The sequence below is a fragment of the Micromonospora sp. NPDC049051 genome (genome assembly GCF_043197575.1).
In the GTDB taxonomy this organism is placed as follows: Bacteria; Actinomycetota; Actinomycetes; order Mycobacteriales; family Micromonosporaceae; genus Micromonospora.
In genome coordinates, this window is the sequence record NZ_JBICTL010000001.1 from 581,283 (window position 1) to 638,461 (window position 57,179).

The 57,179-nt window shown below is 72.4% G+C and carries 49 protein-coding genes and 1 riboswitch (1 of these 50 only partly in view); of the genes, 38 read left to right on the forward strand and 11 right to left on the reverse strand.

The window, feature by feature from the left end:
• From ACGFIR_RS02830 to ACGFIR_RS02840, 3 genes are all read right to left on the reverse strand, one after another.
• The coding region (locus ACGFIR_RS02830) for a DEAD/DEAH box helicase (RefSeq protein WP_393143722.1) at positions 1-1,276 on the reverse strand (1,276 nt) is incomplete at its 3' end.
• A gap of 303 nt (positions 1,277-1,579) precedes the next feature.
• Positions 1,580-3,061 (reverse strand): hypothetical protein, encoded by a 1,482-nt coding sequence (locus tag ACGFIR_RS02835; RefSeq protein WP_393142884.1) that lies wholly within the window; start codon positions 3,059-3,061, stop codon positions 1,580-1,582.
• Between the two features lie 181 nt (positions 3,062-3,242).
• A complete protein-coding gene (locus tag ACGFIR_RS02840) occupies positions 3,243-4,832 on the reverse strand; it encodes an NlpC/P60 family protein (RefSeq protein ID WP_393142886.1) in 1,590 nt (529 codons plus the stop codon).
• Positions 4,833-5,073: 241 nt separating this feature from the next.
• Between ACGFIR_RS02840 and mqnE the strand changes: the two genes are divergently transcribed.
• The 3 genes from mqnE to ACGFIR_RS02855 are packed head-to-tail and all read left to right on the forward strand — an operon-like array spanning position 5,074 to position 7,026.
• Positions 5,074-6,243: an aminofutalosine synthase MqnE gene (mqnE, locus tag ACGFIR_RS02845; protein WP_089002460.1), complete on the forward strand. Its 1,170-nt coding sequence runs from the start codon at positions 5,074-5,076 to the stop codon at positions 6,241-6,243.
• A gap of 23 nt (positions 6,244-6,266) precedes the next feature.
• Positions 6,267-6,689, forward strand: a complete 423-nt coding sequence (locus ACGFIR_RS02850; RefSeq protein ID WP_393001081.1) for a hypothetical protein — start codon at positions 6,267-6,269, stop codon at positions 6,687-6,689.
• A 43-nt stretch (positions 6,690-6,732) separates the two neighbouring features.
• Positions 6,733-7,026: a DUF4229 domain-containing protein gene (locus ACGFIR_RS02855; protein WP_393001079.1), complete on the forward strand. Its 294-nt coding sequence runs from the start codon at positions 6,733-6,735 to the stop codon at positions 7,024-7,026.
• A 134-nt stretch (positions 7,027-7,160) separates the two neighbouring features.
• Here ACGFIR_RS02855 and ACGFIR_RS02860 read toward each other — a convergent pair whose 3' ends face one another.
• A complete protein-coding gene (locus tag ACGFIR_RS02860) occupies positions 7,161-8,519 on the reverse strand; it encodes a C39 family peptidase (RefSeq protein WP_393142888.1) in 1,359 nt (452 codons plus the stop codon).
• Positions 8,520-8,731: 212 nt separating this feature from the next.
• Between ACGFIR_RS02860 and ACGFIR_RS02865 the strand changes: the two genes are divergently transcribed.
• The 4 genes from ACGFIR_RS02865 (at position 8,732) to ACGFIR_RS02880 (ending at position 13,901) form a co-directional block, all read left to right on the forward strand.
• On the forward strand, positions 8,732-10,612 hold the full coding sequence (locus ACGFIR_RS02865; RefSeq protein ID WP_393142890.1) for a M14 family zinc carboxypeptidase: 1,881 nt from the start codon (positions 8,732-8,734) through the stop codon (positions 10,610-10,612).
• Positions 10,613-10,779: 167 nt separating this feature from the next.
• Positions 10,780-10,862, forward strand: a riboswitch (cobalamin riboswitch).
• 111 nt (positions 10,863-10,973) lie between these two features.
• Positions 10,974-11,912, forward strand: coding sequence for an ABC transporter substrate-binding protein (locus tag ACGFIR_RS02870; protein WP_393142892.1), 939 nt, complete (start codon positions 10,974-10,976; stop codon positions 11,910-11,912).
• Positions 11,913-11,925: 13 nt separating this feature from the next.
• Positions 11,926-13,029 carry a FecCD family ABC transporter permease gene (locus ACGFIR_RS02875; protein WP_393142894.1) on the forward strand — a complete coding sequence of 368 codons (1,104 nt, stop codon included), beginning with the start codon at positions 11,926-11,928 and terminating at the stop codon, positions 13,027-13,029.
• Positions 13,026-13,901 (forward strand): ABC transporter ATP-binding protein, encoded by an 876-nt coding sequence (locus tag ACGFIR_RS02880; protein WP_393001069.1) that lies wholly within the window; start codon positions 13,026-13,028, stop codon positions 13,899-13,901. The genes ACGFIR_RS02875 and ACGFIR_RS02880 overlap by 4 nt, the downstream gene beginning before the upstream one ends.
• Positions 13,902-13,973: 72 nt before the next feature.
• On the opposite strand, the gene ACGFIR_RS02885 is transcribed toward ACGFIR_RS02880, so the two are convergent.
• A complete protein-coding gene (locus ACGFIR_RS02885) occupies positions 13,974-14,735 on the reverse strand; it encodes a VOC family protein (protein ID WP_393001067.1) in 762 nt (253 codons plus the stop codon).
• A gap of 151 nt (positions 14,736-14,886) precedes the next feature.
• Complete coding sequence (locus ACGFIR_RS02890) at positions 14,887-17,100, reverse strand: HelD family protein (protein WP_393001065.1); 2,214 nt, start codon at positions 17,098-17,100, stop codon at positions 14,887-14,889.
• 290 nt (positions 17,101-17,390) lie between these two features.
• Here ACGFIR_RS02890 and ACGFIR_RS02895 point away from each other — a divergent pair, with 290 nt between their 5' ends.
• Genes ACGFIR_RS02895 through ACGFIR_RS02905 form a run of 3 tightly spaced genes read left to right on the forward strand, consistent with a single transcriptional unit; the run spans position 17,391 to position 20,187 of the window.
• Complete coding sequence (locus ACGFIR_RS02895) at positions 17,391-17,975, forward strand: ArsR/SmtB family transcription factor (RefSeq protein ID WP_393001063.1); 585 nt, start codon at positions 17,391-17,393, stop codon at positions 17,973-17,975.
• A gap of 40 nt (positions 17,976-18,015) precedes the next feature.
• On the forward strand, positions 18,016-19,302 hold the full coding sequence (locus tag ACGFIR_RS02900; protein WP_393142896.1) for an MFS transporter: 1,287 nt from the start codon (positions 18,016-18,018) through the stop codon (positions 19,300-19,302).
• Positions 19,303-19,335: 33 nt separating this feature from the next.
• A complete protein-coding gene (locus tag ACGFIR_RS02905) occupies positions 19,336-20,187 on the forward strand; it encodes a menaquinone biosynthetic enzyme MqnA/MqnD family protein (RefSeq protein ID WP_393001059.1) in 852 nt (283 codons plus the stop codon).
• A 188-nt stretch (positions 20,188-20,375) separates the two neighbouring features.
• Here the strand turns inward: ACGFIR_RS02905 and ACGFIR_RS02910 are convergent, their stop codons facing one another.
• Together ACGFIR_RS02910 and ACGFIR_RS02915 are read right to left on the reverse strand one after the other, a co-directional pair.
• Entirely contained in the window at positions 20,376-21,314 is a 939-nt protein-coding gene (locus ACGFIR_RS02910) for a hypothetical protein (RefSeq protein ID WP_393142898.1), read from the reverse strand.
• Positions 21,314-22,267 carry a hypothetical protein gene (locus tag ACGFIR_RS02915; RefSeq protein ID WP_393001056.1) on the reverse strand — a complete coding sequence of 318 codons (954 nt, stop codon included), beginning with the start codon at positions 22,265-22,267 and terminating at the stop codon, positions 21,314-21,316. Before ACGFIR_RS02915 ends, ACGFIR_RS02910 begins: the two co-directional genes overlap by 1 nt.
• 360 nt (positions 22,268-22,627) lie before the next feature.
• On the opposite strand from ACGFIR_RS02915, the gene paaA reads away from it, so the two are divergent.
• The 5 genes from paaA to paaE all read left to right on the forward strand — a co-directional run bounded on the left by paaA (position 22,628) and on the right by paaE (position 26,390).
• The gene (gene paaA, locus ACGFIR_RS02920) at positions 22,628-23,695 is read left to right on the forward strand and encodes a 1,2-phenylacetyl-CoA epoxidase subunit PaaA (protein WP_393142900.1); all 1,068 of its coding nucleotides are present in this window, start codon (positions 22,628-22,630) and stop codon (positions 23,693-23,695) included.
• A complete protein-coding gene (gene paaB, locus ACGFIR_RS02925; protein WP_393001052.1) occupies positions 23,692-24,012 on the forward strand; it encodes a 1,2-phenylacetyl-CoA epoxidase subunit PaaB in 321 nt (106 codons plus the stop codon). The genes paaA and paaB overlap by 4 nt, the downstream gene beginning before the upstream one ends.
• A gap of 76 nt (positions 24,013-24,088) precedes the next feature.
• A complete protein-coding gene (gene paaC, locus ACGFIR_RS02930) occupies positions 24,089-24,814 on the forward strand; it encodes a 1,2-phenylacetyl-CoA epoxidase subunit PaaC (RefSeq protein ID WP_393001050.1) in 726 nt (241 codons plus the stop codon).
• Positions 24,808-25,284, forward strand: a complete 477-nt coding sequence (gene paaD, locus ACGFIR_RS02935) for a 1,2-phenylacetyl-CoA epoxidase subunit PaaD (RefSeq protein WP_393143724.1) — start codon at positions 24,808-24,810, stop codon at positions 25,282-25,284. Before paaC ends, paaD begins: the two co-directional genes overlap by 7 nt.
• On the forward strand, positions 25,281-26,390 hold the full coding sequence (gene paaE, locus ACGFIR_RS02940; protein ID WP_393142902.1) for a 1,2-phenylacetyl-CoA epoxidase subunit PaaE: 1,110 nt from the start codon (positions 25,281-25,283) through the stop codon (positions 26,388-26,390). The genes paaD and paaE overlap by 4 nt, the downstream gene beginning before the upstream one ends.
• 90 nt (positions 26,391-26,480) lie before the next feature.
• Here paaE and ACGFIR_RS02945 read toward each other — a convergent pair whose 3' ends face one another.
• A complete protein-coding gene (locus ACGFIR_RS02945; RefSeq protein ID WP_393001046.1) occupies positions 26,481-27,245 on the reverse strand; it encodes an N-acetylmuramoyl-L-alanine amidase in 765 nt (254 codons plus the stop codon).
• A gap of 191 nt (positions 27,246-27,436) precedes the next feature.
• On the opposite strand from ACGFIR_RS02945, the gene mqnC reads away from it, so the two are divergent.
• From mqnC to ACGFIR_RS03050, 21 genes are all read left to right on the forward strand, one after another.
• Positions 27,437-28,627 carry a cyclic dehypoxanthinyl futalosine synthase gene (gene mqnC / locus ACGFIR_RS02950; protein ID WP_393142903.1) on the forward strand — a complete coding sequence of 397 codons (1,191 nt, stop codon included), beginning with the start codon at positions 27,437-27,439 and terminating at the stop codon, positions 28,625-28,627.
• A 347-nt stretch (positions 28,628-28,974) separates the two neighbouring features.
• Positions 28,975-30,180, forward strand: a complete 1,206-nt coding sequence (locus ACGFIR_RS02955; RefSeq protein WP_393142905.1) for an LPXTG cell wall anchor domain-containing protein — start codon at positions 28,975-28,977, stop codon at positions 30,178-30,180.
• Between the two features lie 217 nt (positions 30,181-30,397).
• Entirely contained in the window at positions 30,398-31,636 is a 1,239-nt protein-coding gene (locus tag ACGFIR_RS02960) for a cell wall anchor protein (RefSeq protein ID WP_393001040.1), read from the forward strand.
• 192 nt (positions 31,637-31,828) lie between these two features.
• Entirely contained in the window at positions 31,829-32,539 is a 711-nt protein-coding gene (locus ACGFIR_RS02965) for a demethylmenaquinone methyltransferase (protein WP_393001039.1), read from the forward strand.
• A 66-nt stretch (positions 32,540-32,605) separates the two neighbouring features.
• Positions 32,606-32,833: a hypothetical protein gene (locus tag ACGFIR_RS02970; RefSeq protein WP_393001037.1), complete on the forward strand. Its 228-nt coding sequence runs from the start codon at positions 32,606-32,608 to the stop codon at positions 32,831-32,833.
• A 149-nt stretch (positions 32,834-32,982) separates the two neighbouring features.
• On the forward strand, positions 32,983-34,260 hold the full coding sequence (locus tag ACGFIR_RS02975; RefSeq protein WP_393001035.1) for a geranylgeranyl reductase family protein: 1,278 nt from the start codon (positions 32,983-32,985) through the stop codon (positions 34,258-34,260).
• Between the two features lie 192 nt (positions 34,261-34,452).
• Entirely contained in the window at positions 34,453-34,818 is a 366-nt protein-coding gene (locus tag ACGFIR_RS02980; RefSeq protein ID WP_393001033.1) for an NADH-quinone oxidoreductase subunit A, read from the forward strand.
• Positions 34,819-34,832: 14 nt separating this feature from the next.
• A complete protein-coding gene (locus ACGFIR_RS02985; RefSeq protein ID WP_393001031.1) occupies positions 34,833-35,504 on the forward strand; it encodes a NuoB/complex I 20 kDa subunit family protein in 672 nt (223 codons plus the stop codon).
• Positions 35,501-36,226 carry an NADH-quinone oxidoreductase subunit C gene (locus ACGFIR_RS02990; protein WP_393001029.1) on the forward strand — a complete coding sequence of 242 codons (726 nt, stop codon included), beginning with the start codon at positions 35,501-35,503 and terminating at the stop codon, positions 36,224-36,226. The genes ACGFIR_RS02985 and ACGFIR_RS02990 overlap by 4 nt, the downstream gene beginning before the upstream one ends.
• Positions 36,227-36,278: 52 nt before the next feature.
• Positions 36,279-37,604 (forward strand): NADH-quinone oxidoreductase subunit D, encoded by a 1,326-nt coding sequence (locus ACGFIR_RS02995; protein ID WP_393001027.1) that lies wholly within the window; start codon positions 36,279-36,281, stop codon positions 37,602-37,604.
• A 109-nt stretch (positions 37,605-37,713) separates the two neighbouring features.
• Positions 37,714-38,853 (forward strand): NADH-quinone oxidoreductase subunit NuoE, encoded by a 1,140-nt coding sequence (gene nuoE, locus ACGFIR_RS03000; RefSeq protein WP_393142907.1) that lies wholly within the window; start codon positions 37,714-37,716, stop codon positions 38,851-38,853.
• Positions 38,850-40,166 carry an NADH-quinone oxidoreductase subunit NuoF gene (gene nuoF / locus ACGFIR_RS03005; protein ID WP_393001023.1) on the forward strand — a complete coding sequence of 439 codons (1,317 nt, stop codon included), beginning with the start codon at positions 38,850-38,852 and terminating at the stop codon, positions 40,164-40,166. Before nuoE ends, nuoF begins: the two co-directional genes overlap by 4 nt.
• A 58-nt stretch (positions 40,167-40,224) precedes the next feature.
• Positions 40,225-42,738: an NADH-quinone oxidoreductase subunit G gene (locus tag ACGFIR_RS03010; protein ID WP_393001021.1), complete on the forward strand. Its 2,514-nt coding sequence runs from the start codon at positions 40,225-40,227 to the stop codon at positions 42,736-42,738.
• Positions 42,735-44,090 carry an NADH-quinone oxidoreductase subunit NuoH gene (gene nuoH / locus ACGFIR_RS03015; RefSeq protein WP_393001019.1) on the forward strand — a complete coding sequence of 452 codons (1,356 nt, stop codon included), beginning with the start codon at positions 42,735-42,737 and terminating at the stop codon, positions 44,088-44,090. The genes ACGFIR_RS03010 and nuoH overlap by 4 nt, the downstream gene beginning before the upstream one ends.
• Before the next feature lies 1 nt (position 44,091).
• Positions 44,092-44,733 carry an NADH-quinone oxidoreductase subunit NuoI gene (gene nuoI, locus ACGFIR_RS03020; RefSeq protein ID WP_393001017.1) on the forward strand — a complete coding sequence of 214 codons (642 nt, stop codon included), beginning with the start codon at positions 44,092-44,094 and terminating at the stop codon, positions 44,731-44,733.
• The gene (locus ACGFIR_RS03025; protein WP_393142909.1) at positions 44,730-45,500 is read left to right on the forward strand and encodes an NADH-quinone oxidoreductase subunit J; all 771 of its coding nucleotides are present in this window, start codon (positions 44,730-44,732) and stop codon (positions 45,498-45,500) included. Before nuoI ends, ACGFIR_RS03025 begins: the two co-directional genes overlap by 4 nt.
• On the forward strand, positions 45,497-45,796 hold the full coding sequence (gene nuoK / locus ACGFIR_RS03030) for an NADH-quinone oxidoreductase subunit NuoK (RefSeq protein ID WP_132232104.1): 300 nt from the start codon (positions 45,497-45,499) through the stop codon (positions 45,794-45,796). The genes ACGFIR_RS03025 and nuoK overlap by 4 nt, the downstream gene beginning before the upstream one ends.
• A gap of 11 nt (positions 45,797-45,807) precedes the next feature.
• Complete coding sequence (gene nuoL, locus ACGFIR_RS03035; RefSeq protein ID WP_393142911.1) at positions 45,808-47,769, forward strand: NADH-quinone oxidoreductase subunit L; 1,962 nt, start codon at positions 45,808-45,810, stop codon at positions 47,767-47,769.
• 64 nt (positions 47,770-47,833) lie between these two features.
• Positions 47,834-49,369, forward strand: coding sequence for an NADH-quinone oxidoreductase subunit M (locus ACGFIR_RS03040; protein ID WP_393001011.1), 1,536 nt, complete (start codon positions 47,834-47,836; stop codon positions 49,367-49,369).
• 166 nt (positions 49,370-49,535) lie between these two features.
• Positions 49,536-51,089, forward strand: a complete 1,554-nt coding sequence (gene nuoN / locus ACGFIR_RS03045; protein WP_393001009.1) for an NADH-quinone oxidoreductase subunit NuoN — start codon at positions 49,536-49,538, stop codon at positions 51,087-51,089.
• A gap of 90 nt (positions 51,090-51,179) precedes the next feature.
• The gene (locus tag ACGFIR_RS03050) at positions 51,180-52,265 is read left to right on the forward strand and encodes a polyprenyl synthetase family protein (RefSeq protein ID WP_393001007.1); all 1,086 of its coding nucleotides are present in this window, start codon (positions 51,180-51,182) and stop codon (positions 52,263-52,265) included.
• Between the two features lie 67 nt (positions 52,266-52,332).
• Here ACGFIR_RS03050 and ACGFIR_RS03055 read toward each other — a convergent pair whose 3' ends face one another.
• On the reverse strand, positions 52,333-53,514 hold the full coding sequence (locus tag ACGFIR_RS03055; protein ID WP_393142913.1) for an MFS transporter: 1,182 nt from the start codon (positions 53,512-53,514) through the stop codon (positions 52,333-52,335).
• 154 nt (positions 53,515-53,668) lie between these two features.
• On the opposite strand from ACGFIR_RS03055, the gene ACGFIR_RS03060 reads away from it, so the two are divergent.
• Entirely contained in the window at positions 53,669-54,451 is a 783-nt protein-coding gene (locus ACGFIR_RS03060) for an IclR family transcriptional regulator (protein WP_393001003.1), read from the forward strand.
• A gap of 131 nt (positions 54,452-54,582) precedes the next feature.
• Here ACGFIR_RS03060 and ACGFIR_RS03065 read toward each other — a convergent pair whose 3' ends face one another.
• Entirely contained in the window at positions 54,583-56,694 is a 2,112-nt protein-coding gene (locus tag ACGFIR_RS03065; RefSeq protein ID WP_393142915.1) for a PhoX family protein, read from the reverse strand.
• 226 nt (positions 56,695-56,920) lie between these two features.
• Here ACGFIR_RS03065 and ACGFIR_RS03070 point away from each other — a divergent pair, with 226 nt between their 5' ends.
• On the forward strand, positions 56,921-57,179 hold the 5' portion of the coding sequence (locus ACGFIR_RS03070) for a sigma-70 family RNA polymerase sigma factor (RefSeq protein WP_393001415.1). It continues 257 nt past the right edge of the window; the window shows 259 of its 516 coding nt (coding positions 1-259); the start codon lies at positions 56,921-56,923; its stop codon lies beyond the right edge, outside the window.

Here is a 57,179-nt window from a genome sequence, read left to right on the forward strand (position 1 = left end):
CGCCGTAGCGGCGCTCGCCCCGGGTGTCGCGGTCGCCGTAGCGGCGCGGGCCGCCCGGCCGGTCGCCGTGCCGGCGCGGCTCCTCGGCCTCGATGCGCACCGGGACGCCGCTCGGCTCGCGGGCGCCGGTCAGCTCGGCGAGCGCCGGGTCGCCGACCCGCACCCGGGTCTCGGCCGGTGCCACGCCAGCCTTCTCCAGCATGGCGAGCGTGGTCCGCCGCTGCTTCGGCAGCACCAGCGTGGCCACCGCTCCGGACTCGCCGGCCCGGGCGGTACGCCCCGCGCGGTGCAGGTAGTCCTTCGGGTCCTTCGGCGGGTCGACGTGCAGCACCAGCGAGACACCGTCGACGTGGATGCCCCGGGCCGCCACGTCAGTGGCGACCAGCACGTTCACCCGTCCCTCACGGAACTCGGCCAGCGTGCGGGTACGCATCCGCTGGGTCTTGCCGCCGTGCAGCCCGCCCGCCCGTACGCCGACGGCGGCCAACTGCTCGACCAGCCGGTCGACGCCGAGCTGGGTACGGGCGAAGACCATCGTCCGCCCGTCCCGGGCCGCGATGGACGCGGCGACCGGGAACTTGTCGTGCGGCGGGATGAGCAGCATGTGGTGGTCCATGGTGGACACCGAGGCGGTCGACGGCGCCGTGGAGTGCGTCACCGGGTCGGTCATGAACCGCTTGACCAGCGCGTCGACGTCGTTGTCCAGAGTGGCCGAGAAGAGCAGCCGCTGGGAGTCGGCGGGCGTCTTCGCCAGCAGCTCGGTGACCTCGGGCAGGAAGCCCATGTCGGCCATCTGGTCGGCCTCGTCGAGGACGGTGATCTCGACGTCGTCCAGGTGGCAGACGCCCCGGGCGATCAGGTCGCCCAGCCGGCCCGGGGTGGCCACGATGATCTCCACCCCGCGCCGCAGCGCGTCGATCTGCCGGTCGTACGGCACGCCGCCGACGGCGGTCTTGAGGAACACGCCGACGGCCTTGCCGAGCGGCATCAGCGCGTCGTTGACCTGCATCGCGAGTTCCCGGGTGGGCACCAGGACCAGGGCCCGGGGGCGCAGCGGCCGGGCCCGGTTGCGGTCCGCCACCAGGGCGAGCAGGGGCAGGCCGAAGGCCAGGGTCTTGCCGGAGCCGGTCTGGCCCCGGCCGAGTACGTCCCGACCGGCGAGCGCGTCGGGCATGGTGGCGCGCTGGATCTCGAACGGGGTGGTGATGCCCTGCCGGGCGAGCGCGTGGACCAGCGGCTGGGGCAGTCCCAGCGCGGCGAAGTCGGTGGGTCCCACCGGGGCGGCCGGGTCCTGGGCGGTGCCGTCCCGCTCGGCGGCGGTCGGCGCGCCGGCGGTGTCGAGGGCGGGCGTGAACGTGCCGGGTTCAGCAGAGGTCGTCAAGAAATGCCTTTCGAGCGGGGCGCATCTTCGCGATGGCCTGCCGCAGCTGAACGCCGCCGAATCGCCCGCAAGATCGCCCATGGGCGCGCAGGGCGCGCGCCGGGTCAGTGATGCTCACCAGTGTACGGCGACGGGACGAACCCGCCACCCGACCACGGACGGGTAGTGGGCGGGCTCACCATCGACGTCGTACGCGGCTCACATGCTCAGGACGCCGCCCACGAACCCGCCCATGGTGTCGTTGGCGAGCAGCACCACCAGCACGCTGATCGCGACCAGCAGGCCCAGCGAGGCGGCCAGGACGAGCACCACCTTGGTCGTGCTGGACCGCTCCTCGGTGGGGGTCTCCGTCCAGCCCTGCGCCAGGATGTGCCCGGTCAGCGAGCCGGAGTTCTCCACGGCGTTGTTCGGCAACGAGACGGTGCTGAAGCCCGGGCCCTCCGTACCGGCCCCGGCACCTGCGCCGTAGATGGTGCCCAGGTCGGGCCCGCCGTCGTAGCGGCCGGTGGCGGTGCCCTCGGCCCGTCGCGTGGACGGGCCGGCGGGGGAGCCACCGGCGAGGAAGGTGCCACCGTCGGCGCGACCGGTCGGCGGGTGCGCCTCGCGAGGCGCGGTGGCCGGTTCGGCACCGCCGGACCGGCGGTCACCCGGGTTGGTCGGCGGCGGCCAGGCCGGCAGCGCGGGAGCGGGCACCACGGGCGGCGCGGAGGCGGGCCCGACGGCCGGCCCGGACGAGGGCGGCGCGGAGAACGGAGGCGCGGAGGCCGGTGGGGCGGAGAACGCGGGCGCGGGGGCGGGCCCGACGGGCGGCCCGGACGGGGCCGGCGCGGAGAACGCGGGCGCGGCGGCCGGCGGCGTGGGGAACACGGGCGCAGGGGACGGCGGCGCGCTCGCGACGGGTACCGGTCGGGCAGCCGCGGCGGCCGTGAGGGGCGGCGGCGGGAACGGCGGCGCCGGCGCCGGGCCGGGTGGGGGCGGCGGGGCGGGCACCGGCGGCCCGGGTGGCGGCGCGGGCGGACCCGGCACGGGCGGTACCGGCGCGGGCGGCCTGGGGCCCGGCCCCGGAGGCGTCGGGCCGGGCGGGTAGGGAACTGGCGGCGTCGGGACCGGCGGGGTCGGGCCCGGCAGCGGCGGCACGGGAGCCGGCGCCGGCTCGGGCTCCGGGACCGGCGGGGTCGGCGGCTGCGCCGGCTCCGGCGGCCGGGCGGGCTCCGGGGGCTCCGGATTGACCGGCGCCGCACGGTAGATGCGCGCCTCGCCCGTCCGGGAGCGGATGGCCCCGGCCTCGTCGGCCGAGATCCGCCGCATCCCGGGTACGGCGGCGCTGGCCCGCGCTGCCGTGCCCCGCTGGCCGGGTACCGGGGTGTCGGCCGGGGCGGCCGTGCCCGTGGCCCGGTAGGTGGTGCCGGAGCCGGCCGGCTGCGCCGTGTCGCCCGTACCGGGCGGGGCTGCGGTGGCCACGGAGACCCGGCCCCGGGCCGCCGGGGCGGGCTCCCGGCGTACGTCCTCGGCGGGCGGCTCGGACGGCCCTGCGGAGCCGGCCCTCGGCGTGGCTCCGTCGTCGGCCGTGGTGGCGGTCGGGGCGCCGACGGACGGCAGGGGGTGCGGTGCCCCGGCGGGACGCCGGTCGGGCGTGGACCCGTGGTCGACCGGCTCCGCCGGAACCTCTTGCTCGGCCATGCTCGCCCTCCGCGCACGCTCGCGCCCGGGTCCGCGTCATCGGACCGGGCGTGCCTGTCTGTCACCGTGCCACATTCCGGCCAGGCGGCACAGCCGGAGTGCGTTGCGGTGTCGGTCTGATCCGATCGCTGGACCGGCGCGGCCGGCGGCGGGCCGGCTCGCGCGCCGGCCGCGCGCCTGATCAGCTGCCGGTGCTCGCCGAGGCGGTCGCCGAGGTGCTGCCCGCCGGATCGGAACTGCTCTGTGCCGTGGTCGGCGCCACACCGTCGGTCGGGGCGCTCGGCGACGAGGTGCCCGAACTGCTCGGCGACGCCGAGGTCGACGGGTTCGACGTGTCGGGCGTGGCGGTGGCCGTCGGCGACGGGGAGCCGGTGGGCGAGGTCGACGGTGACGGCGACGGGGACGGCGAGGTCGACGGCGACGTGGACGGGGTCGGCGACGGCGAGGTGGGCTTCGGGCTGGCCGGCGGCTTCGTCGCGGGCGGCTTGCTCGGCGTCGGCGTCGGCGAGGGGGTGCTGACCGGCGCGGGCACCGCCCCGATGACGCGGGTGGCGGCGTAGAGGCGGGACCAGCGCACGGTGGAGATCTTCACCACGTCGCCGGTGGTCGGCGCGTGGATCATCTTGCCGCCGCCGACGTACATGCCCATGTGGTGGATCGTCGTCCAACTGGTGCCCGAGGCGAAGAAGAGCAGGTCACCGGGGAGCAGCGCGGTGCGGGACACGGTGCGGGAGCGGGTGGCGTAGTACTGGTCCCGGGAGACCCGGGGCAGCCCGTAGTAGCCCGCCGACCGGTAGGCGGCATAGATGAGGCCGGAGCAGTCGAACCGGTCCGGACCCTCGGCGGCCCACAGGTAGGGATCGCCGAGCTGCGCCCGGGCGTACGCGAGGGCCTTCAGGGCCGTCGGGTGGGCGGCGAGGCCGTTGGCGGTCTCGTTGCCGAGGTAGCCGGCACCGAGGCGCTGCTCGGCGGCCTCCTGCTGGCGTTCGATCTCGATGAGCTGGGCGGCGTTGTCCCGCTTCAGCTTGTCCAGCTTCTTCTCGGCCTCGCGCAGGGCCTTCTCGCCGGCGGCGTATTCCGCCCTGGCTCCGGTGAGGCGGGACTCCGCCGAGACCATCGCCTGGCTGGCGGCCTGCTCGCCGGTGCGGGCCCGGGACACCTCGCCCTCGGCGGCGGTGGTGCCGCCCTCGGCCTTCTCGCCCCGGATGATCCGGGAGAGCCGGCTCAGCTCGTGCAGGTCGTTGGCGAACTCGCCCGGCGGGAGGGCGGCGGCGGCCTTGAAGGCGCCCGCCGCGGCGGCGTCGGCGCCCTCCTGGGCGCGTGCCACCGCGTCCCGGGCGAGGGCGAGGTTGCGCTCGGCGGTGGCGTGCTGCGTCTCGGCCTCGGTGCGCTTCTGCTGGAGCGAGAGCAGCTGGTCGCGGAGCTGCCCGACCTGGGCCTCGGCGGCGTAGATCTGGGCGGCGAGCGGGCCGTTGCCGACGTTGCCGGTGGGCAGGCCCGGGACCGTGCCCGGCACGCCCGGCAGCCCGGGGACCGTGCCCGGCAGCCCGGGGACCGGCGTGCCGCCGGGGAGCTGGAGCTGGCCGATGTAGGACGGGCGGGACCCGGTGTCGGGGACGCTGGTGGGCAGCGAGGGGTCGGCCTGGACCGGGTTGGCGAGGACGGTCGCGGCGACGGCGCCGAGCAGGGCGGACCAGAGCGCCGGGCGCAGCACCGGCGAGATCACCGGGCTCCGCCGTCGCTGCCGCCGTCCGCGCCCACTGTCGACCATTCCGCTCCCCGTCCGGCGTGCGTCGCCGCGCCGGTGGGCGCGGCTGTGAGGACGCTACCAGCGTGTGGCGAACGTCCCATCCTGTCTTACCGCACCCAGGCAGCGATGTCGATGCGTGGGCAGGTAACGGGTGCCTGAGAGTTCGGTGAACGGGCGCACGAGGGCCTACCGTGCTGCGGGTACGTCGGCGGGCCGACGTACGCTCGATTCCTACCGCAGGTGGAAGGGACGTGGCTTTTCGATGGACGCCGGACTCAAGCGTGAGCTCGAAGCGAAGGTGTACGCCGGCGAGCGGCTGACCCGCGAGGACGGGATCGCCCTCTACGACAGCGACGACCTCGCGTGGCTGGGCCGGCTGGCGCACCACCGACGCACCGAGCTGAACGGCGACCGGGTGATGTTCAACGTCAACCGGCACCTCAACCTGACCAACGTCTGCTCCGCCTCCTGCGCGTACTGCTCGTTCCAGCGCAAGCCGGGCGAGAAGGACGCCTACACGATGCGTATCGACGAGGCGGTCCGCAAGGCCAAGGAGATGGAGGACGAGCAGCTCACCGAGCTGCACATCGTCAACGGCCTGCACCCGACCCTGCCCTGGCGCTACTACCCCAAGGTGCTGCGCGAGCTGAAGGCGGCGCTGCCGAACGTCAAGCTCAAGGCGTTCACGGCGACCGAGGTGCAGTGGTTCGAAAAGATCAGCGGCCTGAGCGCCGACGAGATCCTCGACGAGCTGATGGACGCCGGCCTGGAGTCGCTGACCGGCGGCGGGGCGGAGATCTTCGACTGGGAGGTCCGCCAGCACATCGTCGACCACGCCTGCCACTGGGAGGACTGGTCGCGGATCCACCGGCTGGCCCACACGAAGGGGATGAAGACCCCGTCGACCATGCTCTACGGCCACATCGAGGAGCCCCGGCACCGCGTGGACCACGTGCTGCGGCTGCGTGAGCTGCAGGACGAGACCGGCGGCTTCATGGTCTTCATCCCGCTGCGCTACCAGCACGACTTCGTCGACTCGGCGGACGGCAAGATCCGTAACCGGATCCAGGCCCGTACGACGATGGCCTCGCCGGCCGAGTCGCTGAAGACCTTCGCGGTCTCCCGGCTGCTCTTCGACAACGTCCCGCACGTGAAGTGCTTCTGGGTCATGCACGGGCTGTCGGTGGCCCAGCTCTCGCTGAACTTCGGCGTCGACGACCTGGACGGCTCGGTCGTCGAATACAAGATCACCCACGACGCCGACTCGTACGGCACCCCGAACACGATGCACCGGGACGACCTGCTGCACCTGATCTGGGACGCCGGCTTCCGCCCCGTCGAGCGGAACACCCGCTACGAGGTGGTCCGCGAGTACGACGCCGCCCCGTCCCTGGCCGAGCGGCGCGCCGAGCCGCAGCAGGTCTGGGCCTGAGCGGCACGTACCCTTCGTAGACCATGACCGAGCAGCGGAGCGGGTTCCCCCGGCGTGACGCCGAGGGGCGCATCCTCACCCTGGGCGACCTGCTCGGGGTCAGCCTGGCGGGCCTGGTCATCGGCGTGCTGGCGGTCGTGCTGTTCGACTGGGCGTTCGCGCTGATCGGCAGCGGCGAGTTCGGGCGGTCGAACGGCTGGCTGGCGATCATCCTGCCGGCCTGGCTCTTCTGGGACGACTTCCGCGCGTGGGAGTTCGGTGCGGCCCGGGTGGTGTCGGCGCTGGCGGCAGCCGTGGTGGGGGTGGTGGCCGGGCTCGTGGTGGCCGGCCTCGCCGCCGGGCTCCCGCCGCTGGTCTCCGGCGGGTTGGGGGCGGCGACCTTCACCCTCGGCTACGCGGTGGTCTGGTTCCACGGCGTCCACTGGCTGGCCCGCCGGACGGGCTGAACCTGCCGCCGGGCGCCCGGCGGCGGAGAACGGAGTGCGGAACGTGAGCGCGGCGGTCAAGTACACGCTGGGCCGGATCGGGCTGTTCGTCGCCGTGCTGGCGGCCCTCTGGCTCGTCGAGATGAACATCTTCATCAAGCTGATGGTGGCGCTGGCCTTCTCGGCCGCCCTGTCGTTCTTCCTGCTGAAGGGGTGGCGGGACGAGATGGCCGAGGAGATGGCCGCCGCCGCCGAGCGTCGTCGCGACGAGAAGGAACGGCTCCGCTCCGCCCTGGCCGGCGAGGACGAGCCCGACAGCGACGAGCGGCAGGGCGGGGCCGGTTCCGCGGGACGCTGACGACCGGGCAACCCGACCCGCCGGTACGACTGCCGCGGACGATCACGTCCGCACCCCGCCGGTGGCCGGGCTCAGAGGCACGAAGAAGGGCCCGGCACGGTCGCCGTTGACCGTGCCGGGCCCTGGTCAGCCGATCACCAGTTGGTGGAGCCGGGCACGTTCGGCCACGGCTTCAACGTGGGCTTGATCAGGTAGACGACGCCGCCGGAGCCGCCGGAGACCCCGCCGCTGGCGTTGATCCGCTTGGTCCGCAGCCAGATCTGCTCGAACTGCTCGCGCTTGTAGACGTTGCGCACCGCCTCGTTGCTCGACGTGGCGGGGTCGTTGACGATCACGTCGCCCTCGGCGGTGAAGCCGACGATGACGAACAGGTGGCCCGAGGTGCCGTAGTTCGCGTCGTCCAGCTCGCTGGCCAGGAACGACTGGCTGGTCACGACCGGGATGCCGGCGGCGATGAAGCGCTCCACCTCGTCCAGCGAGTGCAGCCGGGTGACCCGCGCCTCCAGGCCCGGGAAGCTGGCCGCGTACGCGGTGTTGAAGGGCCAGTTGCCGGCCCCGTCGTACTGGTAGTCGTAGACCATCCGGGCGGCGTGGTTGACCGTTGGGTCCGGGTAGGTCGGGTCGACCCAGGAGGTGTCCTCCTCGGACGCCTTGCGGCCCCAGTACTCGATCACCATCGTGGTGGAGGTGGGGGAGCACCAGGCCTGGCCGCCGCCGTTGTACTCGGGGTAGTGGCCGGCGTGGACGTTCTGCGAGTAGCGGGGCACGGCGAGTTCCTTGCCCCAGGCGATGCCGCCGGCGCTCGGCTCGACGGTGAACCGGTCCGGCACGTTGGAGCTCATCGCGCCCACCATGTGCACGACCGGCGCCGCGCTCTGGCCGGGTGCCTTGTAGAGGGTGAGCCGCAGCTGGTACGCCCGCAGCAGCACTCCGACGGAGGCGTCGTCGATGCTGAACGTGTCGGTCCAGATGGTCGACCAGGGGTCGCCCTGCCGGTTGACGCTGGTGCGCATGATGTCGGCGTCACCGGAGGCCCAGCGACCCATCACGTACCACTTGCTCTGGACGCCGGTGTTGTACGTGCCCTGCATCTCCACCTGGATCCAGGTGCCGGCCGGGGTGTTCGCGTTCCAGGAGGCGATCAGCTCGGTGGCGTCGAACCCGATCTGGGTCACGGGGGACGTCCAGGTGCCGTACTCCCAGCTCCTGGTCACGCCGGTGTGCGGGTCGGTGTAGTTGGTGGTGCCGAGCGGGCCGACCAGCGTCACTCCCGGGCGCTGGCCGGGGACGGCGCGCGTACCGGCGTGGGTGCCACGCCGCCAGTCGGGGTAGCGCGACCAGTCCTGGAAGGTGATCTGTTCGTCGTGCACCACCTGTCGACTGGTCGACGGGGCGGCGACGGGTTCGGTGGCGACGGCGGGTGCCGAGGTGCCGAGAAGGGTGAGCGCGGTTGTGGCCGCGAGGGCGGCCGTACGCAGGTGTGTTCTGACCATGGGTCCTCCGCAGGGACGGACGGATCGTTGCGGGTCAGTGTCCCGCTCGGAGGGAACTTTCGCCAGAGGCCGACAGTTGGAAAATCCTTGCCGATGTGAGGATCAGGATGACATGCAACTTGGGCAGCGATGGATGTTGATATGACCATGTGAGCGGTGGTGGAGTGTCCTCCACCGAGCGGGATCTCTCCCGCCCCCCGAGGAGGTTGTCCATGGCCTTCCGCAACACCGCCCTCCGTCGCCGCCTGGCGGTCGCCGTAGCAGCCGGGTTCGGCCTGCTCACGGTTGCCGCCGCGCCCGCCACCGCCCGGCCGGCCCCCGACCGGGTCGACTCCGCGGCGGCGTCCTACCGGGTGCTCGGCCCGCGTACCGTCGACGACCGCACCGCCGTCGCCGGCACCGGCGCCGCCATCGACTTCGTCGAGCACGGTGTGCTGAACGTCTCGGCCACCCCGGCCGAAGCGGCGGCGATCACCCGGCTCGGTTTCCGGCTGGAGGCGGTCTCCGCCCCGTCGGCCGACGGCCACAGCCACGCCGAGGGGGACGTCGGCACGGCCGCCTTCCCGCCGGCCGACTCCAACTACCACGACTACGCGGAGCTGACCGCCGTGGTGAACAAGGTGGTCGCCGACCACCCGTCGATCGCCCGGAAGATCAGCATCGGCTCCTCGTACGAGGGTCGGGACCTGATGGCGGTGAAGATCTCCGACAACGTCGCCACCGACGAGAACGAGCCGGAGATCCTGTTCAACTCGCAGCAGCACGCCCGCGAGCACCTGACCGTCGAGATGGCGATCTACCTGCTCAACCTCTTCACCGACAGCTACGGCACGGACTCCCGGGTCACCAACATCGTGAACACCCGGGAGATCTGGATCGTGCCCACGGTCAACCCGGACGGCAGCGAGTACGACATCGCCACCGGCTCGTACCGCTCCTGGCGCAAGAACCGGCAGCCGAACAGCGGCTCGTCGTACGTCGGCACCGACCTGAACCGCAACTGGTCCTACCAGTGGGGCTGCTGCGGCGGCTCGTCCGGCTCCACCTCGTCGGATACCTACCGGGGCCCCTCGGCGTTCTCCGCCCCGGAGACCGCGGCGCTGCGGAACTTCGTCAACAGCCGGGTGGTCGGCGGCACGCAGCAGATCAAGGCCAACATCGACTTCCACACGTACTCGGAGCTGGTGCTCTGGCCGTTCGGCTACACGTACAACAACACCACCACCGGCATGAGCGCCGACCAGTACAACACCTTCGCCACGCTGGGCCAGCAGATGGCGAACACCAACGGCTACACCCCGCAGCAGTCCAGCGACCTCTACATCACCGACGGCGACAGCATCGACTGGATGTGGGGCCAGCACGGCATCTGGGCGTACACCTTCGAGATGTACCCCGGCTCGGCCAGCGGCGGCGGCTTCTACCCGCCCGACGAGGTGATCCCCGCCCAGACCTCGCGCAACCGGGAGGCGGTCCTGCTGCTCAGCGAGTACGCCGACTGCCCGTACCGGGCCATCGGCAAGGAGGCGCAGTACTGCGGCAGCGGTGGCGGCGGCACCACGGTCTGGTCGGACACCTTCGAGACGGACACCGGCTGGACCGTCAACCCGAACGGCACCGACACCGCGACCTCCGGGGCGTGGGAGCGGGGCGCCGCCCAGGCGACCACCTCCAGCGGGGCGAAGCAGCTCACCCCGTACGCCGGCGCCAACGACCTCGTCACCGGCCGGCTGGCCGGTACGGCGGCCGGTGACTACGACGTCGACGGCGGCGTGACCAGCGCCCGGTCGCCGGCGGTGACCCTGCCGGCGAGCGGCACGCTGAACCTCTCCCTCGCCTGGTACCTGGCCCACGGCTCGAACTCCTCGTCGGCCGACTACCTGCGGGTGAGCGTGGTGCACAACGGCGGCACCACGGCCCTGTTCACGCAGGCCGGGGCGGCCACCAACCGCAACGGCGCCTGGGCGGTGGCCAACGCCAACCTCACCCCGTACGCCGGGCAGTCGGTGCGGATCCTCGTCGAGGCGGTGGACGCCTCGGGCGCGAGCCTGGTCGAGGCGGCTGTGGACAACGTCACCATCACCAGTTCCTGATTCGGTGGGGCCCTGCTCCGCCCCCGGCGGGGCCCCACCACCCCTCCCAGCAGACGTCGATCCAGGGCATATCGCCGCCGTTGATGATCAACGAGCACCGATGCGCCCTGGATCGACGAGGCGTGTCCGGCGCGTGCGCTACGGTTCTACCGACCACGCGCAGCGAAGCCGGTGCGAAACCGGCGCTGTCCCGCAACTGTGATGCCCCGCCGTCCCGGCCGAACGCCGGGCCGGGCGGGGACGAGCCAGGTCGCCTGCGTCCGTGGTCGCGACACGCGCTCTCGAGGAAGGGCGCCTCGCGGACGGGCGCCCCTGGTCCCTGTCGGCGAAGCACCATGCTCCTCGACCGACAGGAGGACCCGTGCTCAGACGTACCCCCAGACTCCTCGCCGCGACCCTCGCGGCGGCCGCGCTCGCCCTCGGCGCCTGCGCGACCGACAACTCCGCCGACACCCCCGCCGCCGGCACCGGCTCGGCCGGCGCGGCCTACCCGGTCACCGTCGGGAAACTCACGCTGGAGAAGCGGCCCGAGAAGATCGTGTCGCTGTCCGCGTCGGCCACCGAGATGCTCTTCGCGATCGGCGCGGGCAAGCAGGTGACCGCCGTCGACGAGCAGTCGAACTTCCCGGCGGACGCGCCGAAGACCGACCTCTCCGGCTTCACCCCGAACGCCGAGGCGATCGCCGGCAGGAACCCCGACCTGGTGGTGCTCTCCGACGACCGCAACAAGATCGTCGAGCAGCTGACCACGCTGAAGATCCCGGTCTACCAGACCCCCGCGGCGACGACGCTCGACGACACCTACCGGCAGATCACCGAGCTGGGTGCCCTGACCGGCCACGCGGACGAGGCCGGCGACGTGACCAGGCGGATGAAGGACGACATCACCAAGCTGGTTGCCGACCTGCCCAAGCGCGCCGAGAAGCTGACCTACTACCACGAGCTGGGCCCGGAGCTGTACACCGCCACCAGCAAGACCTTCATCGGCTCGCTCTACGTCCTGGCGGGCCTGGAGAACATCGCCGACCCGGCGGACGCCGACGGCAGGAGTGGCGGCTACCCGCAGCTCTCCCAGGAGGTCATCGTCAAGGCCGACCCGGACTTCGTCTTCCTCGCCGACACCAGGTGCTGCCAGCAGAACGCGGAGACGGTCAAGGCGCGCGCCGGCTGGGCGGGCCTCACGGCGGTCAAGAACAACCAGGTCGTCGCGCTCGACGACGACATCGCCTCGCGCTGGGGCCCCCGGGTCGTGGACCTGCTGCGGACCGTCGTCGACGCGGTCGCCAAGGTGCCCGCGTGACCCGCGTCCGGCCATGAACCGCCTGCTCCTGAAGGCGCCGCCCGCCCGGCGCGCCGGGACGCTCCCCGCGTCCCGGCCCGCCGGGCTGCGGCCCCGCTGGCTCGTCGCCGGCATCGCCGCGGTACTGGTCGCGCTGGTCGCCGGCGTGTCCCTCGGCCCGGTCAGCCTGCCGCCGGGCAGCGTCGCGGCCGAGCTGCTCAACCTCATTCCCGGCGTACGCCTCGACAGCGGGCTGACCGAGCGTGAGATCGCCATCGTCACCGAGCTGCGGCTGCCCCGGGTGGTGCTCGGGCTGCTGGTCGGCGGGCTGCTGGCCCTGGCCGGCGGCTGCTACCAGGGGGTGTTCCGCAACCCGCTGGCCGACCCGTACCTGCTCGGGGTGGCGGCCGGCGCCGGGCTCGCGGTCACCGCCGCGATCACCCTCGGCGCCGGGGCCGGCGGCGCGCTGACCGGGCTGCCGTTCACCATCCCGCTGGCCGCGTTCGTCGGCTCGATCGGCGCGGTGGCGATGACCTACCTGCTGGGCGCCTCCGGCGGGCGCGGGCGTTCCACCGCCACGCTGATCCTCGCCGGGGTGGCGGTCTCGGCGTTCCTCTCCGCCGGGCAGACCTACCTGCTGCAACGCAACTCCGACAACATCCAACAGGTCTACTCCTGGCTGCTCGGGCGGCTCGCCACCGCCGGCTGGCACGACGTGCGGCTGGTGCTCCCGTACTTCCTCTTCACCGCCCTCGTGGTGCTGCTGCACCGGCGGGAACTCGACGTGCTCTCCGTCGGCGACGACGAGGCCGTCAGCCTCGGGCTGCACCCGCAGCGGTCCCGCTACCTGCTCATCGTCGCCGCCTCGCTCGGCACCGCCGCCGCCGTCTCCGCGTCCGGCCTGATCGGCTTCGTCGGGATCATCGTGCCGCACACCGTCCGGCTGCTCGCCGGGTCGAGCTACCGGGTGATCCTGCCGCTGTCGCTGCTCTTCGGGGGTGCCTTCCTGGCGCTGACCGACGTGGTGGCCCGTACCGTCGCCGCCCCGTCGGAGATCCCGATCGGCGTGGTCACCGCGCTGCTCGGCGGCCCGTTCTTCGTCCTGGTGCTGCGTACCTCCCGTCGGGTGCTCGGATGAGCGCGCGGCGCGTACCGGCGGCGCGGCCGGCGGACGGTCGGGCCGCCGGGTCGGCTCCGGGGGCTCCCGAGAGCGGTGCCGTGCCCGCCGTCGAGGTGCGCGACCTGCACGTGCGTCTCGACGGCACGCCGATCCTGGCCGGCGTCGACCTGACCGTCGCGCCGGGCGAGTGGGTCACCGTGATCGGCCCGAACGGCGCCGGGAAGTCGACCCTGCTGCGTGCCGTCGGCGGCCTGCTGCCCGCGCCGGGCGCGGTTTCCCTCTTCGGTACGCCCAGCGAGGCGCTGCGCCGCCGCGACCGCGCCCGGGTGGTCGCCACGGTGGCCCAGTCCCCGGTCGTACCGGCGGGCATGTCGGTGTTCGACTACGTGCTGCTGGGCCGCACCCCCTACATCGCACCGCTGGGCCGGGAGTCCGCCGCCGACCTGGCCGCCGCGCACGAGGTGCTCGCCGGGCTCGACCTGGCCGGGTTCCACGACCGGGAGCTGGCCACCCTGTCCGGCGGCGAGCGGCAGCGGGTCTTCCTGGCCCGCGCGCTGGCCCAGGGCGCGACCCTGCTGCTGCTGGACGAGCCGATCAGCGCGCTCGACATCGGCCACCAGCAGGAGGTGCTGGAGCTGGTCGACCGGCTGCGCCGCGAGCACGGCCTGACCGTGCTGGCGACCATGCACGACCTCAGCATCGCCGGCGAGTACGCCGACCGCATGGTGCTGCTGGCCGACGGCCGGGTGGTGGCCGCCGGCACCCCTCACGAGGTGCTCACCGAGCAGCTCCTCGCCACCTGGTACCGCGCCACGGTCCGCGTCATCCCCGGCGACCACGGCCCCCTGGTGGTCCCAACCCGCCCCCACCGGTCGGGCTCTTCTCGTTGATCATGAAGTTGTTGTCGCTCTGCCCGGCGTGTCGCCGCAACAACTTCATGATCAACGGGGTGTGGACAGGGGTCAGGGGCGGGTCAGGACGTTGAAGAGGGCGCCGTGGGGGTCGCGCAGGGCGGCGAAGCGGCCCGCCGGCGTGGTCTGGGGCGGGACCAGGATGGTGCCGCCGAGTTCGGCCGCGCGGGCGGCGGCCGCGTCGGCGTCGGTCACGGCGAAGTACACCGACCAGTACGCGGGCATGTCCGCGGGGAACCCGTCCCCGAGCGGCGGCACCATGCCGGCCACGATCCGGGCGCCGAGCCGCCAGCCGGTGTAGGTGACCGGGCCCATGCGCTGGTCGTCCGGGTGCCAGCCGAAGACCAGCTCGTAGAAGACCTTCGCGCCCTCCGGATCGGGAGTCACCAGTTCGGTCCAGGTCAGCGCCCCCGGGGTGTCGAAGACCTCGGCCCCGGGCATCGCCATCGGCTGCCAGACGCTGAACGCCGCCCCGGCGGGATCGGCGAAGACTGCCATCCGCCCCTGGTCGAAGACCTCGAACGGAGGCACCACGACCTGCCCACCGGCCCGCTCGACCCGGCCGGCCACCAGGTCCGCGTCGTCGGTCGCCAGGTACGTCGACCAGATCGGCACCTGCTCGGGAATGGCCGGCGGCCCCGCGCCCGCCACCGCCCGCCCGTCGAGCAGGAAGACCGTGTAGCCGCCCGCCTCGGGCTCCGGGTCGATCCGGCCGGTCCAACCGAACAGTTCGGGGTAGAACCGCCGCGCCTCGGCGAGACCCGGGGTGGCGAGGTCGGCCCAGCAGGGCGTACCCGGCGGGACGGTGCTCACGGCGACCCCTCTCGGCGGGGGACGGCCACGCCGGCACGCCCCTGCCGGCATCGTGGCACCGACCCGCCGCGCCACGTGGCGGATCGGACGAAACGTCAGCTGAACCGTCGACCCCGTCGCGCTCTCCCGCCTCCCCGAGGCAGGTCGCCGGTCAGCCGAGCGGGGCGGGCAGCGGTCGGGTGTGCAGCACGGCGAGCCGGGAGACCGCCCGGGTGAGCACCACGTAGAGCCGGTGCAGGCCGCGCGGCTCGGCGGCCACGATCGCCGCCGGCTCGACGACGATGACGTGGTCGTACTCCAGGCCCTTGACCAGGGTCGCCGGCACCACCGTGACGCGCGCCGCGGCGGCCGGCTCGTCGACGGTCGCGGTGTCGACCCCGGCCGCGTCCAGCGCCGCTCGCAGCCCGTCGACCGCGTCGTCGGCGGCGATCACCGCAACCGAGCCGTCGAACGCCAGCGCCGCGCGCACCTCGGCCACCGTCGCGGCGGTCAGGTCGTCGACGGTACGCACGTCCAGCGCGCCGTCGCGGCGCAGCGACTCGGCCGGGGGCACGTCGACGGCGAGGGCGGGCAGCAGCCGGTTGGCGAACGCGACCACGGCGGCCGGCACCCGGAAGCCGACCGTCAGCGGCACCACGACGGCGTCCGGCTTGCCGAGGTGGCGCAGGGACTCCCGCCAGTCGGCCGCGGCCCACGGGGCGGTGCCCTGGGCCAGGTCCCCGAGGAGGGTGATCGACCCGTGTTCGCTGCGTCGGGCGATCACCCGGCACTGCATCGGGGAGAGGTCCTGCGCCTCGTCGACGACGACGTGCCCGAAACCGCCCGGGCGCTCGATCAGCCCGGCCGCCTCGTCGATCAGCACGGCGTCGGCCGCCGTCCACTTCGTGGCCTTCGGCGTACGCCCGAGCTTCGTGCCGGCCGGGGTCGGCCGCCGGGCCGGGGCGCGCGTGGTGCCGGGGGCCGGGTCGGGGGTGCCGGCCGGCGCCGTCGGGTCGCTCACGAGTTCCGGGGCGAGGCCGCGCAGCCGCGCCTGCTCCTCGGTGCTGAGCAGCCCGTCCGCCGCCGCGGCGAGCCGCTGCGGGTCGCTGAGCAGGGCGTGTACCAGCCCTTCCGGGGTGAGCGCCGGCCAGACCGCGTCGAGGAAGGCGGTGACCGGCGTGGCCTTGCCCATCCGGCGCAGCCAGGCGTCACTTGGGGACTCGGCACGCCGCGCCTCGGCCTGCCGTTGCAGCAGCGCCACCACCCGGGCCCGGACGCGCTCGCGGCCCGTCGCGTACGGCAGCCGCTCGCGGCGGGTCTCCTCGACGACCCGGTGCAGCGGGTCCAGCCCGATCCGCCAACGGAACGAGCCGTCCGAGACCATGATCGGCTCGGTCGGCGCGCCGATGTGGGCGTCGACCGCCCGGCGCAGCACCTCGGCCATCCGGGCGTCGTGTTTGACCGCCGCCACCGCCGGGTCGTCGACGGCCCGTACGGGCACCCGGGCCACCAGGTCCTCCACCGTGGCCTGTTCGACCTCCACCTCGCCGAGTGCCGGCAGCACCGCCGCGATGTACGACAGGAAGGCCCGGTTCGGCCCGACGATCAGCACGCCGGACCGGCGCAGCCGCTCCCGGTGCAGGTAGAGCAGGTACGCGGCCCGGTGCAGGCCGACGGCCGTCTTGCCGGTGCCCGGGGCACCCTGCACGCAGATCGAGTCGGCGAGGTCGGCCCGGACCAGCTCGTCCTGCTCGGGCTGGATGGTGGCGACGATGTCGCGCATCGGCCCGACGCGCGGCCGTTCGATCTCGGCGGTCAGGATCCGGCTGGTCGTGCCGAGTTCCTCGCCCCGGTCGAGGCGCTCGTCCTCGAAGCTGGTCAGCGCACCGTTGCTGAACCCGAAGCGGCGCCGTACCGCCACGCCCTGCGGGTCGCGCGCGCTCGCCCGGTAGAACGAGCGGGAGACCGGTGCCCGCCAGTCCAGCACCAGCGGCTCGCCCCGGTCGTCGGTGACGTGCCGCCGGCCGACGTGGTAGCGCCGCCCGGCGTGGTCCGCGTCCCACCCGTCCGGTTCGTCGCCGGGGTCGCGGGGCCGGTCGGCGGCGGGCGGGGCGCCGGTCGCCGGGCCGAAGTCGAGGCGTCCGAAGAAGAGCGGCGTGGTGGGGTCGTCGGCGAGTTCGGCGACCCGCCGGGCCAGGGTGCGCCCGAGCGTCTCCGCCGCGTACGCGTCGCCGGCCACCTGGTCGCCGGTGGAGAAGAGTGCCTGGGCACGTTCCCGCATCTGGGCCAGGGCGGCCCGGGAGGTGGCGAGGTGCTCGCGTTCGGCGGCGAGGTCGGCGTCGAGGTCGAGATCGAGGTCGGTCACGCGGAATCCCGTCGGGGTCATCTGCCGGTCGCTCGCGTGTCCGGTGGGCGGATGGGCCGCCCCCGGCGCGGGACGTCCGATGCGGTGCTCACCTCACCCTGGCCGTCAAGCGACCTGACAGCCTACGCGTCGGGCGCGCCGCGTCCACCGAATTTCGGCCGCGACACCGCCCGCCGGGGTGGGGAACCCGGTCAGGCGCGGCGAAGCGCCGATGTGCTCCTGGCGTAGCCCGGCTTGACCGGAGAAGCGGGCCGGCCTGGGACTGCTGCGCTGCCGGTCGACAGCGGCGCGCGACCAGGAATCATGGACGCATGACGGAGGCGCGTCCCGAGCGGCGACGGATGACGATCAACGACCCGCAGGTGATGCGGGCGTTGGCCCACCCGGCCCGAATCGCGATCATCGAACATCTGGACCGGGTCGAGGGCGGCGCGACCGCCACCGAGTGCGCGGAGATCGCGGGGCTGTCGCCGAGCGCGACCAGTTACCACCTGCGCGCGCTGGCGAAGTCGGGCCTGGTGGAGCAGGCGCCGAGCCGGGGCGACGCGCGTGAGCGGCTGTGGCGCACGGTCGGTCGGGGCCTGATGGTCGACGCCGGGCGCGCTGCCGGGCCGGAGGCGCGTGCCGCCGAGCAGGCGCTGGTGGAGGCGCACGCGGCCCGGGACATGGAGCGCGTCCGGGACTGGCTGCGCCGCGCCGGTGACGAGCCGCCCGAGTGGTACGACGTCGCGCTGTTCAGCGACACGATGCTGCTGCTCACCGCCGACGAGTTGGCCGGGCTGAACGAGGCGGTGAGCGCGCTGTTCGAGCCGTACCGGCAGCGGAACCGCCAGGCTGGTCCGCCCGAGGGGGCGCGTAGCGTGGCGGTGCAGTACCGGGCGGTGCCGCTGACGTAGGGGGTTGATCCGGGCAGTTGTGAAGGATTATTTTCGAAGTATGTCCTTCACAACTGCCGGGTCGCGCTGGTCCGACGTCTGGCTGACCGCCACCGCGCGCGGCATCTCGATGTGCGGGGACTTCCTCGCCGCCACCGCCCTCGCGCTCGCCCTCCAGGCGGCCGGCGCCAGCGGTCTCGCCGTCTCCGGACTGCTGCTGGCGGCCACCCTGCCGCTCGTGGTGCTCGCCCCGCTCACCGGCCGCCTCGCCGACCGGGCCGACAGCCGTACGCTGCTGGTCACCGCCGGTCTGGCGCAGGTCGCCGTCTGCTCCCTGCTCGCCTTCGTCGACCACCCCGCCCTCATCATCGGGCTCGTCGCGCTGCTCGCCTGCGGGCTCGCCGTGACCCAGCCCTGCCTCGCGGCGCTGCTACCGACGATGGTGCGCGCCGCCGACCTGCCCCGGGCGAGCGCCATCAACCAGACCGCCTCGTCCCTGGGCGCGCTCGCCGGCCCGGTGCTCGCCGGGCTGCTGGTCGGGCAGTTCGGCACCCGCGTACCGCTGCTCATCGACGCCGCGAGCTACCTCGCGCTGGTGGCCGTGGGCCTGCTGCTGCGGACCCGGCGGGGCGGCCGGCGGGTGGCCACGCCGACGTCGGGGCCGGACCGGGCCCCGGCATGGCGGCTGCGGCGCGATCCGTTGCTGCTGGCCGTCGTGACGAGCACGGCCGCGGTCATCACGGCCGTCGGCGGCATCAACGTGATCGAGGTCTTCTTCATCCGGGAGACGCTCGGCGGCTCATCCACCACGTACGGGCTGGTCGGCGCCGCCTGGATGGCGGGGATGCTGCCCGGCAGCTGGCTCTGCGCCCGCCTTGCCCACCGGCTCACCGACGACGCCGCCCTGGTGTACGGGGTGCTGGTGACGCTCGGCGGCATCTGCCTGACGGTGCTGGTCGCCGCCGCCGTACCCACGGCCGCGCTGCTGGTCCCGCTCTGGCTGGTCGCCGGCGCGGCGAACGGCGGGGAGAACGTCTTCGCCAACCTGCTCACCGCCCGGCGGGTGCCGGAGGCGTCGCGCGGCCGGGCGTACGCCCTCTACGGCGCGGCGGTGCAGGGCGGCTCGATGGGCGGGTACCTGATCGGGGGCGCCCTGCTGGCGCTGCTGTCGCCGCGTCCCCTCATCGCGGGCGCCGGCGCGGCCGGCCTGGTGGCGGTGGTGGCATTCGTGCCGGTCGTCGTCCGCTCCGCCCGACGCGCCCGGGCGACCGGCACTCCAAGCGGCACCGGGGAGCCGGCCGGCGACACGGCGGATGCGGGGTTGGCCACTCCCGCCCCGGCCCGCTAAGCCCGTGCCGGCCGGCGGGGATACGGTCGGGGCATGGCTGAGCACGTCGCACGCCCCCGGGTCGGGCACATCCAGTTCCTGAACTGCCTGCCGATCTACTGGGGGCTGATGCGCTCCGGCGCCCTGATCGACGTCGACCTGCACAAGGACTCCCCCGACAGGCTGAGCGCCGCGCTCGTCGCCGGCGACCTGGACATCGGCCCGATCTCCCACGTGGAGTACCTGCGCCACGCCGACGAGCTGCTGCTCCTGCCCGACCTGGCGGTCGGCAGCGACGGCCCGGTGCTGTCGGTCAACATCGTCTCCACCCGCCCGCTGGCCGAGCTCGACCACGGCAAGGTGGCGCTGGGCTCGACCTCGCGGACGGGTGTGCTGCTGGCCCAGTTGCTGCTCGGCGAGCGGTACGGCGTGAACCCCGAGTACTTCCGCTGCCCGCCCGACCTGACGCAGATGCTGCTGGAGGCCGACGCCGGGGTGCTGATCGGCGACGTGGCGCTGCGCGCCCTCTACGAGGCGCCGAGGCGCGGGCTGGAGGTCACCGACCTGGGGCAGGCGTGGCGGGAGTGGACGGGCCTGCCGATGGTCTTCGCTGTCTGGGCGGTACGCCGCGACTTCGCCGCCGCCCACCCGGGCCTGGTCAAGGAGGTGCACGAGGCGTTCCTGCGGTCCCGGGACCTCTGCCTGGCGGAGCTGGACCAGGTGGCCGAGGCTGCCGCGCGCTGGGAGCCGTTCGACGCGGCGACCCTGGCGACGTACTTCCGGGCGCTGGACTTCTCCCTCGGCGAGCGTCAGGTGGCGGGCCTGCGGGAGTTCGCCGGCCGGGCCGCCGCCGTCGGCGCCGCCCCGTCCCTGCCCGCCGCCGGTCCGGCCTTCTTCACGGGCTGACCTGCCTGCCCCGCGCGTGACCCCTCCACGGTCCGTCGATCATGGAGTTGTGGCGGGCGGTAAGGGCATCAGCGTCCCTTGTGCGAGGCGCCACAACTGCATGATCGACGCCCGGTCTGGGATAGGGCCGGGAGTGGGCATCGGCGCCCGGTCTCAGGTCCGGCCGGGTCGGGTCGGCAGGGGCGGGGTCAGGTGGTGGGGCGGAGCAGGGCTTCGGTGATCTTCTCGCAGTTCTCCATGCCGTACTCGTAGCCCATGCCGATCGGGTAGCGGACCATCACGCCCATCGTCCAGGTGTCGCCGATGGCGAGGCAGTTGATGTGCATCTCCTGCTCCTTGGTCCGGTCGATCCAGCCGTTCTTGATGGCGATGGTCTTGCGTTCGGCGGCCGGGAACGCCTTACGGATGCCGAAGTCGCCGCTGCCCCGGACGAGCCGCATCTCGTCGATCAGCCACTTGGTCCACTCCGGTCCGGCGGCGCGGCCGTCGGCGATGCAGGCGCCCATCCGGGCCGTGTCGCGGGGGGAGAGCTTCGTCCGGCTCCAACCGCCGTCGCTTGCGACGCTGCTGTCGGTCAACTCGCACAGCGAGAGCAGCCGCTTGATCGAGGCGGACCCGCCCAGCGCGTTGTAGAACTGCTGGGCCCGGGTGTTGTCGCTGTCGCGGATGATCTTCGTGGCGTCGGCCAGCTTGGCGTCGCTCGGGGTCTGCCCCTTCTCGTCGGCACGACGCAGGTAGTCGGCGACGATCCACGCCTTGATCAGCGACGCGGTGGTGCTGGTCTCGTCCATGTTGTCCGAGCCGATGATCTCGCCGCTGCGGCGGTCGAGGACGCTCCAGGAGTACCAGCCCTCGATGTCCAGGTCGAGGTCCTTCGCCTGGAACGGCAGCGGCTCCGGCTCGGGGGTCGGTGACGGCGAGGGCGACGGCCGGGTGCTGCGGTTGCTCGGGGCGGTCGTGGCGCGCTCGGCGGGGGTGCCCCAGGTGGCGGCGGCGGTGGACTCGAATGGCGAGCCCGGCAGCAGCCGCAGCGAGACGAGCACCAGGCCGATGAGGACCACCGCGATGACGATCAGCCTGCCGGGGGAGGCGTCGGTCGGCCTGTCGGCCCGACGCCGTCGCGCCATCAGAGCTTCCCGACGGGCTGCTGTGGCACCTTGAGGGCGGCGCCCGGCTGGGGGGTCACGAGCTGGCTGGCGACCGAGGCGCAGACCTGCGCGCCGTAGGCGAGGCCGTTCTTCTGGGGGTATCGCAGCATCACCGCGAGGCTCCACTTGTCGTTGACGGCGAGGCAGTTGACGTGCCAGTTGCCGTCGTAGTTGAGCGGGGTCCAGCCGTTCTTCATGCCGACGGGGCCCTGGTCGAGGATCGACTGGGGGAGGCCGTCGATGATGCCCCAGCGGCCGCCGCCGGAGCGGGCCTTCTGGTCCTTGGCGGCCGTGCTGCCCCGGACCTTGCTCATCTCGTTCAGCAGGATCTTGGTCCACTTGGGGCCGGCGGCCGTGCCGTCGGCGATGCAGTCGCCGAGCCGCACGGCGTCGCGCGGCGACATCCGGGTGAAGCTCCACCAGCCCACGTAACCCGGCACGTTGCCCGGCTTGGTGTCGGTGAGCTCGCAGATGTCGACCATCCGCGTGATCGTCGCGGCGCGGCCCACCGCAGCGTAGAGGGCGTTGGCGGCGTCGTCGTCGCTGTCCCGGATGGCGGCGATGATCTGCTTCTTCCGTTCCTCCATCAGCGCCTTGCCATCGAGCCTGCGGAGGTAGTCCGCCGCGAACCAGGCCTTGATCATCGACTCGGTCGAGCTGGTCGAGGCCATGTTCTTCGACCCGGAGATCTGGCCGGTCGCCCGGTCCATCAGGGCCCAGGAGAAGAACTCGCCCTTGAAGTCCACCGTCACCGGGCCGGCGGCGAGGGTCGGCGGCGGTGGGGCAATCGGCGCGGGCACCGCGACGCTCCCGCCGCCGCCTCCGCCGCTCGCGTCATCGCCGGCGAGTCGGGCGTACGCGGCCGGGACGAGCAGGCCGCCACCGAGGAGGACCGCCACGACGGCGAGCACCAGGGTCACGCGGGATCGCATGAGTGGATGAACTCCAGATGTCAGGGCCGGGGGGACCGGCTGTTGTCGGACGGATCGGCGGCTCGCCGAGGGCCGGGGGGAAGCGCCCTGCGTGTTCGCGGGCGATCGTCGGCAGCCGATCGGTGTGACGGAGGAAGTCTACGTGCGGATCGGCCCGGCGCCAGGACCCGACGCCTGGCAACTTGCCATGTAGGCGGGATATCGGGACGTTACGCGGCTGTTGAGGGGATTCACCTTTCCTTCGTGACTCAAGTCATAGTTTTCCCGGTCACGGGCAGTGGCTGCCCCGTCCCGAAAGAGTCTCCGGAAACCTGTTACACCCTCTGGTGCCCCGAGCGGCAAGCTGTAACACTTGACGCCATGTATGGCAACGACTTCTCCGCCGAGGACGCACCCGGCGGTGGCCTGCTCGGCGAGGTCGAGGCGGCGGAGGCGGCCCTGCGGGAGGCCGCCGAACGCGGTCGTCGAAGCGGCGCCCCCGGCCCGGGTGAGGACCTCGAGGCGTACTTCGCCGAGGTCATCGACGCCGACCAGAAGATCGAGCCGCGCGACTGGATGCCCGAGGCGTACCGCAGGACGTTGATCCGGCAGATCGCGCAGCACGCGCACTCCGAGATCATCGGCATGCAGCCGGAGGGCAACTGGATCAGTCGCGCCCCCTCGCTGAAGCGCAAGGCGATCCTGCTGGCCAAGGTCCAGGACGAGGCCGGCCACGGCCTCTACCTGTACGCCGCCGCCGAGACGCTCGGGATCAGCCGGGACGAGCTGGTCGAGCTGCTGCTCAACGGCCGGCAGAAGTACAGCTCGATCTTCAACTACCCCACCCTGACCTGGGCCGACGTGGGCGCCATCGGCTGGCTGGTGGACGGCGCCGCGATCGTCAACCAGGTGCCGCTCTGCCGCTGCTCCTACGGGCCGTACGCGCGGGCGATGATCCGGGTCTGCAAGGAGGAGTCCTTCCACCAGCGGCAGGGCTACGAGATCCTGCACACGCTGGCGCACGGCACCGACGCGCAGAAGGCGATGGCGCAGGACGCCCTCGACCGCTGGTGGTACCCGTCACTGGCCATGTTCGGCCCGCCGGACACCGACTCCACCCACTCGGCGCAGTCCATGGCCTGGAAGATCAAGCGCTTCTCCAACGACGAGCTGCGCCAGCGCTTCGTGGACATGTGCGTGCAGCAGGCGGAGATTCTCGGTCTGACGATCCCGGATCCCGACCTGCGCTGGAACGAGTCCCGGCAGTCGTACGACTTCACCCAGCCCGACTACGACGAGCTGATGCGGGTGATCAAGGGCGAGGGGCCGTGCAACCGGCAGCGGATGGAGCACCGCCGCCGTGCCCACGACGACGGCGCCTGGGTGCGCGAGGCCGCCGCGGCGTACGCCGCGAAGCGGGTGGAGCAGAAGGAGAAGGTGGCGGCGTGAGCGAGCGCAGCGAGCGAACGGACCAGCGCGGCGTGAGCGGTGCGTCGCCCCTGTGGGAGGTCTTCGTGCGGGCGCGGCGCGGGCTGTCGCACACCCACGTCGGCAGCCTGCACGCCCCCGACGCCGAGCTGGCCCTGCGCAACGCACGGGACCTCTACACCCGCCGCCAGGAGGGCGTCTCCATCTGGGTGGTGCCGGCGGGCGCGATCACCGCGTCCAGCCCCGACGAGAAGGACGCGTTCTTCGACCCGGCGGCCGACAAGGTCTACCGCCATCCCACCTTCTACGACGTGCCGGACGGGGTGGCCCACCTGTGAGCGAGCGCAACGAGCGAGCCGTTCGGCTCAGCACCGGGGCGCGTCGCGCCACCGCCGGGCGGAGCGGGGTGGCGGCGTGACCGGTCCCTTCGACTTCGCCCTCGCCCTCGGCGACGACGCGCTCATCGCGGCGCAGCGGCTGGCCGAGTGGACCAGCCGCGCGCCGGAGATGGAGGAGGACATCGCCCTGGCCAACATCGCCCTCGACCAGCTCGGCGCGGCCCGCCTCCTGCTGTCGTACGCGGGCGAGCTGGAGGGCGCCGGCCGGGACGAGGACGCGCTGGCGTTCCTCCGCGACGACCGGGAGTTCCGCAACTGCCTGCTCGTGGAGCTGCCCAACGGCGACTTCGCGGTCACCATGGCCAAGCTCCTCTTCCTCTCGGCCTACCAGCTTCCCCTCTACACCGCGCTGGCCGGGTGCGCCGACGAGCGGCTGGCCGCGATCGGGGCCAAGGCCCGCAAGGAGTCGGCCTACCACCTCGACCACGCCTCGACGTGGGTGCGGCGGCTCGGCGACGGCACCGAGGATTCGCACCGGCGCATGCAGGCGGCGGTCGACGAGGTCTGGCCGTACGTCCACGAGCTGTTCGCCCCCGCCCCGGCGGCGCCGGTCGACCCGGCCACCCTGCGGGCCGCCTTCGACGCCCGGGTCGCCGCCGTGCTGGACGAGGCCACGCTGACCCGACCGGAGCCGGGCTGGGCGCCGGCCGGCGGGCGCGACGGCGTGCACACCGAGCACCTGTCCTACCTGCTGGCCGAGATGCAGGTCCTGCACCGCGCCCACCCCGGAGCCAACTGGTGAATCCGAGGGAGGCCGTGGCGGCGGTGGTGGATCCGGAGATCCGGGTCGTCACCATCGACGACCTCGGCATCCTGCGGGCGGTCGACGAGGACCCGGCCACCGGCCGCGTCGTGGTGACCATCACCCCCACCTACACGGGCTGCCCGGCGATGGACGTGATCCGCGCCGACATCCGGCGGGCGCTGGCCGCCGTCGGTCGCCCCGACGCCGAGGTGCGCACCGTCTACAGCCCGGCGTGGAGCACCGACTGGATCTCCGAGGCCGGCCGGGCCAAGCTCGCCGCCGCCGGCATCGCCCCGCCGTCGCCCGTACGCGCCGACAACGTGGTGCCGCTGACGATCGCCGTCCGCTGCCCGCGCTGCGGCTCGCCGGAGACGGAGCAGGTCAGCCGCTTCGGCTCGACCGCGTGCAAGGCGCTCTGGCGCTGTCGTTCCTGCCGTGAACCCTTCGACCACCTGAAGGCGCTGTGACTGTCACGATCACCCGCCCGGTCCGTCGCCGGCCGGTCTTCCACCCGCTGCCCGTCGCCGCCGTCGACCGGCTCACCGACGACGCCGTGGCGGTCACCTTCGCCGTGCCCGAGGAACTGCGGGAGACGTTCGCGTTCTCCGCCGGGCAGCACCTCACCGTCCGGCGTCCGGGCGCCGACGGCGAGGACGTGCGGCGGTCGTACTCGATCTGCTCCACGCCCGACGACCTGGCCCGGCACGGCCGGCTGCGGATCGGCGTGCGGGAGATCCCCGGCGGCGCCTTCTCCACGTTCGCCTGCGGCGCGCTGCGCGGCGGCGACACGATCGAGGTGCTGCCGCCGCTCGGGCACTTCACCACGGCCTTCGCGCCGGAGCGGACCCGCCACTACGGCGCGGTGGTCGCCGGCTCGGGCATCACCCCGGTGCTCGCGCTCGTCGCGACGGCGCTCGCCGTCGAGCCGGCCAGCACGTTCACCCTGGTGTACGGCAACCGCACGGCGAACACGGTGATGTTCGCCGAGGAGCTGGCCGACCTGAAGGACCGCTGGCCGACCCGGCTGCACCTGGTGCACGTGCTCTCCCGGGAGCAGGGCGAGTCGCCGCTGCTCTCCGGCCGGATCGACGCCGACCGGCTGGGCCGGTTGCTGGACAGCATCGTGCCCGGGGACGCCGTCGACGAGTGGTTCCTCTGCGGCCCGTACGACATGGTGGTGGACGCCCGGGAGGTGCTCGCCGCACGCGGCGTGCCGGAGTCGGCGGTGCACACGGAGCTGTTCCACGTCGCCGAGGCCCCGGCTCCGCCACGGCGCCCGGCCGACGAGCCGGGGGGCGGCGCCGAGGTGACGATCCTGCTGGACGGCCGGTCGTCGAGCTTCACCATGCGGCGCGACGAGCGGGTGCTGGACGCGGCGCTGAAGGTGCGCGGCGAGCTGCCCTACGCCTGCAAGGGCGGGGTCTGCTCGACCTGCAGGGCCAAGGTGGTCGACGGCGCGGTCACGATGGCCCGCAACTACGCGCTGGAGCCGGACGAGGTGGCCGCCGGCTACGTCCTGACCTGCCAGTCCAGCCCGACCACCAACCGGCTGACGGTCGACTACGACGCCTGACGGGTCTGCCCGCCGGGCGGCGGGAGCAAGCCGGGCCGGCGGGGTCGGCGCCGGCACCGCACCGACCCCGCCGACCCCACACCGCCGTGGTCAGCTCGGGGCCTTGACCTGGCCGTCGTAGGCGATGCTGCGCCACAGGTCGAACTGGCGGTCGTTGCCGACCAGCGGGTTGCCGGCCAGCGCGACGGCGGCGTGCACCTCCTCGTCGTTGCGCAGCTGGCGGAAGTAGCCGGGGCCGACGAGGGCGATGCCGCGACCGGGTGACTGGATCAGCTTCATGTCGTTCTCCGTGAGGTCGAGGGGTGGGTTGCCGGTGAGCTGGCGGGCCACGTCGGCGCGCATCGAGTCCAGGTCGATGAACGACGGGTCGATCTTGCCGCTGGTGCTGGTCTCCCGGTGGCCCCGTGCGTGGCTGGCGTCCCGGCCGAGCCGCCGCAGCACGGCGGCGGTGGCGAGCACGGAGGCGCTGTACTGGGCGCCGGTCATGGCCTGGCTGACCCCGTTGTAGTCGATCTCCCAACCGACCATCAGGGTGTTGCCGTCACCGGCCGGGATGGGTCCGCTGCCACGGCTGACGCCCGCGTGGTTGGCCCGTCCGCCCGAGATGACGTGGAAGACGCCGTGGTAGTCGACCAGGGCCTGGCAGAGGGGGCCGGGCAGGTCGGACCGGCCGTTGATGCAGATGTTGAGGGCGGGGTGCGGGTTGCCGGCGCTGGAGGTGGCCGCCGTGTGGTGCCAGAGCACGCCGATGGGGGCGAACGAGCTGCCGGCCACCCGGCCGAGCCAGTTGCCGTGCTCGACCACCGTGACACCGGCGGCGCGGAGCACGTCGGCCAGCCAGGGGATGGTCGCCATCAGTCCGCCGCCAGGTCGGCGAGGCACCCCGGCGTCCGGGTCGTCGTGGGAAAAATCATCCACGGATGCTAATTGATCGATGCGTCGGGGATAAGTCCCCCGGATCCTCTCATCGCCCGGCGGGGGCCTGTGGCGTGGTCGACAGGAGTCCGGCGGGGCCGGCCCGGGGCGGGGCGACGTAGGCTCGGGGGGTGAGTGTGAGCCGGGAGATCGACGACATCCTGCAGCGCGGCGCGGACGGCGGGCGGATCACGCCCGAGGAGGCCCTGCTGCTCTACACCGAGGCGCCCTTCCATGCCCTGGGCGAGGCCGCCGACGCGGTACGCCGACGGCGCTACCCGGACAACATCGTCACGTACCTGATCGACCGCAACATCAACTACACGAACGTCTGCGTGACGGCGTGCAAGTTCTGCGCGTTCTATCGGGCGCCGAAGCACAAGGAGGGCTGGACCCACCCGACCGAGGAGATCCTGCGCCGCTGCGGCGAGGCGGTCGAGCTGGGCGCCACCCAGGTCATGCTCCAGGGCGGGCACCACCCGGACTACGGCGTGGAGTACTACGAGGAGCTGTTCTCCTCGGTCAAGAAGGCCTACCCGCAGCTGGCCATCCACTCGATCGGCCCCAGCGAGATCCTGCACATGGCCAAGGTCTCCGGCGTCAGCCTCGACGACGCCATCGCCCGGATCAAGGCGGCCGGCCTGGACTCGATCGCCGGCGCCGGCGCGGAGATGCTGCCCGCCCGGCCCCGCAAGGCGATCGCGCCGCTCAAGGAGTCGGGTGAGCGCTGGCTGGAGGTCATGGAGCTGGCGCACCGGCAGGGTGTCGAGTCGACCGCCACCATGATGATGGGTACCGGCGAGACCGCCGCCGAGCGGATCGAGCACCTGCGGATGATCCGCGACGTGCAGGACCGCACGGAGGGCTTCCGGGCGTTCATCCCCTGGACGTACCAGCCGGAGAACAACCACCTCAAGGGCCGTACGCAGGCCACCACCCTGGAATACCTGCGGCTGGTCGCGGTGGCCCGGCTCTTCTTCGAGACGGTGCCGCACCTTCAGGCGTCCTGGCTGACGACGGGCAAGGACGTCGGGCAGCTCGCCCTGCACATGGGCGTGGACGACCTCGGCTCGATCATGCTGGAGGAGAACGTCATCTCCTCGGCCGGCGCGCGGCACCGCTCCAACCTGCACGAGCTGATCGGGATGATCCGCTCGGCCGACCGGATCCCCGCCCAGCGCGACACCCTCTACAACCGGCTGGCCGTGCACCGCACCCCGGCCGACGACCCGACCGACGAGCGGGTGGTCTCGCACTTCTCCTCGATCGCCATGCCGGGCGGCGGCGCCGGCAGGTCCCTGCCGCTGGTCGACGCCCGCTGAGCGGTCTTTCCGCCGGCATCCGCACCGCACCCCACCGTCGTCCGGCGGTGGGGTGCCGTCGTACGTGGGCCGCTGCGTGGATCACAGGTGCACGAATAGTGACGCTCATTCATCCGTACGGCTGGCCGATCGGATGAATTCCCGTGAGCCGTTGATCTCGATTAGATTGCCGTTCGGAGTCGGTGCCGGGGTGCCCGGGGCAGCAAGACATATCAATCCGGGCATTCCTTAAGTGATTCTTAGCCACGCTGTTCAAGGTGCGCGAACTGCGGGGTGGCGGGCGTGATCGCTTACCGCTAACGTCCCCGGCCGTACCTTTCCTTTGCCCCAACGGGGGGACCTCTTTCATGATCTTCCGTAATCGTTCGCTGGCGCGTATCGGCGCCGGCGCGCTGCTCGCCTCCGGCGCGTTGACCGTCCTCGGTAGCCCGGCCCACGCCTCGGGCACGGAGACGGACCTCGCGATCGACGTGGCGGGCACGCGGGTCGCCGCCGGCGCGGAGGGCAAGTTCGCCTACGCCAAGGTGACCAACACCGGCAAGAACACCCCGGGTGAGCTGGCCGTGCGGGTGGACGTGTCCAAGGTCGACTTCGACAAGGTCGCCGCCGTGCCGGCCGTCGAGGACGGCTGCGACGTGGAGTTCGCCGGGGAGAAGCCGACGGCGTTCGTCTGTCACGCCACGGAGAAGGGCCTGCCGGGCCCGGGCGAGACCACCGACCTGCCGATCGTCCTGTTCAGGTTCGAGGGCACGGGCACCTACAAGGCGCCTCTGACCTTCAAGCTCATCTCGAAGGACGACACCAACGCGGCGAACAACACCAAGACCGCCACGCTGGAGTTCTCGGACGCCAGCGGACCGGACCTCTCGGTCGTCGCCGAGGACGTCAAGCAGGCCGTGAAGATCGTCGACGGCAACCCGGTCTACTCCGGCGACCTGCACGCGGGCGGCCGGTCGGCACTGACCTACTTCATCAGCAACCAGGGTGACGTGGCCGCCGCCGGCCTCAAGATCAGCGTCAAGCTGCCCAAGGGCGTGACCCCGACCGAGGTGGAGCCCGGCTGCGAGTACGCGGCCGACAAGTCCACCTTCACCTGCACCTACGCCGACTTCGGGCTGATCCCGCAGGACGAGGACACCAACGGCGAGGACGAGGTCTACTCGGCCTACGGCTTCTACCACCTGTTCGACGTGGCGGCGGACGTGAAGCCGGGCGCACTCAAGGGCGGCCTGGTCAGCGTCGAGCCGATCGGTTCGCCGGCCAAGCGGATGCGGGCGGCCGCGGTCACCCTGCCGGAGAACGTCACCGGCCTGCGGGCGACCGACGTGGACGCCTCCGACAACTCCGACGGCTACGCGGTGATCGTCGCGGCCAAGGGCGGCGCTGGCGGCGGCGGTGACGACGACGGCGGCCTGCCGGTCACCGGCGCGCAGACCACCCTGATCGGCGGCATCGGCGGCGTGGTGCTGGTCGCGGGCGCGGTCATGTTCATGATGGCGCGGCGGCGCCGGGTCGTCCTGGTGACCCCGGGCGACGAGAAGCCGACGGCCTGACGGTCGTCCTCTATCGACCCGCGAGGGTCGTTCACATAACGCACGGCAGCGGGGGCGGGATGGGTGACCATCCCGCCCCCGCTGTGCGTCGGGCCGTCCGACCGGATCGGCCGGACGGATGAAACACGATCTCCCTGCTGGCGGGCGGCATCGACCTTCGATAACGTCCGCCCGGGTTCCGCAACACCCGCCTCATTCCCTAACCCCCGGGGGACCGATGACCCTGTTCCATCGTTCGGCCCTGGCCCGCGCCGGCGCCGTGGCACTCCTCGCGGCGGGTGGCCTGACCGCCGTCGCCGTTCCCGCTCACGCCGCTGACGGGCCGGACCTGGCCCTGATGCCGATGAGCACCCAGCTGGCGAAGGGCGTCGACGCCGCCCGGAGCAAGCCGTTCAAGTTCACCGTGACCAATGTGGGCACGGCCACCGCGCAGGACGTCTCGTACCGGGTCGACACCCGGGAGCTCAAGAAGAGGCGGGTCGGTTTCGTGGTGCCCGAGGGCTGCCGCGTCGTCGAGAGCCACCTCTACCAGTGCTCCCTCGGCGACCTGCCCGCCGGCACCAGCAAGGACTTCGGCGTCCCGCTCTTCAGCACCGGCGGCCGGGGCAACGGCGGCACGCTGGTCGTCGGCGTCACCACCACCACGCCGGGCAGCGACCTCGGTGACGAGGTCGAGGTGCCGGTCACCGTGACGAAGCCCGGCTACGACCTGACCGCCTGGGTGCAGGACATCCAGGCGGGCGTCGTGGTCAACGGCGCGGTGGCCGACGAGCCGGACCTGAAGCCGGTGCGCCGGGGCGTGACCGTCCCGCTGGACTGGGCGGTCTACAACGACGGCAGCCGGCCCGCGACCGGCGTCTTCTACGGCATCACCCTCCCGGCGGGCGTCAGCTTCGTGACGCTGCCGGAGAGCTGCGTCCGGCAGGTGTTCCTCGGCAGGGAGCAGGCGTTCTGCGAGGACGCCGGCGCGGTCATCCGCCGGGGGCAGTACTACACCGCCGACGTCACGGTGAAGGTCGGCGACGACGTCACCGAGCCGGTGCTACGGGAGGGCGACCTCTTCGCGTACGGGCTGGACGTCGCCGAGGGCGAGCCCGAGGAGGAGTCGCGGGTGGCCGGCCAGGCGCAGCGGAAGGCCTTCTCCGAGACCGACGTGATGGACAACCACACGATCTTCGAGGCCTTCGTCGACCTGTCCGCGCAGCCGAGCCCGACGCCGACGCCGACCGTGGCGCCGACGGCGACCCCGACCGGTGGACCCACGCCGGTCCCGACCACGACCCCGGGCAGCGGCGGCGGTGGCGGTGACGGCGGGCTGCCGGTGACCGGCGTGCAGGCCGGGCTGATCGGCGGCATCGGCGCGGCCGTGCTGCTGGCCGGCGGCGCGCTGCTGCTGGTCTCCCGGCGGCGCAGGGTCGTCCTGGTGGCGCCCGGCGACGAGAAGTCGACCGACTGACGTACGGCCACACGGGGGCGGGATGGGACGACCATCCCGCCCCCGCGGCGTGTCCGGGCGTCGCCCCTGCTCCGGGGCGTGCTCACCGTCGACGGGCCGCCCGGGCCGGCCTGGCGTGTCGCCCTGGCGGAACCGAGCGCCGGCGGTCGACCCACCGGTCGCCCGTGCGGGCCGGGCTGGCAGAGTGGAGGGGTGAGCCGTTCCCCGCAGGGCCAGCGCGCCAACCTGGACAAGCAGCCGCACGAGGTCGCCGCGATGTTCGACGGCGTGGCGGCTCGCTACGACCTGACCAACACCGTCCTCTCCTTCGGACAGGACCGGTTCTGGCGGCGGGCGACCCGCGCCGCCCTCGATCTGCGGCCGGGTGACCGGGTGCTCGACGTGGGCGCCGGCACCGGCGTCTCCACGGAGGAACTCGCCCAGTCGGGCGCGTACGCGGTCGGCGCGGATCTGTCCCTCGGGATGCTGCGCGTCGGCAAGCGGTCCCGTCCCCAGGTGCCGCTGCTGGCGGGGGACGCGTTGCGGCTGCCCTTCGCCGACGCCACCTTCGACGCGGTGACCATCTCGTTCGCGCTGCGCAACGTGAACGACACCGACGCCGCCCTGCGGGAGTTGGCCCGGGTCACCAGGCCGGGCGGCCGGCTGGTGGTGTGCGAGTTCAGCACCCCGGTGAACCCGGCGTTCCGCACGGTCTACCTGTCGTACCTGATGCGTTCGCTGCCGAGCGTGGCGCGTGCCGTCTCCAGCAACCCCGACGCGTACGTCTACCTGGCGGAGTCGATCCGGGCGTGGCCCGACCAGCCCGCCCTGGCCGCGCGGATCGGCGCGGCGGGCTGGGGCCGGGTGGCCTGGCGCAACCTGACCGGCGGGATCGCGGCGCTGCACCGCGCGGTACGCGACTGACCGAGGTTGCCTGCCTCTTTTCGCAGATATCCGTTTTTGTGCCAGTTCGTTCCGTAAGATCGCCCCATGACGGGACCACAGCAGGCGGTCGGCGCGGAGACCACCGACGACGACGCGGCCGAGTTGATCGCCCAGCTCAAGGAGCTGGCCGGCGCGGATCCCGCCGACGTCCGTGAGGTGGTGGCCGAGGTGTTGGCCGCCCTGGACCGCGCCGCAGGCGGCGCGCTACGCGAGCACCTGCCGGAGGCGATCCGGCACGACGCCGGCCTGGACCCGGCGGCCGCCGCCCACTGACACCCGCCCCGACGACCCCGCCTCCGACCTCGGCCGACGCCTCTCCGGCAAGTTAGGTACCCCTGGTCCGGGCCGGTCATGGCGTCGGTCATAGACTCCCACCGTCTGGCTTGTGAAGGATTTCACGAGCATGCGGGAGGAGGCGCGGGATGGCCGCGGTGGAACATGACGCCGACGTGATCGTCGTGGGCGCCGGTCCCGGTGGGTCGGCTACCGCATACCACCTGGCTCGGCACGGCGTACGGGTGCTGCTGCTCGAGAAGACCGAGTTCCCCCGGGAGAAGGTCTGCGGCGACGGGCTGACCCCGCGCGCGGTGCGCCAGCTGATCCGGATGGGCGTGGACACCTCGCCCGAGGCGGGCTGGCTGCACAACCGCGGCCTGCGGGTGATCGGCGGCGGCGTCCGGCTCGAGCTGGACTGGCCCGACCTCGCGAGCTTCCCCAACTACGGCCTGGTGCGCACCCGGCTCGACTTCGACGACCTGCTCGCCCGGCGCGCCGTCGAGTCCGGCGCCGAGCTGCGTACCGGCGTGAACGTCACCGGCCCGGTGCTGGGCCCGGACGGCCGGGTGACCGGCGTGGAGGCGGAGGTCGGCCCGGGCAAGGAGCCCGCCACCTTCCACGCGCCGCTGGTCGTCGCGGCCGACGGGGTCTCCGGCCGCTTCCCGCTCGCCCTCGGGCTGGCCAAGCGCGAGGACCGGCCGATCGGCGTCGCCGTCCGGCGCTACTACCGCTCGCCCGCCAAGCACGACGACAACTACCTGGAGTCCTGGCTCGAGCTGCGCAGCAAGGACAGCGGCGACAACCTGCTGCCCGGGTACGGCTGGATCTTCGGGCTGGGGGACGGCCGGGTCAACGTCGGCCTCGGCGTGCTCAACTCCTCGTCCGCGTTCGGCAAGACCAACTACCGTCGGCTGCTCACCGACTGGCTGGCCAACACGCCGGCCGACTGGGGCATGACCGACGAGGCGAACGCGGAGGGCCCGATCCTCGGCGCCGCCCTCCCCATGGGGTTCAACCGGGTGCCGCACTACACCCGCGGCGTGATGCTGGTCGGCGACTCCGGCGGCATGGTCAACCCGTTCAACGGCGAGGGCATCGCCTACGCGATGGAGTCCGGTGAGCTGGCCGCGGAGGTCGCCGTGCAGGCGCTCGCGCGCCCCGCCGGCGCGGACCGGGAGCGTGCCCTGGCGGCGTACCCGGCGGAGCTGAAGGTGCGCTTCGGTGGCTACTACCGCCTCGGTGGCATCTTCGTGAAGCTCATCGGCCGCCCGGAGATCATGCGGATGGCCACGAAGCACGGCATGCCGCACCCGATGCTCATGCGCTTCGTGCTCAAGCTGCTGGCCAACCTGACCGACCCGCGCGACGGGGACGCGATGGACCGCGTCATCAACGCGATGACGAGAGTGGCGCCGGCCGTGTAGCGCGAGGACGAGCCTGGGCGCCCCTGCGGTCGCGAAAGAAGGCAGCGCTGTGTGACGGCCCCGTTCACAGACTGCGACGACCGCAGGTGCGGACAGGGGAGATCGACCCCCGGCGGCGACCGTCGCCAGGGACGTGAATAGTGTGATTTTTGACAAGGACCAGGGGCAGGGAAGGACGAGCAGGAGAAAACGATGTCGCTCTCGCCTTACGCACCGATCATCGGGCTGTTCGCCCTCGCCGCGGCGTTCGCGCTGTTCTCCGTGGCCGCTGCCCGCTTCGCCGGTCCCCGGCGCTACAACAAGGCCAAGCTCGAGGCGTACGAGTGCGGCATCGAGCCCAGCCCGCAGCCGGTTGGCGGCAGCCGGTTCCCGATCAAGTTCTACCTGACGGCGATGCTCTTCATCGTCTTCGACATCGAGATCATCTTCCTCTACCCCTGGGCGGTCTCGTTCGACGCCCTGCCGATCTTCGGCTTCGTGGAGATGGTCCTGTTCATCGTCGCGGTCTTCGTCGCGTACGCCTATGTCTGGCGGCGTGGCGGCCTGGACTGGGACTGAGGGAGGAACCTCAGATGGGTATCGAGGAGAAGCTTCCCGCGGGTGTCCTGCTCACCTCCGTGGAGAAGCTGGTCAACTGGTCGCGGAAGACGTCGGTCTGGGGGGCCACCTTCGGCCTGGCCTGCTGCGCGATCGAGATGATGGCCGCCGGTGGCCCGCACTACGACATGGGCCGCTGGGGCATGGAGGTCTTCCGGGCGTCGCCCCGGCAGGCCGACCTGATGATCGTGGCCGGCCGGGTGAGCCAGAAGATGGCCCCGGTGCTGCGCCAGATCTACGACCAGATGGCGGAGCCCCGCTGGGTCATCTCGATGGGCGTGTGCGCCAGCAGCGGCGGCATGTTCAACAACTACGCCATCGTGCAGGGCGTCGACCACGTCGTCCCGGTCGACATGTACCTGCCGGGCTGCCCGCCCCGGCCCGAGATGCTCATCGACGCGGTCCTCAAGCTGCGCGAGAAGATCATGCACGAGCCGCTCGGCCCGAACGGCCGCAAGATGCTCGAGGCGCGGCAGGCCCGTGGTGACGTCCCGGTCGTGCCCTACGGCTCGATGCCGTCGTCGTACCGCAGCGACAAGGCCCGGCGGGCCGAGTGGACCAAGGCGGTCCGTGAGGGTCGCGAGGAGCAGCTGCGGATCGAGAACTGGATGAAGGCCCAGAACCACCTGCACGGGAGTGTGAAATGACCGCGCCTAACGACGGCGGCGTGCCGGTGCCGGTGACGCCGGCGGGCGCCACCAGCGGGGCACCGGCCGAGTTTCCCCCGGCCAGCCCGGCGGGGCGCGGCATGTTCGGCAACCAGGGCTCCGGCGACGTGTCCGGCTTCGGCGGCCTCGTCCGCCAGCGCCGGACCATCGAGGACGCGCCCCGGCCCTACGGGGGCTACTTCGACGAGGTCCGCGACGCGCTGGAGGAGGCCTACCCGGCCTTCGCCGACGCCGTCGAGAAGGTCGTGGTCGACCGGGGCGAGCTGACGCTGCACATCCGCCCCGAGCGGATCGCCGAGGTCTGCCAGGTGATGCGGGACGACATGGCGCTGCGCTTCGAGCTCTGCTCCTCGGTCTCCGGGGTGGACTACCTCGGCGCCGACGCCCGTCGCCTGCACGTCGTCTACCAGCTCACCTCGATGACCTACCGCCGCACGGTGCGGCTGGAGGCCGCGGTCTCCGCCGAGGACCCGCACCTGCCGAGCGTCACGTCGGTCTACCCGACGGCGGACTGGCAGGAGCGTGAGGCGTACGACATGTTCGGCATCATCTTCGACGGCCACCCCAACCTGACCCGGATCCTCATGCCGGACGACTGGGAGGGGCACCCGCAGCGCAAGGACTACCCGCTCGGCGGCGTCCCCGTCGAGTACAAGGGCGCTGAGATCCCGCCGCCGGACCGGAGGAGGTCCTACCAGTGAGCGCGATGAGTGAGCTTGCGAGCCCCGCAGTCGTGAACGGAGGGCCGGCACTGTGAGCACGTCGAACTACGCCACCGAGCGCGACACCACCGAGGGCAAGGTCTTCACCGTCACCGGTGGCGACTGGGACAGCGTCGTCTCGGGGACCGACCCGATCAACGACGACCGGATCGTCGTCAACATGGGTCCGCAGCACCCGTCGACGCACGGCGTGCTCCGGCTGATCCTGGAGCTGGAGGGCGAGACGGTCCGCGAGGCCCGCTCGGTCGTCGGCTACCTGCACACCGGCATCGAGAAGAACCTCGAATACCGCAACTGGGTCCAGGGCAGCACCTTCGTGACCCGGATGGACTACCTCGCCCCGATCTTCAACGAGACCGGGTACGCGCTGGCGGTGGAGAAGCTGCTCGGGATCTCCGACCAGATCACCGAGCGGGCGAACACCATCCGGGTCCTGATGATGGAGCTGAACCGGATCTCGTCGCACCTGGTCTGGGTGGCCACCACGGCCATGGAGCTGGGCGCGATCAACATGATGCTCTACGGCTTCCGCGAGCGTGAGTACGTCCTGGAGATCTTCGAGATCATCACCGGCCTGCGGATGAACCACGCGTACGTCCGTCCGGGCGGCGTGGCCCAGGACGTGCCGGACGAGGCGATCGTCAAGATCCGCGAGTTCCTCAAGCTGATGCCGAAGAAGCTCAAGGAGTACGAGAACCTCCTCTCCGGGCAGCCCATCTGGCTCGAGCGGACGAAGAACGTCGCCGTGCTCGACGTGACGGGCTGCGTCGCGCTCGGCGTGACCGGCCCGGTGCTGCGCTCCGCCGGCCTGGCCTGGGACCTGCGCAAGACCATGCCGTACTGCGGCTACGAGACGTACGAGTTCGACGTGCCGACGCACACCGACGGCGACGTGTGGGGCCGCTACGTGGTCCGGCTCGCCGAGATGCGCGAGTCGCTCAAGCTCGTCGAGCAGGCGCTGGACCGGCTCAAGCCGGGCCCGGTCATGGTGGCCGACAAGAAGATCGCCTGGCCGGCGCAGCTCGCCATCGGCGTCGACGGCATGGGCAACTCGCTGGAGCACGTCGCGAAGATCATGGGTCAGTCGATGGAGTCGCTGATCCACCACTTCAAGCTCGTCACCGAGGGCTTCCGGGTGCCGCCGGGTCAGGTCTACGTCGGCATCGAGGCGCCCCGCGGCGAGCTGGGCGTGCACGCCGTCTCCGACGGTGGCACCCGGCCCTACCGGGTGCACTACCGGGAGCCGAGCTTCGTCAACCTCCAGGCCCTCCCGGCGATGGCCGAGGGCGGCCTGATCGCCGACGTGATCGCCGGCGGCGCCTCGCTGGACCCCGTCATGGGTGGGTGTGACAGGTGAGCGCGAGGAGTGAGCTTGCGAGCCCCAGTCGCCCGCGCGAGGAGAGAGCGGAGCGAGCCCCGCAGTCGCGGGCAGAGGCGTGCCCAGTCGCGAACGGAAGGCGACGCTGATGAGTGTTTTCACTGACGAGACCCGCGAACGGGCACGGGAGATCGTCGCCCGCTACCCGGCCGACCGGTCCCGCTCGGCGCTGCTGCCGCTGCTGCACCTCGTGCAGGCCGAGGAGGGTTACGTCTCCCCGGCGGGCGTGGCGTTCTGCGCCGAGGTGCTGGGCCTGAACAAGGCCCAGGTCGGGGCGGTCGCGACCTTCTACACCATGTACAAGCGCCGGCCGACCGGTGACTACCTGGTGAGCGTCTGCACCAACACGATGTGCAACGTGCTCGGCGGCCAGGAGGTCTACGACACCCTCGCCGAGCACCTCGGCGTGGGGCACGACGAGACCACCGCCGACGGGAAGATCACCCTGGAGCACGCCGAGTGCCTGGCGGCGTGCGACTACGGCCCGGTGATGACGGTCAACTACGACTTCTTCGACGGCGTCGACCCGCAGAGCGCGCGCGGCGTGGTCGACGAGCTGCGCGCCGGCGGCCGGCCGATGCCGACCCGGGGCGCCCGGCTCTGCACCCTGAAGGAGATGGCCCTGCAGCTCGCCGGCTTCGCCGACGAGCGGGAGGGCGCGGTCGCCGAGGGCGGGCCGGGAGAGCCCACCCTGCGCGGGCTGCGGCTGGCACAGGAGCACGGCATCTCCGTGCCGGGCTTCGACCCGAACACCCCGATCCGGAGCAAGGCCGAGGCCGACAAGGCAGCCGCCGAGGCGAAGGCCAGGAGCGAGGCCGCGAAGCCGGCCCCGGAGCCGGCCAGGACCGTCCTCGGTGCGGCCGGCAACGCGGGCACCGGCGAGCCGGCACCCGCCGCCGAGGCGGCCGGCAGCACCACCCGCGACGTGAAGGCGCCGGACGCCAAGTCGCCCGAGGTGCGTACCGCCGAGACCCGGCAGCCCGACGCGGCGACCGCCGTGCCGGACGCGCCCGGCACCAAGGTCCCGGTGGACGGCGCCCCGCCGGCCCCCCGCGACGCGCGGAAGGCGGAGGCCGCCGGCGCGGCGGCCAACGCGCCGGCCGGCGACGGCAAGCCCGCCGGCGACGAGGCCGGGGCGCAGGAGCGCAACCTCAAGGAAGCCGAGGCGGGGACGGGCGCCGATGGCGCGGGCTCCGCCGTCGCGAGCGAGACGGGGGTCCAGAAGTGACCACTCCCCGGCCGGAGACCCTGGCCAAGCTGACGCCGGTACTCACCAAGCGCTGGCTGTCGCCGGACGCCTGGGGGATCGGCACCTACGAGAAGCTCGACGGCTACGCGGCCCTGCGCAAGGCGCTCAAGGCGCACCCGGACGACCTGATCCAGCTGATCAAGGACTCCGGCCTGCGCGGTCGCGGTGGCGCCGGCTTCCCGACCGGTCTCAAGTGGGGGTTCATCCCGCAGGGCGACGGCAAGCCGCACTACCTCGTCGTCAACGCCGACGAGGGGGAGCCGGGCACCTGCAAGGACCTCCCGCTGATGACGCACGACCCGCACTCCCTCGTCGAGGGCGTGATCATCGCGTCGTACGCGATCCGTGCCAACCGCGCCTACATCTACATCCGGGGCGAGGCGGTGCACGCCGCGCGCCGGCTGCGCAACGCCGTGCGGGAGGCGACCGCCAAGGGCTACCTCGGCCGGAACATCCTCGGCTCCGGGTTCGACCTGGAACTGGTGGTGCACTCGGGCGCCGGGGCGTACATCTGCGGCGAGGAGACCGCGCTGCTGGACTCGCTGGAGGGCTTCCGGGGCCAGCCCCGGCTGCGCCCGCCGTTCCCGGCCACCCACGGCCTGTACGCGAGCCCGACGGTGGTCAACAACGTCGGCACCATCGCCAGCGTGCCGTACATCGTGCTGGGCGGCGCCGACTGGTGGAAGTCCATGGGCACGGAGAAGTCGTCCGGCCCGATGATCTACTCGCTCTCCGGCCGGGTCACCAACCCGGGCCAGTTCGAGTGCGGCATGGGCGTCACCCTGCGGGAGCTGATCGAGCTGGCCGGTGGCATGCAGCCCGGTCACAACCTGCGGTTCTGGACGCCGGGTGGGTCGTCGACGCCGCTGCTCACCGCCGAGCACCTGGACGTCCCGCTGGACTTCGAGGGGGTGGCGGCGGCCGGCTCGATCCTCGGCACCACGGCCACCCAGATCTTCTCCGACCAGGACTGCCCGGTCTACGCGACCTACCGGTGGCTGGAGTTCTACCACCACGAGTCGTGCGGCAAGTGCACCCCGTGCCGGGAGGGCAACTACTGGATGGTCCGGGTCTACCGGCGGATCCTCGCCGGTCAGGGCACCCACGAGGACCTGGACACCCTGCTGGACACCTGCGACAACATCCTCGGCCGCTCGTTCTGCGGTCTGGGCGACGGCGCGACCAGCTCGGTGACCTCGTCGCTGAAGTACTTCAAGCAGGACTACCTCGACTACATCGAGGGACGTACCGCGCCGAAGCTGTCGGACAAGCAGCTCGTGGGAGCGCACTGATGGGAGCGCGAGGAGTGAGCGGAGCGAGCCCCGCAGTCGCGAGCGAAAGGCAAGCACTGTGACCGACGTAGCGAAGCAGACCGAGACCGTCACCCTCACCATCGACGGTGTCGAGGTCACCGCCCCCAAGGGGGCGCTCCTGATCCGGGTCGCCGAGCAGCTGGGCACCGAGATCCCCCGGTTCTGCGATCACCCGCTGCTGGCTCCGGCCGGCGCGTGCCGCCAGTGCCTGGTCGAGGTGGAGGGGCAGCGCAAGCCCGTCGCCTCCTGCACCCAGACCGTCGCCGACGGCATGGTGGTACGCACCCAGCTGACCTCCCCGGTCGCCAAGAAGGCGCAGGAGGGGGTCATGGAGCTGCTGCTGCTCAACCACCCGCTCGACTGCCCGATGTGCGACAAGGGCGGTGAGTGCCCGCTGCAGAACCAGGCGATGTCCACCGGGCGCACCGACTCGCGGTTCCACGAGCACAAGCGGGAGTACCCGAAGCCGCTGCCGATCAGCACGCAGGTGCTGCTCGACCGCGAGCGCTGCGTGCTCTGCCAGCGCTGCACCCGGTTCTCCGAGGAGATAGCCGGCGACAAGTTCATCGACCTGATGGGCCGGTCGTCCGCCGAGGAGATCAACATCTACCGGGACGAGGACTACGGCGTGGAGGCGGGCGGCGGCTGCGCCGGCTCGGCCTCCGACGAGGCCGGGGACGTGCCCTTCAACTCGTACTTCTCCGGCAACACGGTGCAGATCTGCCCGGTCGGCGCGCTGACCGGCACCCAGTACCGGTTCCGGGCCCGCCCGTTCGACCTGGTCTCGACCCCGAGCGTCTGCGAGCACTGCTCGGCCGGCTGCGCCCAGCGCACCGACTGGCGGCGGGGCAAGGTGCTGCGCCGGCTGGCCGGCGACGACCCGGCGGTGAACGAGGAGTGGAACTGCGACAAGGGGCGGTGGGGCTTCCAGTACACCCGCGCCTTCGACCGGCTCACCACCCCGCTGGTCCGCGACCCGCAGACCGGCGAGCTGCGTGAGGCGGCGTGGAGCGAGGCGCTGGCCGTCGCCGCCGAGGGACTGCGCGCGGCGCGGGACGGCGGGCGGGGCACGGCGGTGCTCACCGGCGGCCGGCTGACCGTCGAGGACGCCTACGCGTACGCCAAGTTCGCCCGGGTCGCGCTGAACACCAACGACATCGACTTCCGGGCCCGGCCGGTCTCCCGTGAGGAGACCGACTTCCTGGCCAGCTCGGTCGCCGGGGTCACCGACGTCACCTACGCCGACGTCGAGAAGGCGCCGGCGGTGGTGCTGGTCGGGCTGGAGCCGGAGGAGGAGTGCCCGATCCTCTTCCTGCGGCTGCGCAAGGCGTACCTGAAGAAGAAGCTGACGGTGTACGCGATCGCGCCGTTCGCCACGCGCGGCCTGGAGAAGCTCGGCGCCAAGCTGGCCCGGGTCGTGCCGGGCGAGGAGGCCAGCGTGCTCGCCGAGCACGCGACGGTCGCCGAGGCGCTCGGCACCGAGGGCGCGATCCTGATCGTCGGCGAGCGCCTGGCCAGCGTGCCGGGTGGCCTCTCCGCGGCGGTCGACGTCGCCCGGCGTACCGGCGCGAAGCTGGCCTGGGTGCCGCGGCGCGCGGGTGACCGCGGCGCGGTCGACGCGGGCTGCCTGCCCAACCTGCTTCCCGGGGGCCGCCTGGTCAACGAGCCGGCCGCCCGGGCCGAGCTGGGCGAGGCGTGGGACATCGCCGCCGGCGTCATCCCGAGCCAGGCCGGCCGGGACACCGACGGCATCCTCGCCGCCGCCGCCGGCGGTCAGCTCGGGGCGCTGGTGGTGGGCGGGGTCGACCCGGCCGACCTGGCCGACCCGCGACTGGCCGAGAAGGCCCTGGACGAGGTGCCGTTCCTGGTCAGCCTGGAGCTGCGGATGAGCGCGGTGGCCCGCCGGGCCGACGTGGTCCTCCCCGTCGCCCCGGTGGCCGAGAAGGCCGGCAGCTTCCTGGACTGGGAGGGCCGGCTGCGTACCTTCGAGGCGGTGCTGCACACCGCCGCGATGACCGACGGCCGCGTGCTGGACGCGCTCGCCGCGCAGCTGGACGTGCAGCTCGGCACGGGCGACGTGCTCAGCGTCCGCCGCGAGCTGGGCGCGCTGCCGCGCACCCGCACCGACCGCCCCGCCGCCCCGTCGGTCGAGCCGGCCGCGGTGCGCGAGCCGGGCGCCGGTGAGGCGGTGCTCGCCACCTGGCACCAGCTGCTCGACCTGGGCAGCCTCATCGACGGCGACGAGCACCTCGCCGGCACCGCCCGCCCGCCGGTGGTCCGGCTGGGCAAGGGCACCGCGGAGGCGCTCGGCGTCGCCGACGGCGACGCGGTGACGGTGGGCACCGACCGGGGGGCGCTGACCCTGCCGGCGGCGATCACCGAGATGCCGGACGGCGTCGTCTGGCTGCCCACCAACTCGCCCGGCTCGACCGTGCGGCGCAGCCTCGGCGCGACGTCCGGAGCGGTCGTACGGGTCTCCGCCGCCGCGGTCGCCGCCGACGAGGCGGACCGTCCGGGCCCGCTCCTCAACGCAGGGGGTGTACAGCAGTGAACGCGGTCTACCTGGCCCAGGATCCGACGCTGGCCGACTTCGGCCGGGACCCCTGGTGGCTGGTCCTCGGCAAGATCGTCTTCGCGTTCGTCGTCGCCGTGCTGGCCACGCTCCTCGGCGTCTGGTTCGAGCGCCGGGTCGTGGGCCGCATGGCGGTGCGCCCCGGCCCCAACCAGGCCGGCCCGTTCGGCCTGCTGCAGACCCTCGCCGACGGCCTGAAGCTGGCGTTCAAGGAGGACATCCTCCCGCGGACCGCCGACAAGGTCGTCTACTTCTTCGCCCCGGTGATCTCGGTGGTCTGCGCGGTCACCGCGCTGGCGGTGATCCCGTTCGGGCCGATGGTCAGCATCTTCGGGCACCGGACGCCGCTACAGGTCACCGACGTGCCGGTGGCGGTGCTGGTGGTGCTGGCCCTCTCCTCGCTGGCCGTGTACGGCATCGTGCTCGGCGGCTGGGCCAGCGGCTCCACGTACCCGCTGCTCGGCGGCCTGCGCTCCGCCGCCCAGCTGGTCTCGTACGAGGTCACGATGGGCCTGAGCGTCGTCGCGGTCTTCATGACCGCCGGCACCATGTCGACCAGCGGGATCGTCGCAGCCCAGGGCGACGGCACCCGGCTGAGCATCGGGGGCTTCGAGGTTCCGGCCCCCGGCTGGTACGCGCTCCTGCTGCTCCCCAGCTTCATCATGTTCTTCATCGCCATCGTCGGTGAGACGAACCGGGCGCCGTTCGACCTGCCCGAGGCCGAGTCGGAGCTGGTGGCGGGCTTCCAGACGGAGTACAGCTCGCTGAAGTTCGCGCTCTTCATGCTCAGCGAGTACGTCGCGATGGTGACGATGTCGGCGTTCACCGTGACGCTCTTCCTCGGCGGCTGGCACGCGCCGTGGCCGATCACCGGCATCTGGGCGGGCGCCAACTCCGGCTGGTGGCCGATGCTGTGGTTCTTCGGCAAGGTCATCATGCTGGTGTTCGTCTTCGTCTGGCTGCGCGGCACGCTGCCCCGGCTGCGCTACGACCAGTTCATGCGCCTGGGCTGGAAGGTCCTGCTCCCGATCAACCTGGTCTGGATCCTGGTCCTGGCCGGCCTGCGCTCGATCGAGGACTGGGACTCGCGCAGCAAGCTGATCGCCGTCGGCATCCCCGCCGGCATCCTGCTGCTCGCCACGCTGTTCTGGCCGAGCCGCAAGCCCCAGCCGAAGCCGACGGTCCAGGAGCAGGTCAACGACCGGCCGCACGGCAGCTTCCCGCTGCCCCCGATGGACCTGCAGGTACCACCGAGCCCGCGCACGAGGCGTGTGGTCGCCGAGCGGGAGCCGGCCAACATCGCCGCCGGCCCGGACTCCAGGGAGGTGTGACGTGGGCGCGATCACCGGAACGTTCAAGGGCTTCGGTGTCACCTTCTCGCACATGTTCAAGAAGGTCATCACCACCGACTACCCGTTCAAGCCGCCGGTCTCGGCGCCGCGCTACCACGGGCGGCACATCCTCAACCGGCACCCGGACGGGCTGGAGAAGTGCATCGGCTGCGAGCTGTGCGCCTGGGCCTGCCCGGCCGACGCGATCTACGTCGAGGGTGGCGACAACACCGAGGAGCAGCGCTTCTCGCCGGGTGAGCGGTACGCCAGCACCTACCAGATCAACTACGCCCGCTGCATCTTCTGCGGGCTCTGCATCGAGGCCTGCCCGACCCGTTCGCTCACCATGAGCAACGAGTACGAGCTGGCCCGGGACAGCCGGCAGGACCTGATCTTCACGAAGGAGCAGCTGCTCGCGCCGCTGCTGCCGGGCATGGAGCAGCCGCCGCACCCGATGCGGTTGGGCGACAGCGAGAAGGACTACTACGTCGGCGCGCTGACCAACCCGGGCACCTCGGCCGGCGCGGAGCACTCGGCCAACAACCCGGGCCGGTACCAGGTGGAGGAGCACCCCGGTGTGACCTTCCCGGGCGCCGAGCAGCACGCCCAGCGGGCGGCAGCCGCCAAGGGAGACGGAGCATGACCACGCAGACGGTGCTCGCCGCGGCGGGCGAGGTCTCCAGCGGGGAGCAGGTGACCTTCTACATCCTGGCCCCGCTGGCGCTGATCGGCGCGATCGGGATGGTGGCGGCGCGCAACGCCGTGCACTCGGCCCTGTTCCTGGTGCTGACGATGCTCTGCCTGGGCGTGTTCTACGTCCTCCAGGCCGGGCCGTTCATCGGCATGGTGCAGATCATCGTCTACACCGGCGCGATCATGATGCTGTTCCTGTTCGTGCTGATGCTGGTCGGCCGCGACGCCTCCGATTCGTTGATCGAGACGCTACGGGGCCAGCGGGTCGCGGCCGTGGTGCTCGGGCTCGGCTTCGCCGGCCTGGTCGGCAGCGGGCTGTGGCGCGCCCTGGAGGGCACCACGGCGGTCGGCCTGGAGCAGGCCAACGCCGAGGGCAACGTGCAGGGCATCGCCCGGCTGCTCTTCACCAAGTACGTCTTCGCCTTCGAGCTCACCTCGGCTCTGCTCATCACGGCCGCCATCGGTGCGATGGTCCTGGCCCACATCGAGCGGCGCAAGGAGGACAGGATGGACCAGCCGACGACGATGCGGGCGCGCTTCGCCCCGGGCAACTACCCGGGCCCGAAGCCGGGACCGGGTGTCTTCGCGACCTCCTCCTCCGTGGCCACCCCGGCCCGCCTGCCGGACGGCCGGCTGACCGAGCGGAGCACCCCGGACATCCTGCCGGTCCGCGAGCTGACCGACCGGGAGACCACCCTGAAGGGGACGGAGAAATGACCCCCGACTACTACCTGGTGCTGGCCGCCGTGCTCTTCACCATCGGCGCGGTCGGTGTGCTCATCCGGCGCAACGCGATCGTGCTCTTCATGTGCATCGAGCTGATGCTCAACGCGGCCAACCTGACGCTGGTCACCTTCAGCCGGATCAACGGTGACCTCAACGGCCAGATCATGGCGTTCTTCGTGATGGTGGTGGCGGCGGCCGAGGTCGTGGTCGGGCTGGCGATCATCATGGCGATCTTCCGGACCCGACGCTCCGCGAGTGTCGACGACGCCAACCTGCTGAAGTACTGAGGGGTCCTGCGGTGGGAACGATTCTGACGAACGCCCCGGCTGAGCCGGTGGGCACCGTCGCCTACGCGACGGCGGACGGGCTGCTGGGCAGCGTCTGGCTGCTGGTGGCGATCCCGCTGGTCAGCGCGGCGATCCTGCTGCTGCTCGGCCGGCGGGCGGACCGCTGGGGGCACTGGCTCGGGGTGGCCGCCATCGGCGCCGCGTTCGTGCTGGGCCTGACCTACTTCTTCCAGCTGCGTGGGCTGGAGAACAAGTCGGTCGAGCTGAGCCTGTGGGACTTCATCACGGTCGGTGACCTGCGGGTGGACTTCGGTCTGCTGTTCGACCCGCTGGCCGCCGTGTTCGTGCTGCTGATCACCGGGGTGGGCTTCCTGATCCACCTCTACGCGGTCGAGTACATGTCGCACGACGCGGGACGTCGGCGGTTCTTCGCCTACTTCAACCTGTTCGTCGCGGCCATGCTGCTGCTGGTGCTCGGCAACAACTACGTGATGCTCTACTTCGGCTGGGAGGGCGTCGGTCTGGCGTCGTACCTGCTGATCTCCTTCTGGTACGAGCGGCCGAGCGCCGCCACGGCCGGCAAGAAGGCGTTCCTGATGAACCGGGTCGGCGACGCCGGCCTGGCGATCGGCATCTTCATCATGTTCGCCACCCTCGGCACCACCCAGTACGACGAGGTCTTCAACGGCGTCGGCTCGCTGACCGCGACCACGGTGCTGGTGCTCGGCCTGCTGCTGCTGCTCGGCGCGACCGGCAAGTCCGGCCAGTTCCCGCTCCAGGCGTGGCTGCCGGACGCGATGGAGGGCCCGACCCCCGTGTCGGCGCTCATCCACGCCGCGACCATGGTCACCGCCGGCGTCTACCTGATCGCCCGGTCGAACCCGATCTTCTCGGCCAACTCCACCCTCCAGCTGGTGGTGGTGAGCGTCGGCGCGCTGACGCTGCTGATCGGCTGCATCATCGGCGCGGCCAAGGACGACATCAAGCGGGTGCTGGCCTGGTCGACGGTCAGCCAGATCGGCTACATGTTCCTCGGCGTCGGCCTGGGTGGAGGCGCCTACGCGCTGGCCATCATCCACCTGCTGGCGCACGGCTTCTTCAAGGCCAACATGTTCCTCGGCGCCGGCTCGGTCATGCACGGCATGAAGGACCAGGTCGACATCCGCCGGTTCGGCGGCCTCTCGAAGCACATGAAGATCACCTGGTTGACCTTCGCGGCCGGCTGGCTGGCGATCATCGGCATCCCGCCGCTCTCCGGCTACTTCTCGAAGGAGCCGATCATCGCGAGCGCCTTCGAGCGGGAGGGCTGGACCGCCTGGCTCTTCGGCGGCGCGGCGCTGCTCGGCGCCGGACTGACCGCCTTCTACATGACCCGGCTCTTCGTGCTCACCTTCCACGGGCCGAAGCGTTGGACGGAGGACATCCAGCACCCGCACGAATCGCCGAAGCTGATGACGATCCCGCTCATCCTCCTGGCGATCGGGTCGGTGGTGGCCGGTGGGCTGATGGCCTGGAACGACGGGGTCGCCTCCTGGTTGACGCCGGTGCTCGGTGAGAAGGCCAGCGGCGAGGCGCACGGCGTGCTCTCGCACACCGTGATCACGATCATGTCGATCCTGGTCACCGTGCTCGGCGCCGGGCTCGCCTGGTTCCTGTTCCGCAAGGGCACCGCCATCGCGCCGCAGCCGGCCGGGGTACTGGTCACCGCCGCGCGGAAGAACCTCTACACCGACGCGTTCAACGAGGCCGTCTTCGAGAAGCCGGGCATCTTCCTCACCCGGGCGCTGGTCTACCTCGACAACCGGGGCGTCGACGGGCTGGTCAACGGCCTCGCGGCGGGGATCGGCGGCGGCTCGGGTCGGCTCCGGCGGCTCCAGACGGGCTTCGTCCGGTCGTACGCCACCTCGATCCTGACCGGCGCGCTGCTGGTCCTGGCGGCGTTCCTGGCCGTCGAGGCGGGGTGGCTGACGTGATCGACCACTTCCAGGCGGCCGTCACCGGCGGACCGCGCAGTGACGACGGAGGTAAGGCCGCATAATGTCCGACTTCCCGTTCCTCTCGGTGCTCACCGTGGCACCGCTGGTCGGTGCCCTGGTGGTGGCCTTCCTGCCGCGCAGCCGGCCGGAGCTGGCCAAGCAGGTGGCGCTCGGCTGGTCGCTGCTGGTGCTGGCGCTGTCGGTGGTCATGTGGGTGACCTTCAAGGTCGGCGGTGACCGCTTCCAGTTCCGCGAGTCCTACGCGTGGATCCCGAACTGGGGCGTCAACTTCACCTTCGCCGCGGACGGCATCGCGCTGGTGATGCTGATGCTGATCGCGGTGCTGGTGCCGCTGGTGATCCTGGCGTCGTGGCACGACGCCGAGTCGTCCAAGCGGTCGGTGCCGGTCTACTTCGCCCTGCTGCTCGTCCTCGAGTGCACGATGATCGGCGTCTTCGCCGCCGCCGACGTCTTCCTGTTCTACGTGTTCTTCGAGGTCATGCTGGTGCCGATGTACTTCCTCATCGGCAGCTACGGCGGCCACCAGCGGCAGTACGCGGCCGTGAAGTTCTTCCTCTACTCGCTGGTCGGCGGTCTGTTCATGCTGGCCGCTGTCATCGGCCTCTGGGTCGTCGGCGGGAAGACCTTCGACTGGCAGGCGCTGTCCCAGGTGGACATCTCCACCGGCACGGAGCGCTGGCTGTTCCTCGGCTTCTTCCTCGCGTTCGCGATCAAGGCGCCGTTCTTCCCCTTCCACACCTGGCTGCCGGACGCCGGTGGCGCGGCCCCGGCGGGGGCGGCGGCGCTGCTCGTCGGCGTGCTCGACAAGGTCGGCACCTTCGGCATCCTGCGCTACTGCCTGCCGCTGTTCCCGGACGCGGCCAAGTGGTTCGCCCCGTGGGCGCTGGCGCTGGGCGTGATCGGCATCATCTACGCCGCGCTGCTGGCGGTCGGCCAGAACGACCTGAAGCGGCTGGTGTCGTACACCTCGATCGCGCACTTCGGCTTCATCGGGGTGGGCATCTTCGCCTTCACCACCCAGGCCGGCACCGGTGCGGTGCTCTACATGCTCAACCACGGGCTCGCCACCGGCCTGCTCTTCCTGGTGGTGGGCATGCTCATCGCCCGGCGCGGCTCGGCGCTGATCAGTGACTTCGGTGGCGCCGGCAAGCTGGTGCCGCTCCTGGCCGGGGTGCTCTTCTTCGCCGGTCTGGCCTCGCTCGCGCTGCCCGGCACCGCGCCGTTCGTCTCCGAGTTCCTGGTGCTGATCGGCACGTTCACGGTGAACAAGCCGGTCGCGGTGATCGCGACGCTCGGCATCATCCTGGCTGCCGCGTACGTGCTGTGGATGGTGCAGCGCACCACCCAGGGCACGCTCAACCCGGCGCTCACCCAGATCGACGGCATGAAGCGTGACCTGAACCTGCGCGAGAAGTTCGTGGTCGCCCCGCTGATCGCGCTGATCGTGCTGCTCGGCTTCTACCCGAAGCCGGTCACCGACGTGATCAACCCGGCCGTGCAGGCGACCATGCAGGACGTCGGCCGGACCGACCCCGCCCCGACCTCGGGCGGCACCGTCCAGGAGGCGGCAAAGTGAGCGCGAGGAGTGAGCTTGCGAGCCCCGCAGTCGCGAACGAAAGGCCGGCAGCGGTGAGCGCGAGGAGTGAGCTTGCGAGCCCCGCAGTCGCGAACGAAAGGCCGGCAGCGGTGAGCGCGAGGAGTGAGCTCGCGAGCCCCGCAGTCGCGAACGAAAGGTTTGCGCAGTGACCGAGCTGAAACTGCCGTCGATCGACTACGCGGCGCTCGCTCCCACCCTGATCATGTTGGGCGCCGCGCTGCTGGGCGTCCTGGTCGAGGCGTTCGTGCCCCGCCGGCTCCGGCACGTGGTGCAACTGTCGCTGGCCCTGCTGGCGGTGCTCGCCGCGCTGACCATGGTGGTGCTGGCGGCCGACGAGCGGAAGATCACGATCGGCGGGGCGATCGCCGTGGACGGGCCGACGCTCTTCCTCCAGGGCGCGATCCTGGTCCTCGCCGCGATGGCGCTGCTGCTCATCGGTGAGCGCTCGGTGGAGCGGGGCGGGGCCTTCGTCGCCCAGGCCGCGATCACCGCCGAGTCGACCGACGACCGGCGGCAGGCCGAGGGCAAGAACGGCCTCACCGAGGTCTACCCGCTGACCACGTTCGCGATCGGCGGCATGCTGATCTTCGTGGCGGCGAACGACCTGCTGACCATGTTCATCGCGCTCGAGGTCTTCTCGCTGCCGCTGTACCTGCTCTGCGCGCTGGCCCGTCGCCGGCGGCTGCTGAGCCAGGAGGCCGCGCTGAAGTACTTCATGCTGGGCGCGTACGCCTCGGCCTTCTTCCTGTTCGGTGTGGCCCTGATCTACGGCTTCACGGCGGGCATCCCGGGCCGGCCGGCGGGTGTCGACTTCGCCACCATCGACGCCGCCGTCGCGGACTCCCCGGCCAGCCCGCTGCTGCTCTTCGCCGGCATGGCGATGCTCGCCATCGGTCTGCTCTTCAAGGCCGCGGCCGCCCCCTTCCACGTCTGGACGCCGGACGTTTACCAGGGCGCGCCGACCCCGATCACCGGCTTCATGGCCGCCTGCACGAAGGTCGCCGCGTTCGGCGCCCTGCTGCGGGTGTTCCACGTCGCATTCGACGGGGCCCGCTGGGACTTCACTCCGGTCCTCGGCGTGGTGGCGGTGCTGACCATGCTGGTCGGCGCGGTGCTGGCGGTCACCCAGACCGACATCAAGCGGCTGCTGGCGTACTCCTCGATCGCCAACGCCGGCTACCTGCTGGTCGGCGTGCTGGCGCCGGGGGCCGAGGGCATCTCCGGGACGATGTTCTACCTGGTCGCGTACGGCTTCTCGGTGCTCGCCGCGTTCGCCGTGGTGACCCTGGTGCGCGACGCCGACGGGGAGGCCACCCACCTGTCCCGCTGGGCCGGGCTGGGACGGCGCTCGCCGTTCTACGCCGGCATCTTCACCTTCGTCCTGCTGGCCTTCGCCGGTATCCCGCTGACCAGCGGCTTCACGAGCAAGTTCGCGGTCTTCGCGCCGGCGCTCGACGGCGGGCAGGCGTGGCTGGTGATCGCCGGCGTGCTGACCAGCATGGTGCTGGCCTTCCCGTACCTGCGGGTCGTGGTGATGATGTGGCTCTCCGAGCCCGGTGAGTCCACGCCGACCGTCGCCGTCCCGGGCGGGCTGACCTCGGCCGCGCTGATGATCGGCGTGATCGCCACGCTGGTGCTCGGTGTCGCGCCCGCGCCGCTGCTCGACCTGGCGACCGGCGCCGCCGAATTTGTCAGATGACCGACGCTGACGCCCGCGGGGGCCGGTACGCCACGGCGTGCCGGCCCCCGCGCCGTATCCCCCGTCCCGAGCAGGTCGGAGGGGTGTGGCATGGTTGATGGCGTGGTGAATCCGGCTGGCGAGCGTTCAGATGCCCCCGGGTCCGGCAGCCGTCGGACCAGGGCGAGCACGAGTCAGTTCGGCGCGCTCGGTCTCTATCTCGCCGACCCCCGCGTCGAGGCGTCCGTGCTGGGCCTGTTGGACGGCGTCGAGTCCGAGCTGCGCGCGAGCGTGGCGAGCGCCGACCCGTTCGTCACGGAGGCCGCGCGGCACCTCGTGGAGGCCGGTGGCAAGCGGTTCCGCCCGCTGCTGGTGGCGCTGGGCGCGCAGTTCGGCGACCCGGCCAACGCGCAGGTCGTACCGGCCGCGGTGGTGATGGAGCTCACCCACCTGGCGACGCTCTACCACGACGACGTGATGGACGAGGCCGCCGTGCGCCGGGGGGCGCCGAGCGCCAACTCCCGGTGGACCAACTCGGTCGCCATCCTCGTCGGCGACTACCTCTTCGCCCGCGCCGCCGACATCGCGGCCGACCTGGGCATCGAGGCCGTACGCCTCCAGGCGCGCACCTTCGCCCGGCTGGTGCACGGCCAGATCGCCGAGACGGTCGGCCCCCGCCCCGGCGACGATCCGGTGGCCCACTACCTCGACGTGATCGCGGGGAAGACCGGCTCGCTGATCGCCACCTCGGCCCGCTTCGGCGGCATGTTCGGCGGCGCCGCCCCGGAGCACACCGAGGCGCTGGCCGGCTACGGCGAGACCATCGGCGTGGCCTTCCAACTCTCCGACGACCTGCTCGACATCGCCTCGGAGTCGGTGGAGTCGGGCAAGACGCCCGGCACCGACCTGCGCGAGGGCGTGCCGACCCTGCCGGTGCTCTACGCGCTCGCCTCCGACGACGCCGACGCCGCCTCGGTGCGGCTGCGGGAGATCCTGGCGACCGGCCCGCTGACCGACGACGACCTGCACGCCGAGGCGCTCGGCCTGCTGCGCGAGAGCCCCGCGCTCAAGCGGGCCCGGGAGACGGTCCGCAGCTACGCCGAGGAGGCCCGGGAGCAGCTCTCGCCGCTCCCGCAGGGGCCGGCCCGCCGCGCCCTCGAATCCCTCTGCGACTACATCGCCGACCGCACCAGCTGACGCGCCGGTCGAGCGGGCGGACCGGGGCCCAGGAGCGCGTGGTGGGCAGCCGGGCCCACGCCGCAGGCTAGCGGCGGGCGAGCATCCGGCTGCCGGTGAGCATCAGGGCCGCGGCCAGCAGCATCGCGACGGCGGCCACGATCCACATCGTCCGGTAGCCGGCGTGCGCGGCCACGGTACCGAGGCCGAGCGGGCCGAGGCAGCCGCCCGCGTACACCCCGGTCTGGGTGACCGAGGTGGCGGCGGCCGGGGCCTGCGGGTGCAGCCGGACCACCGCGAAGGTCATCAAACCCGGCCACGCCCAGCCCAGGCCGAAGCCGAGCAGCACGCCGGCCACCAGCGGCACCGGCCCCGGGGCGGCCAGCAGCCCCAGCCCGGCCGCGCCGACCACGAGCATGCCGGCGATGACGGCGACGTGCCCGGTGGCACGGCGGTCCGCCAGCCAGCCGACGGTGATCCGGGCGGCCACGCAGACCGCGCTGCCCAGGGTCAGGGTCAGCCCGGCCAGCCCAGGTGACAGCCCCCGGCCGGCCGAGGAGTCGACGACGAAGGTGCCGAGCGCGTTTGCGGCGGCGGCGGCGAAGGTCGCGGCGGCCCCGACCACCACCAGGGCCGCGGTGGCGCGGCCGGCGCGGGTGGGCGCGGCCGTCCGGGTGGGGCGCGGCTCCCGTGCGGGTACGGCCGGCAGCGTCGCCAGGGCCGCGCCGGCAGCCGCCACGAACGCCCAGCGCCAGCCGGCCGTGAGCGCCACGGTGGGCACCGCCGCCCCGGCCAGCAGGGCGGCGGCGGGGATGGCGGCCTGCTTCACCCCGAACGACAGTCCCTGCCGGCGGGCCGGCACGTGCCGGGCGAGGGCGGCGTTGCTGGAGATCTGGCCGAGAGCGTTGGCGGTGCCGGCGAGCGCGAGCAGCCCGAGCAGGACCGGGTACGAATGGGCCACTCCCGCCACGGCCAGCAGGCAGGCGGCGGAGAGCAGGATGCCGGCGCGGGCCACCACGGCGGGCCCGTAACGCTCCGCGAGGACGCCGGAGGGCACGGAGGCCAGCGCGCCCACGCCGAAGTACGCCGCCACGGCCAGGCCCAGGCCGGCCGGGGAGAAATCCAGTTCCTCGCCCATCTGCACGGCGAGGCCGCCCAGCAGGAAGACCGGCAGGACGCAGGCGATGGTGACGGCGACCGCCCCGGCCACGGCGCGGCCGGGTCGGGTCGGGGTGTTGCCCGGGGCCGGCTGTAGTTCGATGTCGGTCATGGTCCGGTAAACCTACGCGAGGGGCGTTTGCGTCACGGAACGTGCCTGTCGAGGTACGCGGCGTTGATGACGATCTGGCATCCTCCACCCGTACAGGCATTTCGCACCCGGCCTGTTTTTCATATGGTGTAAGTCCCCGGCGGCGGAGGTGGTTGTGCGCGACCCCTTGGCGGAACCTTCGGACCTGATCCGGAGCGTGTCTCGCGCGCTACGAGTGCTCGAGTCGGTCGGTCGCGCCCCGAAGGGGCTCACCGTCAAGCAGATCGCCCGGCGCTGCGAGCTGACCGTGGCGACGACCTACCACCTGGTCCGCACCCTCGCCTACGAGGGCTACGTGATCCGGCGCGAGGACGGCACGTACATCGTGGGCCTGGAGGTGGCCGACCGCTACCGCGAGCTGGTGACCGCGTTCCGGGGGCCGCCGGCCGTCGGGGAGAGCCTGCGCCGGGCGGCCGTGGACACCGGCTACAGCCACTACCTCGGCCGGTTCGTGGGCGGCCAGGTGGCGGTCACGGCCATGGCCGAGGGGCCGCGCTCGCCGTACCTCGAGGATCTGATGCCCGGGTTCGACGAGGGGGCGCACGCGACCGCCCTCGGCAAGGCGCTGCTCGCCACGCTGACCGCCGAGCAGCGCCTCCGCTACCTGCGCGACTACGGCATGCGCCCGTTCACCTCCGCGACCCTGACGACTGCCGAGGCGTTCGAGGTCGACCTGGCCGCCGGGGACCGGCGGGGCATGCAGCTGGAGCTGGGGCAGTTCCGGCAGGGCGTCGCCTGCGCGGCGGTGCTGGTCAGCCCCGACAAGGACATGGAGCGTCGGGTGGTGCTGGCCTGCGCGCTGCCGGCCGGCGAGATGATGACCTCCGCCCGCGCGGTCCGGGCGAAGCTGCTGACGATGGCCCGGACGATCGCCGAGAACCTGGTCGCCGAGCACTGATCCCGACGGGGCGTCCGGAGACGGCCCGAGGGCCCCCCGTCCGGATGACAGAGGGCCCTCGGTGGCGGTCCGGCGCTGCTCGCCGTGACGGGCCGGGCCGACTCGACCGCTGGCGGACCGCCCGGAGACGGTCAGCTGCCGATCGGGCCACCGTCCAGGCGCCAGGCGACCACCACGCCCGGCTTGGCGTAGTCGCCGTCCGGCCAGTTCGAGGCCGGCTTCTCGACCGACGCCCCGCTCAGCTCGCCCGGGTGCTGCACCGCCACGAAGACCGAGCGGTTGTCGCCGGTGATGAAGGGGCCGCAGGCCTCCGCGCCCACCGGCACAGTGAGGAACTGCTTCAGGTGGCCCCGCTCCGGCCCCTCGACGGCCGTGGCGAAGAGGCCGTCGTTGCTGCCCAGCGCGTTGCCGTCCGTGGAGATCCAGAGGTTCCCGGTGGCGTCGAACGCCACGTTGTCCGGGCAGGAGATCGGGGAGACCTTCGACTTGTCGTAGCCGGCGAAGAAGGTCGACGGGTCGGCCGGGTCACCGGCGACGATCGGCAGCGACCAGGCGAACGTCTCGCCCGCGTTGTCGCCACGATCCTCGACCAGCTCCAGCACCTGACCGTGCTTGTTGAGGTCGCGCGGGTTGGCCTCGTCGGCGGCCGGCCTGCCGGCCTTCCCCCGGTCGGTGTTGTTGGTCAGCGCCACGTACACCTTGCCGGTGAGCAGGCTCGGCTCGACGTCCTCCGGGCGGTCCATCTTGGTCGCCCCGACCTTGTCGCCGGCCAGCCGGGTGAAGGTGAGCACGTCGGCGGCGGTCATGCCGTCGACGTACGAGCGGTTGCCGCTGACCAGCCTGATCCACCGGCCCCGGCCGTCGAACGCGCCGTCGGACGGGAGCCGGCCGGAACCGTCGATCTCACCGGCGCTGGTCCCGTCGAGCCTGGCGACGTAGAGGGTGCCCGACTCCAGCAGGGTCAGGTTGTGCCGGCGGACGACCCAGGAGCCGCCCTTCATGAACTTCTTGTCGGAGACGAACTTGTAGAGGTAGTCGAAGCGCTCGTCGTCGCCCATGTACGCGACCACGTGTCCGCTCTTCGCCACGATGACGTTCGCGCCCTCGTGCTTGAACCTGCCCAGCGCGGTGTGCTTGCGCGGCCGGCTCTCCGGGTCGTACGGGTCGATCTCCACGATCCAGCCGAACCGGTTGGCCTCGTTCGGGTGCTTCGCCAGGTCGAACCGCTCGTCGGCGCGCTCCCACCGGCGGCTGCCGCCCGGGTACCGGGCCGTGGTGGTGATGCCGTACCGGGCCAGCTTCGGCCTGGCCTCCTCGGCCACCGCGTCGCCGCCCACGAAGTACTGGTTGAAGTTCTCCTCGCCGGAGAGCACCGTGCCCCACGGGGTCACCCCGCCGGCGCAGTTGTTCAGCGTGCCCACGACCGTACGGCCCTTCGGGTCGGCGGCGGTCCGCAGGTGCGCCGAGCCGGCGGCGGGCCCGGTCAGCTCGAACTTCGTGGCCAGCGCCGTCAACCGGCGGTTGTACGGCCGCCGGCCCTTGGCGACCGGCCGCCACCGCCCGGTGCCGTCCACCCGCTCCAGTTCCACGACGGACATGCCGTGCGCGGCCATCGCGATCCGGAGCTGCTCGACGGTCAGCGCGTCCTGGCTGGTGAAGCCGGGGAACATCAGGTCCTCGTTGGTGTACTCGTGGTTGACCACGAGCAGCGCGCGCCGGCGCCCGTCCAGCGGCAGCACCCCGACGAAGTCGTTGTTGTAGCCGAACTGCCCGGCCTGGGCGGCGGCGGTCTGGGCGTGCAGGTCGAACTCGGGGGCGCCCGGCACGACCGGGTCACCCCAGCGCACGACGACCGCGTGGTCGTACCCGTTGGGCACGACGAGGCTGTCCAGGGTGTTCGGCGGGACGGGCTTGAACGTCAGCGCGCCGTTGCCGACGCCGCCGGCGGGACGGTCGAAGCCGGCGGCCCCGGGGACCACCGGAGTGGCGGGGGCCGCCGCGGCGGGGGCCGCACCGGTCACCGCACCGCCGAAGCCGAGGACCAGCGCGCCGACCGCGCCGGCACGGACCACGCCCCGCCGGGACACCGCCGCGTTCACCACGTCGCCGAAGTACGCGTTGTCGGAGGTGTTCGGCACCGGGTGGTCACACGCGTTGCCGCACCGGTAGAGACAGGTCATCGCGTCGCGGCTGCCGTGGCGGGGGGCGCCCAGCAACGGCAGCAGCCGGGGACGGTCGCTCATGGAAGAGCCTCCTGAGGGGTCGGTGCACGCCGAACCAGCCGCTGGCGTGCGTACCCGCCGGACGCTAGGAGGGCGCGGTGAGCCACCGTCGGCGGCGGCGTGAACCGGGCGTGAACACCTCGGCCGGGAAGCCCCCGGTGAGCTGCGGCTGAACCGAACGCCCCGGCGGCACGTATGTCCGGGCGAACGCCACCGCCGGACTCGCGCCGACAGCGAGGAGACCGCCATCAGCGACCACGACGCACACCTGCTCCGCGCGCTGCACGACGAGCACGCGGAGGCGCTGTACGCGCACGCCCTGCGGCTGGTCAACGGCGACCGGCAGCGGGCCGAGGACCTGGTGCAGGAGACGCTGCTGCGGGCCTGGCGGCATCCGGAGTCGCTCGACCCGACACGCGGCTCGGTGCGGTCCTGGCTCTTCACCACCGCCCGCAACCTGGCCATCGACGCCTGGCGGCGGCGCTCCGCCCGGGTCGGCGAGGTCT

Coding starts and splice junctions, on each gene's coding strand:
- ACGFIR_RS02835 (WP_393142884.1), bottom strand. CDS start 3,061: ATGGCCGAGCAAGAGGTTCCGGCGGAGCCGGTCGACCACGGGTCCACG.
- ACGFIR_RS02840 (WP_393142886.1), bottom strand. CDS start 4,832: ATGGTCGACAGTGGGCGCGGACGGCGGCAGCGACGGCGGAGCCCGGTG.
- mqnE (WP_089002460.1), top strand. CDS start 5,074: ATGGACGCCGGACTCAAGCGTGAGCTCGAAGCGAAGGTGTACGCCGGC.
- ACGFIR_RS02850 (WP_393001081.1), top strand. CDS start 6,267: ATGACCGAGCAGCGGAGCGGGTTCCCCCGGCGTGACGCCGAGGGGCGC.
- ACGFIR_RS02860 (WP_393142888.1), bottom strand. CDS start 8,519: ATGGTCAGAACACACCTGCGTACGGCCGCCCTCGCGGCCACAACCGCG.
- ACGFIR_RS02865 (WP_393142890.1), top strand. CDS start 8,732: ATGGCCTTCCGCAACACCGCCCTCCGTCGCCGCCTGGCGGTCGCCGTA.
- ACGFIR_RS02875 (WP_393142894.1), top strand. CDS start 11,926: ATGAACCGCCTGCTCCTGAAGGCGCCGCCCGCCCGGCGCGCCGGGACG.
- ACGFIR_RS02880 (WP_393001069.1), top strand. CDS start 13,026: ATGAGCGCGCGGCGCGTACCGGCGGCGCGGCCGGCGGACGGTCGGGCC.
- ACGFIR_RS02890 (WP_393001065.1), bottom strand. CDS start 17,100: ATGACCCCGACGGGATTCCGCGTGACCGACCTCGATCTCGACCTCGAC.
- ACGFIR_RS02895 (WP_393001063.1), top strand. CDS start 17,391: ATGACGGAGGCGCGTCCCGAGCGGCGACGGATGACGATCAACGACCCG.
- ACGFIR_RS02900 (WP_393142896.1), top strand. CDS start 18,016: ATGTCCTTCACAACTGCCGGGTCGCGCTGGTCCGACGTCTGGCTGACC.
- ACGFIR_RS02905 (WP_393001059.1), top strand. CDS start 19,336: ATGGCTGAGCACGTCGCACGCCCCCGGGTCGGGCACATCCAGTTCCTG.
- ACGFIR_RS02910 (WP_393142898.1), bottom strand. CDS start 21,314: ATGGCGCGACGGCGTCGGGCCGACAGGCCGACCGACGCCTCCCCCGGC.
- ACGFIR_RS02915 (WP_393001056.1), bottom strand. CDS start 22,267: ATGCGATCCCGCGTGACCCTGGTGCTCGCCGTCGTGGCGGTCCTCCTC.
- paaA (WP_393142900.1), top strand. CDS start 22,628: ATGTATGGCAACGACTTCTCCGCCGAGGACGCACCCGGCGGTGGCCTG.
- ACGFIR_RS02945 (WP_393001046.1), bottom strand. CDS start 27,245: ATGGCGACCATCCCCTGGCTGGCCGACGTGCTCCGCGCCGCCGGTGTC.
- ACGFIR_RS02955 (WP_393142905.1), top strand. CDS start 28,975: ATGATCTTCCGTAATCGTTCGCTGGCGCGTATCGGCGCCGGCGCGCTG.
- ACGFIR_RS02960 (WP_393001040.1), top strand. CDS start 30,398: ATGACCCTGTTCCATCGTTCGGCCCTGGCCCGCGCCGGCGCCGTGGCA.
- ACGFIR_RS02970 (WP_393001037.1), top strand. CDS start 32,606: ATGACGGGACCACAGCAGGCGGTCGGCGCGGAGACCACCGACGACGAC.
- ACGFIR_RS02975 (WP_393001035.1), top strand. CDS start 32,983: ATGGCCGCGGTGGAACATGACGCCGACGTGATCGTCGTGGGCGCCGGT.
- ACGFIR_RS02980 (WP_393001033.1), top strand. CDS start 34,453: ATGTCGCTCTCGCCTTACGCACCGATCATCGGGCTGTTCGCCCTCGCC.
- ACGFIR_RS02985 (WP_393001031.1), top strand. CDS start 34,833: ATGGGTATCGAGGAGAAGCTTCCCGCGGGTGTCCTGCTCACCTCCGTG.
- ACGFIR_RS02990 (WP_393001029.1), top strand. CDS start 35,501: ATGACCGCGCCTAACGACGGCGGCGTGCCGGTGCCGGTGACGCCGGCG.
- nuoE (WP_393142907.1), top strand. CDS start 37,714: ATGAGTGTTTTCACTGACGAGACCCGCGAACGGGCACGGGAGATCGTC.
- ACGFIR_RS03025 (WP_393142909.1), top strand. CDS start 44,730: ATGACCACGCAGACGGTGCTCGCCGCGGCGGGCGAGGTCTCCAGCGGG.
- nuoK (WP_132232104.1), top strand. CDS start 45,497: ATGACCCCCGACTACTACCTGGTGCTGGCCGCCGTGCTCTTCACCATC.
- ACGFIR_RS03040 (WP_393001011.1), top strand. CDS start 47,834: ATGTCCGACTTCCCGTTCCTCTCGGTGCTCACCGTGGCACCGCTGGTC.
- ACGFIR_RS03050 (WP_393001007.1), top strand. CDS start 51,180: ATGGTTGATGGCGTGGTGAATCCGGCTGGCGAGCGTTCAGATGCCCCC.
- ACGFIR_RS03055 (WP_393142913.1), bottom strand. CDS start 53,514: ATGACCGACATCGAACTACAGCCGGCCCCGGGCAACACCCCGACCCGA.
- ACGFIR_RS03065 (WP_393142915.1), bottom strand. CDS start 56,694: ATGAGCGACCGTCCCCGGCTGCTGCCGTTGCTGGGCGCCCCCCGCCAC.